Origin of the sequence: Microbispora sp. KK1-11 (genome assembly GCF_006874435.1) — a bacterium.
Classification (GTDB): Bacteria; Actinomycetota; Actinomycetes; order Streptosporangiales; family Streptosporangiaceae; genus Microbispora; species Microbispora catharanthi.
This window is the reverse complement of the sequence record NZ_VIRJ01000041.1, coordinates 1-57,671: the sequence shown is the minus strand read 5'-3', so window position 1 is coordinate 57,671 and position 57,671 is coordinate 1. Positions and strand designations below refer to the sequence as shown.

The 57,671-nt window shown below is 68.7% G+C and carries 43 protein-coding genes and 2 pseudogenes (1 of these 45 running past the window's edge); 29 read left to right on the top strand and 16 right to left on the bottom strand.

Features of this window, described 5'->3' with window-relative positions; all coding sequences use genetic code 11:
* The 7 genes from FLW16_RS38360 to FLW16_RS38335 form a co-directional block, all read left to right on the top strand.
* Nucleotides 1-509: the 3' portion of an isocitrate lyase/phosphoenolpyruvate mutase family protein gene (locus tag FLW16_RS38360; protein ID WP_142565914.1), read on the top strand. The gene continues 253 nt to the left of window position 1, outside the view; the window shows 509 of its 762 coding nt (coding positions 254-762); its start codon lies off the left edge, out of view; its stop codon occupies nucleotides 507-509.
* A 70-nt stretch (nucleotides 510-579) separates the two neighbouring features.
* Complete coding sequence (locus tag FLW16_RS44155) at nucleotides 580-744, top strand: hypothetical protein (RefSeq protein ID WP_185949780.1); 165 nt, start codon at nucleotides 580-582, stop codon at nucleotides 742-744.
* Nucleotides 745-761: 17 nt separating this feature from the next.
* A complete protein-coding gene (locus tag FLW16_RS38355) occupies nucleotides 762-1,520 on the top strand; it encodes a DUF899 domain-containing protein (protein ID WP_142565913.1) in 759 nt (252 codons plus the stop codon).
* A gap of 378 nt (nucleotides 1,521-1,898) precedes the next feature.
* A complete protein-coding gene (locus FLW16_RS38350) occupies nucleotides 1,899-2,498 on the top strand; it encodes a hypothetical protein (RefSeq protein WP_221891487.1) in 600 nt (199 codons plus the stop codon).
* A 758-nt stretch (nucleotides 2,499-3,256) separates the two neighbouring features.
* Complete coding sequence (locus FLW16_RS38345; protein ID WP_142565912.1) at nucleotides 3,257-3,649, top strand: VOC family protein; 393 nt, start codon at nucleotides 3,257-3,259, stop codon at nucleotides 3,647-3,649.
* Nucleotides 3,650-4,716: 1,067 nt separating this feature from the next.
* Complete coding sequence (locus tag FLW16_RS38340) at nucleotides 4,717-5,103, top strand: TraR/DksA C4-type zinc finger protein (RefSeq protein ID WP_142565911.1); 387 nt, start codon at nucleotides 4,717-4,719, stop codon at nucleotides 5,101-5,103.
* Between the two features lie 395 nt (nucleotides 5,104-5,498).
* On the top strand, nucleotides 5,499-7,088 hold the full coding sequence (locus tag FLW16_RS38335; protein WP_260616055.1) for an FAD-dependent oxidoreductase: 1,590 nt from the start codon (nucleotides 5,499-5,501) through the stop codon (nucleotides 7,086-7,088).
* A 277-nt stretch (nucleotides 7,089-7,365) separates the two neighbouring features.
* On the opposite strand, the pseudogene FLW16_RS38330 reads toward FLW16_RS38335, so the two are convergent.
* The 3 genes and pseudogenes from FLW16_RS38330 to FLW16_RS38315 all read right to left on the bottom strand — a co-directional run bounded on the left by FLW16_RS38330 (nucleotide 7,366) and on the right by FLW16_RS38315 (nucleotide 13,456).
* Nucleotides 7,366-8,527, bottom strand: a pseudogene (locus tag FLW16_RS38330) (IS3 family transposase).
* Between the two features lie 215 nt (nucleotides 8,528-8,742).
* A complete protein-coding gene (locus tag FLW16_RS38325) occupies nucleotides 8,743-10,116 on the bottom strand; it encodes a pentapeptide repeat-containing protein (protein ID WP_221891486.1) in 1,374 nt (457 codons plus the stop codon).
* A gap of 433 nt (nucleotides 10,117-10,549) precedes the next feature.
* Nucleotides 10,550-13,456 carry a BTAD domain-containing putative transcriptional regulator gene (locus FLW16_RS38315; RefSeq protein ID WP_142565909.1) on the bottom strand — a complete coding sequence of 969 codons (2,907 nt, stop codon included), beginning with the start codon at nucleotides 13,454-13,456 and terminating at the stop codon, nucleotides 10,550-10,552.
* A gap of 283 nt (nucleotides 13,457-13,739) precedes the next feature.
* On the opposite strand from FLW16_RS38315, the gene FLW16_RS38310 reads away from it, so the two are divergent.
* The 11 genes and pseudogenes from FLW16_RS38310 (at nucleotide 13,740) to FLW16_RS38265 (ending at nucleotide 28,997) form a co-directional block, all read left to right on the top strand.
* Nucleotides 13,740-19,388: a fibronectin type III domain-containing protein gene (locus FLW16_RS38310; RefSeq protein WP_185949779.1), complete on the top strand. Its 5,649-nt coding sequence runs from the start codon at nucleotides 13,740-13,742 to the stop codon at nucleotides 19,386-19,388.
* A gap of 144 nt (nucleotides 19,389-19,532) precedes the next feature.
* Nucleotides 19,533-19,949: pseudogene (locus tag FLW16_RS38305) on the top strand (TniB family NTP-binding protein); the annotation flags it as partial.
* Between the two features lie 82 nt (nucleotides 19,950-20,031).
* Nucleotides 20,032-21,240, top strand: coding sequence for a DUF6461 domain-containing protein (locus FLW16_RS38300; protein WP_142565907.1), 1,209 nt, complete (start codon nucleotides 20,032-20,034; stop codon nucleotides 21,238-21,240).
* A 433-nt stretch (nucleotides 21,241-21,673) separates the two neighbouring features.
* A complete protein-coding gene (locus FLW16_RS44150; protein ID WP_185949778.1) occupies nucleotides 21,674-21,823 on the top strand; it encodes a hypothetical protein in 150 nt (49 codons plus the stop codon).
* A gap of 11 nt (nucleotides 21,824-21,834) precedes the next feature.
* Nucleotides 21,835-22,410, top strand: coding sequence for a transposase (locus FLW16_RS38295; protein WP_185949777.1), 576 nt, complete (start codon nucleotides 21,835-21,837; stop codon nucleotides 22,408-22,410).
* A gap of 281 nt (nucleotides 22,411-22,691) precedes the next feature.
* On the top strand, nucleotides 22,692-23,045 hold the full coding sequence (locus FLW16_RS38290; protein ID WP_185949776.1) for a DUF2809 domain-containing protein: 354 nt from the start codon (nucleotides 22,692-22,694) through the stop codon (nucleotides 23,043-23,045).
* Nucleotides 22,958-23,608 carry a transposase gene (locus FLW16_RS46340; RefSeq protein WP_142565904.1) on the top strand — a complete coding sequence of 217 codons (651 nt, stop codon included), beginning with the start codon at nucleotides 22,958-22,960 and terminating at the stop codon, nucleotides 23,606-23,608. Before FLW16_RS38290 ends, FLW16_RS46340 begins: the two co-directional genes overlap by 88 nt.
* A 357-nt stretch (nucleotides 23,609-23,965) precedes the next feature.
* Nucleotides 23,966-26,734 carry an AAA family ATPase gene (locus FLW16_RS38280; protein WP_221891485.1) on the top strand — a complete coding sequence of 923 codons (2,769 nt, stop codon included), beginning with the start codon at nucleotides 23,966-23,968 and terminating at the stop codon, nucleotides 26,732-26,734.
* A 160-nt stretch (nucleotides 26,735-26,894) separates the two neighbouring features.
* Nucleotides 26,895-27,719 carry an alpha/beta fold hydrolase gene (locus tag FLW16_RS38275; protein WP_142565903.1) on the top strand — a complete coding sequence of 275 codons (825 nt, stop codon included), beginning with the start codon at nucleotides 26,895-26,897 and terminating at the stop codon, nucleotides 27,717-27,719.
* Nucleotides 27,720-27,858: 139 nt separating this feature from the next.
* Complete coding sequence (locus tag FLW16_RS38270) at nucleotides 27,859-28,182, top strand: putative quinol monooxygenase (protein ID WP_142565902.1); 324 nt, start codon at nucleotides 27,859-27,861, stop codon at nucleotides 28,180-28,182.
* Nucleotides 28,183-28,304: 122 nt separating this feature from the next.
* Nucleotides 28,305-28,997, top strand: a complete 693-nt coding sequence (locus tag FLW16_RS38265) for an SDR family NAD(P)-dependent oxidoreductase (protein WP_142565901.1) — start codon at nucleotides 28,305-28,307, stop codon at nucleotides 28,995-28,997.
* A 432-nt stretch (nucleotides 28,998-29,429) separates the two neighbouring features.
* Here FLW16_RS38265 and FLW16_RS38260 read toward each other — a convergent pair whose 3' ends face one another.
* Nucleotides 29,430-30,263, bottom strand: coding sequence for an SDR family oxidoreductase (locus FLW16_RS38260; protein WP_142565900.1), 834 nt, complete (start codon nucleotides 30,261-30,263; stop codon nucleotides 29,430-29,432).
* Nucleotides 30,264-30,364: 101 nt separating this feature from the next.
* On the opposite strand from FLW16_RS38260, the gene FLW16_RS38255 reads away from it, so the two are divergent.
* On the top strand, nucleotides 30,365-31,180 hold the full coding sequence (locus tag FLW16_RS38255; protein WP_142565899.1) for a helix-turn-helix domain-containing protein: 816 nt from the start codon (nucleotides 30,365-30,367) through the stop codon (nucleotides 31,178-31,180).
* Between the two features lie 86 nt (nucleotides 31,181-31,266).
* On the top strand, nucleotides 31,267-31,452 hold the full coding sequence (locus FLW16_RS38250) for a hypothetical protein (protein WP_221891484.1): 186 nt from the start codon (nucleotides 31,267-31,269) through the stop codon (nucleotides 31,450-31,452).
* A 211-nt stretch (nucleotides 31,453-31,663) separates the two neighbouring features.
* Here the strand turns inward: FLW16_RS38250 and FLW16_RS38245 are convergent, their stop codons facing one another.
* The 9 genes from FLW16_RS38245 to FLW16_RS38200 all read right to left on the bottom strand — a co-directional run bounded on the left by FLW16_RS38245 (nucleotide 31,664) and on the right by FLW16_RS38200 (nucleotide 43,112).
* Complete coding sequence (locus FLW16_RS38245) at nucleotides 31,664-32,299, bottom strand: SDR family NAD(P)-dependent oxidoreductase (RefSeq protein WP_142565898.1); 636 nt, start codon at nucleotides 32,297-32,299, stop codon at nucleotides 31,664-31,666.
* Between the two features lie 94 nt (nucleotides 32,300-32,393).
* The gene (locus tag FLW16_RS38240) at nucleotides 32,394-33,215 is read right to left on the bottom strand and encodes an alpha/beta fold hydrolase (protein ID WP_142565897.1); all 822 of its coding nucleotides are present in this window, start codon (nucleotides 33,213-33,215) and stop codon (nucleotides 32,394-32,396) included.
* A gap of 19 nt (nucleotides 33,216-33,234) precedes the next feature.
* Entirely contained in the window at nucleotides 33,235-33,804 is a 570-nt protein-coding gene (locus FLW16_RS38235; RefSeq protein ID WP_142565892.1) for a DJ-1/PfpI family protein, read from the bottom strand.
* 96 nt (nucleotides 33,805-33,900) lie between these two features.
* Nucleotides 33,901-34,101 carry a hypothetical protein gene (locus FLW16_RS38230; RefSeq protein ID WP_142565896.1) on the bottom strand — a complete coding sequence of 67 codons (201 nt, stop codon included), beginning with the start codon at nucleotides 34,099-34,101 and terminating at the stop codon, nucleotides 33,901-33,903.
* A gap of 864 nt (nucleotides 34,102-34,965) precedes the next feature.
* Nucleotides 34,966-37,005, bottom strand: coding sequence for a ThuA domain-containing protein (locus FLW16_RS38225; RefSeq protein ID WP_142565895.1), 2,040 nt, complete (start codon nucleotides 37,003-37,005; stop codon nucleotides 34,966-34,968).
* 91 nt (nucleotides 37,006-37,096) lie between these two features.
* Nucleotides 37,097-41,023, bottom strand: coding sequence for a ThuA domain-containing protein (locus tag FLW16_RS38220; protein WP_185949774.1), 3,927 nt, complete (start codon nucleotides 41,021-41,023; stop codon nucleotides 37,097-37,099).
* Nucleotides 41,024-41,233: 210 nt separating this feature from the next.
* Complete coding sequence (locus FLW16_RS38215) at nucleotides 41,234-41,578, bottom strand: ROK family protein (RefSeq protein WP_260616060.1); 345 nt, start codon at nucleotides 41,576-41,578, stop codon at nucleotides 41,234-41,236.
* Between the two features lie 138 nt (nucleotides 41,579-41,716).
* On the bottom strand, nucleotides 41,717-42,286 hold the full coding sequence (locus tag FLW16_RS38205; protein WP_142565892.1) for a DJ-1/PfpI family protein: 570 nt from the start codon (nucleotides 42,284-42,286) through the stop codon (nucleotides 41,717-41,719).
* Nucleotides 42,287-42,383: 97 nt separating this feature from the next.
* On the bottom strand, nucleotides 42,384-43,112 hold the full coding sequence (locus FLW16_RS38200; protein WP_142565891.1) for a GntR family transcriptional regulator: 729 nt from the start codon (nucleotides 43,110-43,112) through the stop codon (nucleotides 42,384-42,386).
* Between the two features lie 441 nt (nucleotides 43,113-43,553).
* Between FLW16_RS38200 and FLW16_RS38195 the strand changes: the two genes are divergently transcribed.
* The 7 genes from FLW16_RS38195 to FLW16_RS38165 all read left to right on the top strand — a co-directional run bounded on the left by FLW16_RS38195 (nucleotide 43,554) and on the right by FLW16_RS38165 (nucleotide 51,980).
* A complete protein-coding gene (locus FLW16_RS38195; RefSeq protein ID WP_221891483.1) occupies nucleotides 43,554-44,930 on the top strand; it encodes an extracellular solute-binding protein in 1,377 nt (458 codons plus the stop codon).
* The gene (locus FLW16_RS38190) at nucleotides 44,927-45,874 is read left to right on the top strand and encodes a carbohydrate ABC transporter permease (RefSeq protein WP_142565889.1); all 948 of its coding nucleotides are present in this window, start codon (nucleotides 44,927-44,929) and stop codon (nucleotides 45,872-45,874) included. Before FLW16_RS38195 ends, FLW16_RS38190 begins: the two co-directional genes overlap by 4 nt.
* Nucleotides 45,874-46,782, top strand: a complete 909-nt coding sequence (locus FLW16_RS38185; RefSeq protein WP_142565888.1) for a carbohydrate ABC transporter permease — start codon at nucleotides 45,874-45,876, stop codon at nucleotides 46,780-46,782. The genes FLW16_RS38190 and FLW16_RS38185 overlap by 1 nt, the downstream gene beginning before the upstream one ends.
* Nucleotides 46,782-47,849: an ABC transporter ATP-binding protein gene (locus FLW16_RS38180; RefSeq protein WP_142565887.1), complete on the top strand. Its 1,068-nt coding sequence runs from the start codon at nucleotides 46,782-46,784 to the stop codon at nucleotides 47,847-47,849. The genes FLW16_RS38185 and FLW16_RS38180 overlap by 1 nt, the downstream gene beginning before the upstream one ends.
* Entirely contained in the window at nucleotides 47,849-48,922 is a 1,074-nt protein-coding gene (locus FLW16_RS38175; protein WP_142565886.1) for an ABC transporter ATP-binding protein, read from the top strand. Before FLW16_RS38180 ends, FLW16_RS38175 begins: the two co-directional genes overlap by 1 nt.
* Nucleotides 48,923-49,016: 94 nt before the next feature.
* A complete protein-coding gene (locus FLW16_RS38170; RefSeq protein WP_142565927.1) occupies nucleotides 49,017-50,477 on the top strand; it encodes an NAD-dependent succinate-semialdehyde dehydrogenase in 1,461 nt (486 codons plus the stop codon).
* Between the two features lie 267 nt (nucleotides 50,478-50,744).
* Nucleotides 50,745-51,980 carry an iron-containing alcohol dehydrogenase gene (locus FLW16_RS38165; RefSeq protein WP_142565885.1) on the top strand — a complete coding sequence of 412 codons (1,236 nt, stop codon included), beginning with the start codon at nucleotides 50,745-50,747 and terminating at the stop codon, nucleotides 51,978-51,980.
* A gap of 310 nt (nucleotides 51,981-52,290) precedes the next feature.
* On the opposite strand, the gene FLW16_RS38160 is transcribed toward FLW16_RS38165, so the two are convergent.
* The gene (locus FLW16_RS38160; RefSeq protein WP_142565884.1) at nucleotides 52,291-52,656 is read right to left on the bottom strand and encodes a nuclear transport factor 2 family protein; all 366 of its coding nucleotides are present in this window, start codon (nucleotides 52,654-52,656) and stop codon (nucleotides 52,291-52,293) included.
* A 238-nt stretch (nucleotides 52,657-52,894) separates the two neighbouring features.
* Between FLW16_RS38160 and FLW16_RS38155 the strand changes: the two genes are divergently transcribed.
* Complete coding sequence (locus FLW16_RS38155) at nucleotides 52,895-54,346, top strand: PLP-dependent aminotransferase family protein (protein ID WP_142565883.1); 1,452 nt, start codon at nucleotides 52,895-52,897, stop codon at nucleotides 54,344-54,346.
* A gap of 9 nt (nucleotides 54,347-54,355) precedes the next feature.
* Here FLW16_RS38155 and FLW16_RS38150 read toward each other — a convergent pair whose 3' ends face one another.
* Nucleotides 54,356-55,729, bottom strand: coding sequence for an FAD-binding oxidoreductase (locus tag FLW16_RS38150; protein ID WP_142565882.1), 1,374 nt, complete (start codon nucleotides 55,727-55,729; stop codon nucleotides 54,356-54,358).
* 280 nt (nucleotides 55,730-56,009) lie between these two features.
* Complete coding sequence (locus FLW16_RS38145) at nucleotides 56,010-57,230, bottom strand: ATP-binding protein (RefSeq protein ID WP_260616059.1); 1,221 nt, start codon at nucleotides 57,228-57,230, stop codon at nucleotides 56,010-56,012.
* 250 nt (nucleotides 57,231-57,480) lie between these two features.
* Between FLW16_RS38145 and FLW16_RS46335 the strand changes: the two genes are divergently transcribed.
* Nucleotides 57,481-57,671 (top strand): SPOR domain-containing protein (locus FLW16_RS46335; RefSeq protein WP_142565880.1); only part of this gene is annotated, 191 nt, incomplete at its 3' end.

Below are 57,671 nucleotides of genomic sequence, written 5' to 3'. Positions count from 1 at the left end.
TCACGGTGGATGCCGAGGCGGGATACGGCATGCAGCCACGTGAACTGGTGGACCGATTGCTGGACATCGGCGCGGTCGGTTGCAACTTGGAGGACACCGACCACCGGGCGGGTGGCCTGGTCGAGGCCGGTGCGCACGCCCAATGGCTCGCGGGCGTCCGCTCCGCTGCAGACGATGCCGAAGTCCCGATCGTCATCAACGCCCGCGTCGATACTTTCCTACCCGCCAGCGGGATACCTGAGCCGGATCGGGTCGCGGAAGCGATACGACGGGGCCGGCTCTACCGGGACGCCGGCGCCGACTGCATCTACCCGATCGGCGTGCGTCAGAAGCGCGACATCGCCACCCTCGTGACCGAACTACCCGGCCCAGTCAACGGCAACACCGGTGAATATCTGGACCTGGCCACGCTCAGGGAAATTGGCGTGGCACGAGTGTCCTACGGACCCCGCTTCTACCGCGCGGCCCTGGCCGACCTGAAAACCGCTGTCCAGGAGTTGCTGGCCTGACCTACGACGACGCCATCACAACTGACGGTGACCGCTGCTCGGCCGCTGGATCGTCAACTTCGGCCGACGGGTGAGTTTCCTGTACGTCGTGCTCGTCGAGGGGGAGCACAACCCGCTGTCCCGGTTGGCCGCGTTCGCGGACTTCCAGCGCGGGGCGGCTGACCGCATGGTCGGTCCGCCGGTACAGACGGATGCCCTGCTGGTCGGTTCCTATCGTTTCCTTAATCAATTCTGAGTAGGAGAAAGAAGATCATGACTCTTCCCCAAATTGCGTCACGCGACGAGTGGCTGGCAGCCCGGCTTGAGCTGCTCGAGCGGGAGAAGGAGGTCATGCGGGCGCAGGACGCGGTCACCGCACAGCGCCGAGAACTGCCGATGGTCAGGATGGACAAGGAGTACACCTTCGAAGGCCCAGCCGGTAAGGCACGCCTCATCGACCTGTTCGAGGGCCGCCGCCAACTCATCGTCTATCACTTCATGTGGAACAATTCGGCAGCCAGGGCACGCGGAGACCAGGGCTTGGATGAGGGTTGCCCGAGCTGCTCGTTCACCATCGACAGTGTGGGCCGCCTGGATCACCTGCACGCCAGCGACACCACATTCGTGCTCGTTTCCCGCGCACCACTGGCCAAGATCGAGAGTTTTCGGGCGCGGATGGGCTGGACAGTCCCGTGGTACTCCTCGGCCGGAAGCGACTTCAACTACGACTTCCACGTCACCAACGACGAGTCCGTCGCGCCCGTCGAGTTCAACTACAAGGACAAGGCGACCTTGGAGCGCAGCATGAAAACCGCGTTCGTGGTAAACGGTGACGGACAGGCCATAAGCGTCTTCGTTCGCGACGAGGACTCCGTCTTCCACACCTACACGACGTACGGGCGGGGTACCGAGTTCATGATGAGCACCTACCAGTTTCTCGACCTGACCCCGATGCGCCGCCCGCGCTACGTCAACCAATGGCCCTACCACGACATGTACGGCAGCGAAGCGGGCCATTCCCACCACTGCTGAGCTGGCACGACGAGTGACGCCTCAGGACGGAGGCGTTAACCCGTCCGTCTCGAACACGGAGTGATCGAATGATCGAGTCCACACCACTGAGGTGGACACTCATCCTTGTGCTCGCGGGCACCGGAGTGTGGTTCGTATTCCGAGGCGTAGGCCCCGGCTCCGGTGGTACGGTACCGGGCGCCGCCGACAGGATCTCTCACTTGGCCCACGCTCTCATGGCCGTGGTGATGGCCGCCATGATCTGGCCGATGGGATGAGTGGAGAAGCGATGATACGGACGGTACAGCCGCAGGTGGATACGGCAGCCTAAACGCCCGACAAAGGGTTCGCTCGCTGACTGGGCCCTTCCGGCGGGAACTGCTGGCGCGCTGCTCCCGGATGCTCGGCTCGATCGGCGACTGCTTCGACAACGCGGTCATCGTGCTCATCGACGTCGACGGCGTGCTGATCCCGTTCCCTGACAGTGAGGGGAACGGACCGGCTACTCACGTAAGGCACAGCGTCGTCCCCACCGGCTATGACGCGGGCTCACCCGTCCCCATATGGCTGAATCCCACGCACGGTCCCATGCTGGCGGAGCTGATCAGCGAGCTGCCTCTGACACCGGTCTGGTGCACCAGTTGGCGTGGCGACGCCAGCCCCTTGATCGGCGCCAAGCTGGGCCTGGAGCCGTTCCCGCATGTCGAGCTGGCGCGTCAGGACATCACGACGAGCCACCCAACGGCTACCTCTGGAAACGAGACGACGTCTCAGCCTGGCTCGACACCGCTCAGGCCGTCTGGATCGACGACGACTTCACCCCCGCCGACCACGCCTGGCCGCAGCGCGGACTGCAGTGGGCATCCCCACCTTGCTCGTCCAAACTCCGCGGGGAAGCTCCGGGAGTTCAACGCGACGCTCAAGGATCAGAAACGTATGCGGCACTGGCTGATGCGTCGCAACGTCGACGTGGCGACCATCGCCGGCCGAAAGGTGTAGGGCCCGGCACGTGCGCGGGGGCACACGCCCCCGCGCACTCATAAATGCAACCTTTAAAGATGGAGGAAATTCGATGGCCAACGAGACGACACCCTGCTCAGCGCGGTGCGTCCCACGCTGCCCGAGTCAGGGCAGGGATTCGACCTCGACGCCCGGCGACACGATGCGCAGGTCCGACCATGCGGTCGCTCAGATCCGGCCAGCAATAGTGGACCCCACACAGGCGATATGCGCGAGCGTGGCGTCAGCCGCGCCCGAGGTCGGCAAGCGCACGCCGAGAGCGTCGAATTAGAAGTGACCTTGATATGTGCCGCCTAATGGTTCGGCGTGCCACCTTGTGTTTCTCTGTCCGCTTTTGCCGCCGTGTGCATGTCACGCCGTGATGGCCCCTGCCATGTGGTGCCTCAACACGCGCGCAACCAGCGGGCAACCACCCCCGAGGAATCGAGCAACCACATGTGATCGTTCGAGCAACGATGCGATCGGGGTGTGGCGCGTGCCGGACGCGGTCGCGCGCTCGGAGCCGCCGCCGCTGGCGTTGGGGGCCGGTAGCGGCCTGGGTGGTCCACCGCGTGATGGGCGTTGCCATGGTCGAACCGAGATGACCTTGGAAGTGATCACCCAGTTGTCGGCCTTTGTTTGGCTCCGAGACCATCTGTGAGCGTGCTTTCCGGCTGCTGCGCTGGTTTAGGGAACGGTCTGAGCCTCAGCCGTGCTGTAGCGCAGAGCAACGGGACCGTGCTGGCTAGAGTCTTGGGATGCGTATCGATCTTGTCGCGGTCATCGTCGAGGAGTACGACCCGGCGATCGAGTTCTTCACCAGGGCGCTGGGGTTCGAACTGGTCGAGGACTCGCCGTCGCTGACCAATGACGGGCGTCCGAAGCGATGGGTGGTTGTCCGGCCACCCGGTGCCGAGACCGGCATCCTGCTCGCCCGAGCCGATGGGGAGGCCCAGGCCGCCGCAGTAGGAAGCCAGGTGGTCGGGCGGGTCGGCTTCTTCCTGCGGGTCGACGACTTCGACGCGGCGTACGAACAAATGGTCGCCGCCGGGGTCGAGTTCGTGGCCCCGCCCCGCACCGAGCCGTACGGGCGGGTTGCTGTCTTCCTCGACATCGCCGGCAACCGGTGGGATCTCCTCGGCCGGGCCTGACCGTACGGCCCGTCAGTGACGGGCCGCGTCGGGTGCGACAGCACATGCTGGGTCCATAGATCGGACTGCAGGTGAACCGCCTCGGCTCTGGCGGAGATGATGTTCACCAAGTTCCGTGGAGTCGGAGTGGTTCACTTCTCCGCTACGGCCTGGACCCCGGCCATGCGGGCGGGATGGTGGACCGGGTAGCCCGACGTGAGGCGTACTCCCCAGGCACCATCTGTCCGATAGAGGCGTAGGGCGTCGTCAGGCGGGGATCGGCGAGGACCTAAACGTTCATCTCGTGGCGTTTGTGCTTCCCTGAATAGTACGGCTTTCGGTCAGCCAGACGGATCAGGGTAGGGTTCGAGAGGGGATCCCAGCACGATAAGGCAGCAACGAGGCTCCTGGTTGGGGTATCGCTTCTTGGTTCACTGCTTTATTACCGGGAGCCTCACCTCGCCACCACTTCGTGCTCGCCTCGAACTTGGCGCAATTGTCCTTCTGGCTTCCGTTTGAGTCGTGAGTGAACTCCTTTAAGTCCACCGACTCGCCTGAGGACCCACCTCCACCTAGCGAGTCGCATTACAGGTATCTCGCTCCGGAGCTGCACATGGTGCCTAACACGAAGCTGCTGAATGCCGCAGGCGCCGCATCTCGCACGGCTCGGCTCGCGTGCAGCAGATATCTAATACGTCGGCCGATACTTCAGGTGGCGTCATCGCCAACCTAATGATCGCTGATCATCAAGGGCTCTGCGCCCAGCCTGGCCGCGCACCAGGCCCGACCCGAGGAACTGGCCGCATGGATCCGCGCCCACTGGAACATCGAGGCCCTACACCACATCCGCGACGTCACCTACCGCGAGGACTTTTGTCAGGTCCGCACCGGCTCGGGCCCCGCCGTCATGGCAACCTTGCGCAACGCGGCCATCGGAATCTTGAAGCTCCGTGGCTGGACCAACATCATCGCCCAAGCCAAGCGCCGCCATGCCCAAGACTCCACCCGCTGCCTCCTCACTCTTGGCCTCGCGTAATCAATGGCCGAAAGGGCTGCGAATAACCTGGTTGGGAAGGTGAGGAACCGTGATGACCGAAGACCATCGGGACGCCGCGCTTTCCCCCTCGGAGCAGGCGACCATGCGAGAACTGCTCGACGCCGACCGTCAGATGACCACGGCCCGCGTCGCCATGCTGGGCCGTGACCGGGACGAGATCGTCGAATCGTCGGCGCTGACGGCCTCCGACGACGAGCATGACCCCGAGGGAACGTCCACCGCCTTCGAGCGGGCCCACGTCCAGGCCCTCCTCGAACAGGCCCTGACACACCTCGCCGATCTGGACCTCGCCTTCGAGCGGCTACGCGAGGGGAGCTACGGGATCTGCGAGAAATGCGCGCAACGCATCGACATCGAGCGTCTGATGGTCCTCCCGGCTACCAAGACCTGCCTCATCTGCGCGTCCGGCCGCCGCTGAGCTGTTGAGGGGTATCCCGTGTGGGATCCGAGGTCAACAGGGATGACTAGAGCACGCTATCGACTCGTTGGGTGCCCTCCCAGGCCCTCAGCCTCGGATATTCGGCTGGGAATGCCTGATCGCGATCGATAAGTACAGAGGGTGCCCCTGATCTGCAATGATGCGAGTGTCTAGATCACTTCATCGCAATGCCCGCGAGCTGGAGAGCGCGGGCCGAATTGGCTGGGGTCGGAGCCCGCGCATCCCTTCCGACGTCGACCCGGGCGGAGCCCAGGAGGCACGCCCAGAGCGCCGCCATTCCTGAGGAAATCATGAGAAATCCTGCCGGAACGTGATCGTTGATCTACGGCAACAGATCGTGCTGACACTGGCCTCCAAAGATCATGGAGGTGGCTGTGAGCTACAGCAGGCGCGGATTCCTGACCGCGGTGGGGGCCACTGGAGGCGCTGGAGCACTCCTGGCGACGATGGGCGCGCTCGGTCTCGCGCCCACCGCGGAGGCGGCGACCGGTGCTCCATTCGTCCCCCCGCAGCCGTCCGACTTCACACTCACCGGCAGAGGCGCCAAGAAGGTTGTCGTGCTCGGCGCCGGGATCGCCGGCCTGGCCACGGCGTACGAGCTTGGCAAGGCGGGCTACGACTGCACCGTCATCGAGGCCCTCGACCGGGTCGGCGGCCGCAACTGGACGATCAGGGGCGGCGACAGGATCACCGAGATCGACGGCTCCACCCAGATCGCTCGGTTCTCCGACGGTCTCTACCTCAACGCCGGGCCGGCCCGGCTCGCCCAGTGGATGGTCACCGTCGACTACTGCCGCGAGCTCGGCGTCGATCTGGAGGTCTTCACCAACTCCAACGCCCAGGCGTACATCTTCAACGAGGCCGCCGGAATGACCGCGCCGGTCCGGTGGCGCACGGCGAAGGCCGACGTGTACGGCTACATCTCCGAGCTGCTGTCGACCGCCACCGACGCCGGCGCGCTGAACGGCAAGCTGACCGCGGACGACAAGGAGCGCCTCCTGACCTTCCTGCGCGGGTTCGGCTCGATCGGCACCAAGGCGAGCGGTTTCGCCTACACGGGCGGCGAACGCCGGGGATACAGCACCGACCCGGGCGCGGGCGAGCAGCCGGGCACGGAACTGGGCCCAGTGCCGTCCTTGTCGGAGGTGCTCGCCAGTGGCGTCGGCCAGCGGTTCTCCTTCGAGTTCGGCTATGACCAGGCGATGCTGATGTTCCAGCCGGTCGGCGGCATGGACGCCATCCCCAAGGCGTTCGCCGAAGCCGTCGGCAAGAACAAGATCTTGCTGCGCTCGAAGGTCACGAAGATCACCGACCTGGCGGACGGGGTCGAGGTCGAATACCAGGACAGTCACGGCAGGACGCGCACGATCAAGGCCGATCTCTGCGTGGCCGCGATGCCGCCGCACATCCTGGCGAGGACGCCGCACAACCTCGGGCCCGACGTGCAGGCCGCGCTGTCCACGCCGGTCGTCACGTCATCCGGCAAGATCGGCCTGGAGTACCGCCGGCGCTGGTGGGAGACCGACGAGAACATCTACGGCGGCATCACCAACACCGACCTTGACCTATCCGTCCTCTGGTATCCCTCCTACGGGTACGGCGGGCGGCGTGGGCTCGTCGTCGGCTACTACAACAACGGCGCCAACGCGGACGCCTACGCCGCGCTCACCCACCCGCAGAGGGAGAAGCGCGCGATCGAGCAGGGCATGAAGATCCACGGCGCGAAGTACCGCGACGAGCTGGTGAGCTCCGCCTCGGTCTCCTGGAAGCTCCAGCCGAACATCGAGGGCGCCTGGGTCAGCTGGCCGTCCCGCCTCGGCGGCTACCAACTGCTCAACAGACCGGCCGGCCACGTCCACTTCGCGGGCGACTGGCTCAGCTACATGATCGCCTGGCAGGCGGGTGCGCTGGAGTCCGCCCGCAAGACGGTCACCGACATCCATCAGCGGGTCCTGGCGAACTGACTCGGAAGGCGCCACCGGCCGCCGGGCGGACGTCGTCACGCCCGGCGGCCGGAGACGACTCGAACCAGACGGAGTCCGGGCTGCCTGCAGCCCGGACCGCTTGCCCCTACGGATCAGTCCTGCTCACACTGCGCCGTACGTCCCGCACCGCTGAAAGGCGCGACGACACAGGACGAAACCGCCGGGAGAGACAAGCGCCTTGCACACCCGGAAAGAGCAAGGACCCGTCAACCGCGCTGAAGTTGCCCCGGTTGTGTGGACAGGTCGGGGTTTGCGGCTATGCGGCAGCGTAGCGGTCCTGTTGGGCGTGTCGGCGTTCGTACTCGGCGGGACTGAGCATGCCCAGGGTCGAGTGGCGGCGGCGGGGGTTGTAGAACCCTTCGACGAAGTCGAAGCAGGCGGCCTTGGCCTGGGCGCGGGTGGCGAAGTGATGCCGGTCGAGCAACTCGGTCTCCAAGGTCGCGAAGAAGCTCTCGGTCACCGCGTTGTCGAAGCAGTCGGCGACCGTCCCGGTCGAGGTACGAATGCCCGCTGACCTGCACCGCTGGCTGAACGACAGCGACGTGTACTGACTTCCTCGATCGCTGTGATGGATCAGCCCGGGCGCGGGCCGGCGGTTCCAGATCGCCATCTCCAGCGCGTCGATGACCAGTGCGGTGCGCATGTGGTCGGCCATCGCCCACCCGACGATCCGCCGGGAGAACACATCCAGCACCACCGCCAGATACAGCCATCCCTCGCCGGCCGGCACGTAGGTGATGTCGGCTGTCCAGGTCCGGTTCGGCGCCGCCACGGTGAAGTCCCGCTTCACCAGATCATCGGCAGGGGTCGCTGCGGGGTCACGGCGGGTCAGCCCGCGCGTGCGGCGCCGGTGCACCCCTTCAAGCCGGGCGGTGCGCATCAGCCGGGCCACCCGTTTGCGCCCGATGCGCACCCCGTACTCCTGGCGCAGCTCGGCATGCACACGCGGAGAACCATAGGTTCCCCGCGATCCCGCGTGGATCTTCGTGATCGTGTCCGTCAGGGCCTCGTCCTGCCGGGCCCGCCGGGAGGGGCCGCGGTTCTTCCAGGCGTAGTAGCCCTGGCGCGACACACCCAGCACCCGGGCCAGCAGGGAGACGCCGTAGCGTGTCTTCTCCGCGTCGATCAGCCGGTACTTCATCTCGGCCGATCCGTCTCCCGAGCGAAGAAAACCGCGGCCTTCTTCAGTATCTCCCGCTCTTCCCGCCACACAGCCGGGCCAGCTCCTGTTTTTCGGCGCTGGTCAGACCGTCCTCGCGGCGGCCCTCATCGCGCTCAGCCTGGACCACCCAGTTACGAATGGGCTGCGCGGTCGGCTCGAACTCCTTGGCCAGTTCCTCCGGCGTCCGGCCGGCGCGGACCAGCTCCACCATCTGCCGCCGGAACTCCGGTGGGTACGGCGGACGTGACATCGGCACTTGTGAACTCCTCCCAGGACACATCGTCCCAAGCACTCAGCTGTCCACAAGACCGGGGCAACATCCTCGGACCTTTGGTGAGGACCCTTGCAGGGCTCGCTGAGCATCACCAGGCCGTCGCCTGGCATAGTCGCGGAAGGCAGGCTCGGGGCGCTCCGCGGTCTTTGCGAATCCGGCCGGAGGAGAGCCGTAGGGGAGCTCAAGCAGTTTTCCCCTCATTCGCGGGGCTGCTCCTCCGTGCCAGCCGGCTCCTCTGCGGGGATGGACGGCGCGGTGGCGGTGTCTTCGCCGTTCCCGTCGCCTGCGGCGCTCTCCTGACGGACCAGGGCGGTGCTTCCGTTCGGGCGGGTCACCGTATGCCAACCTGGCGGCCACACATGCTCCGGGTGGTCGGCAATTTGGGTCCATTCGGCCCTGTTCATCCGACATCCAGTGAACTCGGTGACGGTCACCCCGTCGAACACGGCGTCTCCGGAGAAGGTCGCCCCGTCGAAGCGGGCGAACTCGGTGAAGGTCGCCTCGTCGAAGGCGGCGTCGCCGGTGAAGGTCGCCTCGGGAAACAGGGCGTGGTCGGTGAAGGTCGCATCGCTGAACTGGGCGTTCCCGGAGAAGGTCGCACCGTAGAAGACAGCGTCCAAGGCGAAGGTCGCCCCCTCGAAATCGGCCTCCCCGGTGAAGGTCGCCCTGTCGAACCAGGCGTAGTCGGTGAAGCCGGCATAGGAGAACGAGGCGTCACCGGTGAAGGTCGCCCTGTCGAAATTGGCCATCCCGGTGAAGACCGCACCGTGGAACGTGGTGTCCCCGCTGAAGGTCGCCCCCTCGAATTGGGCCTCGCTGAGATGGGCCTCAGTAAGGTCGAGGTCGATGAGAGTGGCGCCGCTCAAGTCGATGCGCATGCCGGGCCAGTGGCGGGGCGGGGAGGGGAGACTTGCGCGCTGGTCGGGGCGGCGTGCGTCGCGCAGGTGTTCGGCCAGGATGGTCTGGGCAGTGAGGCGGACCTGCCGTTCCCCTTCCAGGGCCGGGTCGGGATCGGCGGGGGCGGCTGTCTGCCAGGGGCCCGGCGTCGACGGGGCCGACCAGCGGGGGTCGGGACTTTGGGGCGACGTGTGGGGCATGCGCAGGTAGGCGCAGATGACGTTGACGATGGTCTGCCGGTGGCCGGGGTTGCCTTGGGCCAGGCGCTCCAGGGCGTACAGGCCGGCTAGGCGGACGGCAGCCTTGTCGTGGCCGAGCTGCTCGGCGGCTTTGGTGTACAGCTCGGTGACGCGGCGTTCGGTGGCGTCGTGGGTGGTGTGGGCGGTGATGATCTCCTGGTGACGCTGGCGGCGGAAGGACAGGGCCAGGGTGATGGCAGCGCCGACGCCGGCACCGGCGGCCAGCGCGGTGCGCAGCGCCTCCCCGCGCGCGCTGCCCGCCTGCCCCGGCGGAGCCGCGGGCAGGCCGGTCAGCAGCCACCACATGGCGGCAGCCACCGTGCCGCCGACCAGCAGCACCGCCGGCAGGATCCACCAGGCAGCGGCGCGGGGGGTTCGCGGAGGCTCGGGCGGCGAGGCGAGCGCGGCCGGGCGGCGGCGGGACAACCAGGGCATGCGGTCATTTCATCCGGTTACCGGCAGGTCCCGCCAGGTATTCCGGGGCTTGCCGTGTCTGGCGATCGAGCGGCACAGCTGGGCCGCCCGCCGACGAGGACTCCTCGCCGAGCACCAACTTCCGGGCATCGCGACGCCCGCGACCAGGTGACCCTCGCGGGGGCGGGTGAACTGCCGCCCTGGCTCGACGATCCCGCCCTCCACCTCAGCCGCTGCTCGGCCCTGCTGCGCAGGGACCCGGAGTTCCACGGCCCGAAGTTCCCCGGAGACCCCGATGACCTCCCCTACGTCTGGTCTGGCCCGGCTCCGACCGCGTCAACGCCCTGCTCCCACCCCGCCGTCCTGCCGAGGGATCCGCTGCGTCCCGCGGTAGGGACGTCCCGGGCGTGTGCGTCGAGGTCAGACTCTTTCTTCGGCGTCGTCATCGCCCGCCTCAGGAGCCGGCGCGAAGGTCACACAGCGCCCGGATCACCCGCGCCTCCCAGTGGGGTGCCCGCATTCGCCGGCTGACGGCGACGGCTCGATGGAGACAGTCGGCCGCCTCGTCGTAGCGGCGCTGGCCCTGCCGACTGTCCGCCAGGGCCAGAAGAATACGCACCTGGTAGTCCTGCTGCAGGTCCTGACGCGCCTGGGTCAGGGCCGCCCGCAGGTAGGACTCGGCGTTGTCGTACGCGCCTTTCCGCGAGCAGACGATGCCGAGCCCATACAGGGCGTGGACCTGGAGACGGGGGGAGCCGGTTTGGTGGGCGGCGTCGAGCACCTCACCGAAGACCGACTGCGCGTCGGCCAGGCGGTCGCCGGCCACCCGAAGCTCACCGAAGATGGCCAGGGCTCTCAGCCGTGAGTAGTGGCCGCCGGCCTCGCCGAGCGCGAGAGCCCGCTCCACCGCCTGCTCGGCGAGGTCGAGCTCGCCGAGATCGAGGTGAAGCTGAGCAGCACACCGCAAGGCCATCGCGAGGGCGCCACGGCTTCCCGACCTCTGAAGAATCGCGATGGCCCGCTGGTAGTGGAACAGCGCTTCGCGGAACCGCCCGCGCTTGTAGTCGATCCAGCCGGCGAGGACGAGAATGCGGCCGAGCGTCTCCTCGTCCCGGGACTCCAGCAGCGGCACGCTGGCCTCAAGGGCCATCTCGGCCTGTCCCCACTGATGCATGTCCGCGTGCATCAGGGCGAGACTGCCGTTCACCGCGGCTACGCCGAGGTCGTCACCCTCTGCGGCGGCAGCCGACAGCGCCACCTGGTGAGTCTGGCGCCACTCGTCGTACGCGTGGTGGGATTCGTAGAGGAAGGTGGCACCGATCGCGAGCGTCCAGCACGTCCGGTGCATCCCGAGATTCGCGGCCTGGCGCACGGCCGTGACGATGTTCGCCCTTTCGGCGTGGAACCAACGGTGCGGGACGGAGGACCCGCCGTCGCCGGCCGGGCCGGCAGCAGGGGAGCGCCGGTGCCCGCGCGCCACCACGAAGTCGCTGCCCCAGGCCGATTCGTGAACGCGTTCGATCAGGTCCTTAAGGCGGTCGAAGACCCTGCGAAGGGCCTGGCGACGCTCTGTCTCAGGCTCGTCCCTGTAGGCGCATTCAGACGCGAAGGCGCGTACGAGATCGTGAAAGCGGTAACGGATTTCCCCGGTATCCGCCACCCGGAACGCGGTCAGCAGATGCGCATCCACAAGGCACTCGGCCAGTTCCTCCGTCTCGGCGGGCGACCCGTCAAGCAGGGCTGCGACCGTCCAGCCGGCGAAGTCATGCATGTCGAGCAGTCCCAGCAGCCGGAACAGCCGCCGCGCCGTGGGAGCCAGGCCGGCGTAGCTGAGTTCCAGGCCGGCACGCACGTCCAGCGCTCCGACGGCCAGTTGGTCGAGCGGGTTCGCGGCGTCGGCGAGGCGGCGGACCAGTGAGGCCACCGGCTGGTGAGGCCGCATCGCCATGCGCGCTCCGGCGATGCGCAGAGCGAGGGGCAGGCGCCCGCACAGGTCGGCCAGACCGGCGACGGCCCGGGGCTCTCCGCCGGCCCGGGCGCACCCGATGATGCGCTCGAGCAGCTCGATGGCCTCCGACCGCTCCAGGACGTCCAAGGCGACATGCCGCATCCCGTACGGCTCGGCCAGACGTGCGCGGGTGGTCACCATGACCGCCGAGGTGGCCTGGCCCGGTAGCAGGGGGCGGATCTGGTCCAGAGCGGCCGCGTTGTCCAGAACCACCAGGACACGCCTTTCCGACAGCAGGGTGCGGAACACCTCGGTCCGCTCGTCCACGCCTTCGGGTATGGCGGTGGGATGGACGCCCAGCGCGCGGAGGAAGCGGGCGAGAACCTGCGCGGGGTGTGCGGGGTGCGGCCCGTGGGCGTGCAGGTCCGCGAAGAGTTGCCCATCCGGGAAGCGCTCGGTCAGACGGTGGGCGGCGTGGACGGCGAGCGCGGTCTTGCCGACACCCGGCATCCCGGATATCGCGATCATGCGGGCGGAGCCCGCGGCCTCGCCGGCCAATGCGCCGACGACGAGGGCGAGGTCGCGCCCGCGCCCGGTGAAGTCCGGCAGGTCGGGTGGAAGCAGGCAGGGTGGGGCCTCGTTCCGGACGGTCGTGGGCGCAGGAGCGCCCAGCAGTCCGAGATAGGCCTCGACGAGTGGGGGAGAGGGATCCACCCCGAGCTCGTCGGCCAGGCGGCGGCGCAGCGTCGCGAACCGCCGCCGCGCCTCGGCGCGGCGCCCGCAGCGCGCGAGCAGCGTGATCGCGTGAGCATTCACGATCTCGTCGAACGGCAGCTCATCGGCCAGCCGCTCCAGAGGGTCGAGCGCGGCATCTGGACGGCCGCGCTCCAGTGCCGCTTCCGCCAACCGGCACGCGCACTCGGCACGGGCCTTGTCCAACTCGCCGACAACGGCCGATGCCCCGTGTTCCACGAGCCCGTCGAGCGCGGGCCCCCGCCACACCGCGAGCGCGGATCGCAGCAGCTCCACGCGGACGTCCGGATCCCGCTCGTCTCGGGCCCGGCGGGCCAGGTCGCGGAACCTGCCGACGTCGACCTGTTCGGGCGGCACGTCGATCCGGTAGTCGTGTCCGACCCGCGTGACGACGCCGGCGAGACCGGCCCGCTCCTCCAGCCAGCCACGGAGCCTGAAGATCGTGGTGTGCAGGGTCCGCTGGTCGCAGCCGCTCGGGCCCCAGACCTGATCCACCAGAGAGTCTCTGTTCACCAGGCGTCCGGGCGTGAGCAGCAGTGCGCCGAGCAGCCGCGCGACGTTTCGCCGGGAGATCGCGTGCTCCCCGTCTCCGGCCCATACGCGCAGTGGTCCGAGGATGCCGAAATACGTGGTCGCGACCGAGTCCCCGTAGCCGTCCATGCATCCCACCGTCCCCCGGCGTCGCGTGTCCGGATGCCAATGTGTGGAGTACCTAAATCAGGAATTTTCCGGTCATAGATCGGTCAGAACGATTTTTTATCATAGGCCTGACTCGAAAATGATCAAGTAGTTAATGTCGCCCGCGCCGGAACAGACCCCCTGTCAGGAAGGGAATCGCACGACGCCGGGACGTCCGCCCGGCGGTCCCCGCTGGGCCGAACACCGCATACGGCCCTGACGACGTCGTCACCCCCCCCGCGACCCTCGGATGAGGAGTCCCCCCATGAGCAATCGCTGGTTGAGCTTCCTGGCGGCGCTCGCCCTCGTGGCGAGCGCGCTGGTCACGCTCCCGGTGCCCGCCGTCGCGGCGAAGTCCGCGCCGTCCCCGCCTCCCCGTTCGCCCGCCGGCCAGGTCGCGTCCCAGTCCGCGGCCGCGCTGAGCCCCGCCGCGGGCCAGTACTTCGGTGCACGGGTCCGAGTGCTCTCCAACGTCTCGATCGCGGCCGGCGCCACGACGACGGTCAAGGTGACGGGGGTCGGTACCGTTCCCGCCACCGGGGTCTCGGCTGTCGCGATCAACATCGCGGCCAAGGGCGCCAGCGCCGCCGGAGGCCTGATCGTCTACCCGTCGGATCTGACGGCCGCCCCGGCTGTGACAGGTACCCGCTATCGCTCCGGGGTGTACGACGACGGCCTGCTGATCGTCAAGGTCGGGAGCGACGGCCAGATCAAGGTGCAGAACACCGGTAGCTCGGCCGCCGTCGTCTACGCCGACATCCACGGTTACTTCACCTCCGCCGCCGGGTCGACGGCGGGCGCGACGTACGTACCCCTGGACACGGCCCGGGTCGTCAGCAAGCAGACGGTGGCCGCGGGCGGCACGTCCGCCTTCACCATGACCGGCACCGGAGGGGTTCCGGCCACCGGTGTCGCGTACGTGGTCTTCCACCTCATCGTGAAGGGCACGGCGTCGAGCAAGGTCATCGCCTACCCGTCGGGCACGTCGATCCCCAGCGGTTCCGACATCGACTACCGCCCGTCCAGTGAAATGTCCAACCTCGTCATCGCGGCACCCGGCAGCGACGGGAAAATCGCCATCAACAACGACGGCACCGCCGCGCTGACCGTCTACGCCGACGTCGCCGGCTATTTCGCCGCGCCCTCCGCCACCACGGGCGGGTCCGCCGCGGTGCCCGTGACGCCGGCGCGTATCACCAGCAGCGTCACGGTCGCCGCGAACGGCACCTACACCGTCTCACCGCTCGGAGCGGGCGGCGTGCCGGCCACTGGCGTGAGCGCGGTCGCCGTCAACCTGACGGCCAAGGGAACCGCCGCCAGCACGCTGCGGGTCTACCCCTCCGATCAGGCGAGTCCGCCGTCCGGGGGTTCGATCGTCTACCAGGCGGGCGACTGGTGGTCCAACCAGGTCCCGGTCAAGCTGGGCGCCGACGGCAAGTTCGCCGTCCGCAACGCCGGCTCCGCCTCCGTGACCCTCGCGGTGGACACCTTCGCGTATTTCAAGAAGCCGGCCGTGCCGTCGGCTCCCAACGGGGTGAGCGCGACGGCGGGCGACTCCTCCGCGACCGTCTCCTGGACCGCCCCCGCCGACGGCGGCGCCCCGATTACGGGTTACACGGTGACGGCGAGCCCGGGCGGGGCGAAGGCGACCACGACCAGCGCGACCACCGCCACCGTGACCGGCCTGACCAACGGCACCGCCTACACCTTCACCGTGACCGCCACCAACGCCGTGGGCACCTCGGCCGCCTCCGCGCCCTCGGCTCCCGTCACACCGCGGGCTGCGGTGTCGCCGCCGGGCCCCCCGCTCGGTGTCACGGCGAGCCCCGGGGACGGCTCGGCCGTCGTGAGCTGGCGCGCCCCGTCGGACGGCGGCTCTCCCATCACCGGCTACACCGTGACCGCGAGCCCGGGCGGGGCGAAGGCGACCACGACCAGCGCGACCACCGCCACCGTGACCGGCCTGACCAACGGCACCGCCTACACCTTCACCGTGACCGCCACCAACGCCGTCGGCACCTCGGCCGCCTCCGCGCCCTCCGATCCGGTGACACCCGGGCCGGCCACGCCGCCCGGCAAACCATTCGTCACCGATGTGCAACCGCGGGACTCGGCCGTCGAGGTCACCTGGACCCCGCCGGACACCGGCGCCACCGGCCTCACCGAATACATCGTCACGGCCTCGCCCGGCGGTGCCACCCTGCGCGTCTCCGCCGGGCAGACCAGCGCGGTCCTCGGGGGACTGAGCAACGGCACCGCCTACACCTTCACCGTGACCGCGGTGAACGCCGCGGGCACCGGCGACCCCTCCTGGCCGTCCGACCCGGTGGTACCCGTCGCGGCGGTCGCTCCGCTGAAGCCGGTCGCCCTGCAGGTCTTCTCCGCCGACAAGGCTCTGGACGTGCAGTGGGCGGCCCCGCTGGACGGCGGCTCGCCCATCACCGGCTACACGGTGACCGTCAGTCCGGGCGGCGTCACGGTGAACGTCCCCGCGGGCACGACCGTGACCCGGGTGACCGGGCTGACCAACGGCACTGCGTACACGGTCTCGGTGGTCGCGGCCAACGCGGCGGGCACCAGCGAGGCGGCCACCGCCGATCCCGTCACCCCCGCGGCCGCCAGGGCACCGGGCGCGCCCACCCACATCGCCGCCGCCGCGAGCGAGAACGGTTCGATCACGCTCTCCTGGCAGCCGCCGATCGATCCGGGCACCAGTGCGATCACCGGCTACACCGTGACCGCGAGCCCCGGCGGGAAGACCGTGACCGGCACCTCCACCAGCGCGACCGTCACCGGCCTGACCACTACCACCGCCTACACCTTCACGGTCACCGCGGCCAACGCGGCGGGGGTGAGCCCGCCGAGCGACCCGACCGACCCGCTGCTGCCTGCCAAGAGCCTCAAGCAGGCGCCGCTCGTGCTGTCCAACGCCGACCTCGCCACCCTGCGTGCGGTCCACTCCGACGGCACGCTCGTCTTCGAGCAGCCGCCCGCCGAGATCGCCGCCCTGGCCGTCGGCACGATCGTTTACGGCCCGGTGACGCAAATGCTTCCTCAGGGCTTCCTGGGCCGGGTCTCCCAGGTCACCAAGCAGAACGGTCTGTTCATCGTCACCACCACATCGGCGGCGCTCGCCGATGTCTACGCCGCTGGTGACATGTGGCTGGACGTGCCACTCGACAACGGCGACCTGACCTTCGTGCCCACCGTGCCCGGTGTCCGCGTCGTCACGCCCACGGTGAACGGCAGGGCCGTCCGCCCGCTCGCCGCCGGCCAGGTCTCCCCGGCGAGCGTGGGCTGGCGTCGCGGCAGCCTCATCCTGGAGGTCAGCAAGAAGTTCGGGGCCGGCGGAAGGCTGCCGATGAGCGCCGCCATCGAGGCGCAGGGCCAGTTGACGCCGCACGCCAAGTTCCACTTCAGGCTGAGTGGATCCAACCCCTACGCCGACTTCGGCCTCACCGCGGACTTCTCCTTCGAGGCGCGCGGCAAGATCGGCTTCGCCGCCGAGGTCTCGCCACCGGCGAAGGAGCTGGGCTACGTCGAAGGTCCCTGCTTCACCGTGGCCCCGTTCACCGTGATGTGCGTGCGGGCCAACGTCAAGCTCAAGTTCGAGGCGGACGGCAGCGTAGGCGTCACCTACGCCGTCACCTGGGAACGCACGGTCGGAATGAAGTGCCACCTGTCACTGTCGAGCAGCTCGTGCGACGGCGTGAACACCGGCGAGGGAGGCGCGTTCAGCAAGACGGTGCAGGCCTACGGCGACGCCAACATCACCGTCTCCACTCCACTGGACCTGCAGTTCCTGATCGACCACATCGCCGGCCCCGCGCCCGCGGTCACGCCGTACGTGCAGCTCAAGGCGGACACCACTCAGGACCCCTGGTGGGAGCTGCGGCTGGGGGCGAAGCTAGGCGTCGCGCTCGACCTGGTCGCCGTGGAGAAGGACTTCTCGCCGTTCCGCAAAGACGACCTGATGGACTATTTCGTCACGCTTGCCGCCGGAGGGCCGTACACGGGACTGCTGATCGTCCCCCAGGCCGCGACGACCTCGGTCCGGCTGCCGTACACGTTCCGTCACTCCGTCTCCCACCTGCCCGACGATGTGCCGGTGCAATGGTCGATCAAGGACGACACCTCCGCCACGATCGACAGCGGCGGGACGTTCCTGTCCGACCATCCGGGCACGTTCGTCATTCAGGCCAAGACACCCGCGTCGGGCACGCACGACGAGCTGGAAGCCCAGGCGAGGATGACGGTGGGCGGCAGCTTCGGCGGACCCCTTGCCCCCACCATAGAGAAGGACTGGTCCGTGCCCGCCGTCGGTGGCGTCGCGGTGAGCTGGCAGCCGCCCACCGACGTCGGCGCGAGCCCGATCACCGGCTATGTGATCACGGCGCAGGAGTTCGGGACGCGCAAGGTCACGGTGGCGTACGCGGCCGCGGACGCCACCCACCAGCTGCTCCAGGGGCTCACCCCGGGGGTGGCGTACGTCATCTCGGTGCTGGCCAGGAACAGCAACGGGGTCGGTCCGCCCTCCGAGCCGCAGACCTTCACCCCGCTGGACGTGACCTTCCCCGGGCCGCCGTCGCCCCACGGTCTCGACCTGGCCAGCAGCACGGAGCAACCGAGCAGGCCCGACTCCACCGGCGCGGCGGGCGGAATGAACGGCGGCACCATCTCCGGCGACGGACGGTACATCGTCTTCATCACCCAGGGACGCAGCAACCTCATGCCGCACGACTCCCCGTACTACCACCCGGCCAGCAGGTACCCGTACATCGTCAGGAAGGACCTTTCCACCCTCCAGAACCCCTTCGTCGTGGCCTCCATCGAGCCGGACGGACTGCCCAGCTACACCATGTACACCGACCCGCTGATCAGCAGAGACGGCAACGTGGTCGCCTACACCGGCTTCAGCTACAACGCCCCGAGCGTCCACAGAGGCATCATCCGCGACATCGCCGCGGGGGCATCGTGGGCGACCGAGGACGGCAGTGACATCTGGGGCGTCAGCGACAACGGGCAGGCGGTCATCTATACGAAGGGCGGAAACCTCTACCGTCAGGCCAAGGGCGCCGCCGCGCAGCAGTTGACGACATGCACGGGCAGCGGTGGCCCGCAGTGCCCGATTCTCTCCCCCGGCAGGGGAATGCTCTCCGGCGACGGCAACCGCGTCGTGTGGTCCACGTACGGCGCCGACAAGCACAATCACAGCTGGCTCTACGACGCCGCCGCCGGCACCACCAAAGAAATCTTCCCCGGCTCTGACGTGACCGAGCCGATCATCTCCGGCGACGGGCAGAAGGTCGCCCTCGTCTACACCCCGCCCACCCCGGCACCCGACCTCGGATCATGCCTCGTGGTCATGCCGCTGGGCGGCGCCGCCCCAACCACCTCCAACTGCCTCGTCAAGAACGGCACCGACGGACACGGCGATCCGGTCTTCCTGAGCAAGGACGGCCACGCGCTCGCCTACCGCTACACCGTCTACGGCCGTGACCCCGGCGCTCACAACATGACGAGCCTTCGGACCTACGTCAACGGCGCGACCCACATCGCAGGGGGCTCGTCCAGCACCTGGCCGGCCTACGTGTCCATCGGCGACCACAACCCGCTGCAGCCCAACACGCCCGACGTTGTGGTCTACGCACTGTGGCAGCAGAACTTCCAGACCAGCACCTCGTCCACCGACACGACGGTGCCGGGACTCTGGCTGGACTTCGCGAGCGACACCGCCCTCTTCGCCCAGGGCACGGGCGCCGAGATCGGCGAGACGGCGGCGTCCACCACCTCGGCCACCCCGGGCAGACCCGAGCACTTCACACCAAAGCCGATCAAGGTACACGCGCCCCCACCCGCCACCGGAGACCGAGCCGTCCCACCGGCCGTCGTCCACGGTCCGACGACGTCGTGACCACTCGGTGAGCGCAGCCGGGGGCCGGGTGGCGTGGTCGTCACCCGGCCCCCTCGCCTCGCGAGAGCTGGGAAGAGAGGTCAGCTCTCGGAGGAAAAGGCGGCGTCGAAGGCCGCGGCCGGTGGGGTGATGGCGTTCATGGCCCGCTTCTACACCGCGCTGCTGACCGTGCTCGGCGCGCCGCTGCGCCCCCGCCAGCGGCTGGCCGAACTGGAGCAGCTCGCGGTGCGGCTGCTGCGCCAGGCCGGCGCGCGCATGCTGGTGTTCGACGAACTGCACAACGTGCTTGCCGGACGCGGCGAGGCGCGCCGCGAGTTCCTCAACCTGCTGCGCTTCCTGGGCAACGAACTGCAGATCCCGCTGGTCGGTGTCGGCACCCGGGACGCCTACCTGGCGATCCGCTCCGACGACCAGCTGGAGAACCGCTTCGCCCCCTCCGTCCTGCCGCGCTGACAGCCCGACCGGGAGTCGAGCACCCTGCTGGCCAGCTTCGCCGCCGCCTTCCCGCTGCGCCGCCCCTCCCACCTGGCCACGGAACTGCTGGGCCGGACGCGCGACGAGCCGATCCTTTCTGCCGTCAGGGATGTCGGATCCGCCTGCCATACTCACCCGTGATCATGAGAGGGACGAACTGGGGAGACCGATGCGCAAGATCATGCCCGCGGATTACGCGTGGGAGGACGACTGGGCGGAGGAGATCTACACCGTCACCTTCGTCCGCGGCCTGGACGAGCGTGAGACGCTCCGGCGGTTCGGCGTGGCCGACGACAACATCCATCCAGTGGACGACGAGGAGGTCATGGAGCGCATTGAGGAGACCGACGGCTGCTGCGACATGGTGCTGGTGACCCGGGCTGGCGACTGGACGATCGCCTTCGAGTACAGCGGGTGGGAGGGGACCCGGCCCGAGACCCTGCGCGAGCTGACCCGCGACGGCGGTGAGGCCGTCTCTGTCATGCGCCACAATTACGCGGCGTCGCATGACTTCGAACACGCTGCAGACGGTCGGATTCGGACGGCCTTTCGCCCGCAGACGCCCCAGGAGCGCTGGGGCAGCCACCCCGACGCGCTGAATGAGGACATGCGCGAGCTAGGCCTGGAACCCGAACCGGATGAGGAGTACCAGTACCTGTCCGGCTCCGTTCCTGCGGCCCTCGCGCTGGCCAGTCGTATCTCCGGAGTGCTGTTCACCCCCGCACTGCTGGACGGGCCGCTGCTGGGCGGGGTCATCACCGACGCGGTTCCCGACGATCCCCGGGAAGGTGACCCGCTCGCCCGGCACGCCCTGCGGGCCTTCAACCGGGAGCTCGCCGAGGCCATCGACAATGCCTCCCCTGACCTCCAGCGGCGGGCCGCGGTCGCCGAAGCCCGACGCCAGTGCGAGCTGGCCGGTGTGGCCGACCACCCGGTGCTCGCCGCCGCACTGGCTTCGGCGGAGCGGGGCGAGACGAGGCCGGTCGGGCACGACTCCCCGCTCGCTGAGCTCATCCGCGGCTACGAGTCGGAGCTGACCGGCCATCCGATCGACGGGGCCACCGGCGAGTGGATGGCCGGCCCATCTGCGGATCCGCACCGCTCCCCGAACGTCAGGCGTTCCATCTTCTCCATCGATACCGCGACCGGCATGCCGGCCTGCCCGAGCTGCAGGTGGCATCACCGCCCGGACGAAGCGGAGCGGGAGGCAGTCCGGCCACGCTGGCAGGCGGGGAGATCAGTACGCCACGCCCTGTCACCCGACGCCAGGAGGGCCGCCTACAACACTCACTTCCCCCTGGTCCACGGAGGTCAGATCATGGCCGACCCCGACCACGCGACGGCCGTTGCCGCGACACTGCGCGCCGCCTCGGCATAGCCAACCCCGATTCTGCAGATCAGGGGACAGGAAACGCGTGGCAGGTGTCGGCTCCCTCGACCCCCACGGCTCGTGAGCGACGTTCCCTGGCGGATCATGAAGGCGCGTTCCCGGTCGTACGGCTCACGGCTGCGGCAGTAGCAGGCGCAGCCGCGAGGCTGAGGTCCGGGCCGTCCGGCCGGTCATCGTGGTATGTGCCGCTGTGGAGCCGGGTGCAGCGCCGGGCCGAGCGTGCCGCCGGGATTGATCCTCCCGTCCACGGCCAGTTGCACCGCGGTGGCCGCCGCCTGCAGCATCGCTTCCTGACTCGACGGGCAGGCTCAGCCGCTCGTACGGCCGCCAGAGGTTCAGGTCAGCCAGGAGCGGCAAGTCCGCGGCGTCCCAGAGCTGGTGCAGGAGGGCGGCCGCGCTGGGGCCGGCCCGGGAGGCGACCATGCTGACCTCGTCCAGCAGCGTCCGCAGCAGCCGCAGCCATTCCCCGACGTGCACACCCGGCAGCGACTACGGCGTGCTGCCCATCGTCCACGAGGGATTGGTCGAGCGCGGGTTGTTGCCGGCCGAGCACCTGGTCGACGCCGGATAATGAGTGCCGACGTGGTCGTGGCAGCCAAGCGCGACCATAACGTCGAGATGGTCGGGCCCATGATGCCCGGCACCAGCTGGCAGAAGTCTGGCGAGGGGACCATCCCCGTCAGCGCCTTCACCATCGATTGGGACAACGAGACGATCACCTGCCCGCAAGGCAAGATCAGTAAGCGATGGGCACACGAGGTGGACAAGGGCGGCAGAGAGGTCATCAGGGTCCAGTTCGCCCGGAAAGATTGCACGCCGTGTCCCGTACGGCCCCAATGCACCCGGGCCGGCATTTCCCGCCGCCGAATCACGCTGCGAGTCCGAGAGCAATACGAGGTGCTTCAACAGGCCCGCACCAACCAAGACAGCCCCGAATGGAAGGCCCGCTACCAGGCCCGTCAGGGCATCGAGGGCACCGTCGCCCAGGCCGTCGACGGGTTCAGGGCCAGGCGGTCCCGCTACCGCGGGACCGCCAAGACCCATCTTCAGCACCTGCTCACCGCCGCGGCGATAAACCTCACGCGGATCGACGCGTGGCTGATGGGCATGCCCCTCGCCCCGACGAGGACCTCACACTTTGCGGCGCTAGCTGCATAGGGGTTCAGCCCACATAAGGTCAAAAACCCACATTCGGTGGATCATGAACGGGTGTTGGAGTGCTCTTCCTCGCACCACGCGGGGCACTGTTTCATCTGGTCGGGCCTCATTCCGAATGGATCGTCACTACGTTCCAGCGTGCTGGCATGCCGTCGCCATGGCACTCCACCGCGGTCGCTGACCTGCCGCAGTCAGCATGCCGCCATAAGGGACGATCTCTATGATCAGGTTCGTCCTGATCATAGAGATTCGGAGAAGATGTCGATCTCATGCGCCGTGCCATGGTCCTTCTGGGTGGCGTCGCCCTCGCCGTCGGCGCCTTCGTCCTCTTCTACCGTGGCCCGGGACAACCGTTCATCCGCGGTTACGTGAGCGACGTCGGCGCCACCATGCTGGTCTACGCGTTCTTGGGGCTGCTGTGGCGCACCACCGCCGCACGCCGCACCCTGGCCACGGCCGCGATCGCCGCCGCCGTCGAGTTCTACCAAATAGTCGGCATGACCCCGCCGGGCATCGGCGGTGTCCTGGTCGGCGCGTTCCCCGACCCATGGGACCTGGTCGCCTATGCCATCGGTGTGGTCGCGGCTCTGGCCTGGGAACGCCGATTGGTCCGATCCGGCGATCAGACCGGCTGACTCTCGGACTCCACCCCACCGGCACGCTGACGGTACGGATGCCCCACAGTGGCGAGGTCATCGGGTTCGTCCTGCGCGGCGGCCGGCCGTTGCAAGGCAGGACGAGGTCCGGCCCATATAAGCCCGAAACCCACATTCGCCAGGTGTTGCCACTGGCGAGGAGCCTGATGGGCGGCGCGCGGCGGACACGGGTTGATGTACCGGATAAGGACGGATATCCGGTACATGGCCGTCGCCAAGGTATCGGCGACCTGCGGGTTCACCGGAACGAGCGCCGCGCGACTCGGGTGCTTATCCGGTACATCAGCAACCCAGCAACATCGAATGTGGGTTTTGGGCTTATGTGGGCCGGACCCCGCATAGGTACGAAACCCTCAATTCGCCAACAGCGTCCTTTGGGCGAGCGGGGCCCGATTCCGGATCTGCGGCGGCAGTTGAACGGGGTGATCTGGTGCTTCCGCACGGGGAGCCCCTGGCGGGACATGCCTGCCGACTACGGGCCATGGTCCACCGTCTACGACCGCTTCCGGTCCTGGGCGAAGGCCCGGGCTTTGAGTCTCTGATGGAAGCCGTGACCGCCGAGGCCGCTGCTGCGCACGGACGCCACACTGGAGGCGACGGTTTCGGTTTCGTCGGGTCGTTCAGCCGACCAGCGGGGTGACTCCGCCATCGCGTGCGCTTTCGCGTGATCCGGGGTGAGTGAAACGACGAGTCTCACTCGGCCTGCGTGGCCGGGCCTCATTGCGGGCACGTCGCCTTGCGGGCCGGCGCGCCCTACAGGAGGCGTCCGAAGGGGCCGAGCGCTGCTTCGCGGGCGCCATCTGTCGGTGAGATACTTGCTGCTCATGCGCGCGGCCGGTCGTTCAGCTGCTCCGCGCGGCAGGACGAGGGACGCAGCGGATACGAGGCAGGCGAAGGCAGTGGCAGGCGGGGGCTTCGACCTGACCGGACTGATTGGCAGAGACCGCGAGCTCGCCGAGCTCGTGACGTTCCTGGACACGGCTGGGACGGAGGGAGCCGCCATCCTGCTCACGGGTGATCCGGGCGTGGGGAAAACGGCGCTACTGGACGCGACCGCTGAGCTGGCGGTCGCAAAGGGAACCCGAGTCATCCGCGGGAGCGGCGTCGAGTACGAGACGGATATCAGCTTCGCGGGGCTCCACCAGCTCGTCATCCCGCTGTCGCGCGAGCTCGGTCGTCTGCCACCCCCCATGAGAGAGGCCATCGAGGTCGCGCTCGGTCTCGGCGTCGGCCCCGCGCCGAGCCGGATCGCCGTCCTGAACGCGGCACTGTCGCTGTTCGGCGAGGCTGCGAAGGAGCAGCCGTTGCTCCTCGTGGTCGACGACCTCCATGTCGTCGACCACGCGAGCCGATCCGCGGTGGGTTTCGTCGCCAGAAGACTGGGCGGTCGCCGCATCGGGCTGCTCGGAGCCCGGAGAGCGGAGTCCAGCGGGTCGTTCCAGCCCACTGGCCTGCCAGAGCTCGAGGTCGTGCCGCTCAACGACGCGAATGCACTGCGGCTGCTGTCCCGGCGCTTCGCTCACCTCCCTCGCCGGGTCCTCCTGACAGTGGCGCGAGAAGCACAGGGAAACCCCCTCGCCCTACTCGAGTTCGCCGGCTCCACCACCGTGTCCGGCGATCGGCACGGCAAAGGGCCGGAATGGGCGAGCGGCCCGGGGCGAGATGTCCGTGCTCTGTACGGCGCACGCGTCGAACGACTACCGCAAAGAACGCGTGACCTGCTGCTGCTCGCGGCTCTCGAGGGCTCCGGCGACATGCGCGTTCTCGAGGCGGCCGGCGGGCCGGGTGGGCTTGACGGACTCGCTCCAGCGGAGCGCGACCACCTGGTCAAGGTCGCGGAGAACGGCCGCGCCGTGCGTTTCAGGCATCCGCTGGTCAGATCCGCGGTGGTTGACGGTTCCACCGGCGAGCAGCGGCGCAGCGCCCACCGCCGATTGGCCGACGCACTGGTCGACCAGCCCGAACGTCGCGGTGACCACCTCGCGAGAGCCACGACGGTGCCCGACGAGGCGGTCGCCGCCGTCATCGAGTCGGCGGCCTGGAGCAGCCTGCAGCGCGGCGATGCCGACGGCGCGATCTCGAGGCTGCGGCGCGCAGCCGAGCTGAGCCCCGACCAGGCGGCCCGCAGGCGCCGCCTGTCGCAAGCCGCCTACGTCGCCGCCTGGGTCGCAGGCCATCTGGAGACCTCGCACGAGATCATGCGCGAGGTGCCGGGCGGCCCGGCGGCCCGGTCACTCTCGGCGGCTGCGGCTGCCGGTTTTGTGGTTCTTGTCACGGAGGGTGACGCCGACACGGCCCACGCGCTCTTGATGAAGGCGATCGAGCAGGCCCCGGTCTCGTCCGAACTGCCACGCGGCGAGCTGGAGACCGCGCTCTTCACCCTCACGCTCGCCAGCCAGTACTCGGGTCGGCAGGAGCACTGGCAGCCTCTGGTCGACGTGCTCGCCCGGCTTCCCGAAGCGTCGCCCGCCGCGGCGGTGTCGCTGGGGCGCATCCACCACGACCTCGGCTCCGTCACCGACGACATGCTGCGGCGCCTGGACGAGGAGATCTCGCGGCTGAGAGGCCAGACCGACGCCGACGTGGTCATCCGCACCGCCCTGGCCGCCTCGTACCTCGATCGGCTCCCGGGCTGTCGTGAGGCCGTGTCCCGGGTCATCCGCGACGGCGGCGCGGTGGGGGCGAGCATGCCGGGCCTGATCTTCTTGGCTCTGGACGACCTGTACGCCGGTCGGTGGCAGTCGTCGGCGGACGCTGCGGCCGAGCTCATCGCGCTGTGCGAGGAGAAGGGGTACCACCTGTTCGGTCAGGTGGGGCATTACGTCGCTGCGATGACCGCGGCCCAGCGCGGGGACCTCGACGCGTGCCGTGACCACTGCGAGGAAATCTGGGGCTCGTCGGGGCCCAGGGGCCTGCGGCGGCTGGAGAGCTGCGCCCACCAGGCGGCGGCCCGGGCGGCCCTCGGCGCCGCCGACTTCGAGACGGCCTTCCGGCACGCCACGGCGATCTGCGCCCCCGGTGTGCTGCCGCCCTTCAACCCCGAGGCCGTGTGGTCCGCGCCGGACCTCGTCGAGGCGGCCGTACGCTCCGGGCGGCACGCGGATGCGCGACGGCACGCGGACGCGATGCGCGACGCCGGTATCGGCCGCCTGTCGTCGCGATTGGCACTGAGCGCGGCCATGGTCACGGCGATGACATCGGCTCCCGAGGTCATGGCCGGGTGCTTCGAGGAGGCGCTCGGCCTGCCGGGCATCGAGCAGTGGCCCTTCGAGGTCGGCCGTGCTCATCTGGCGTATGGCGAGAGGTTGCGCCGTCAAGGACTCAACCGTGACGCCCGGGAGCAGTTGGCTGCTGCCCGGAGCCGCTTCGAGGAGCTCGGGGCCCGCTCGTGGGAGGCCCGGGCAACGGCGGAGCTCCGCGCCACCGGCATGACGCGGACTGCCCGGGGCAAGGCCGGCGCGAGCCTCACCCCTCAGGAGCTGGAGGTCGCAAGGCTGGCGGCGGTGGGGTTGTCGAACCCGCAGATCGCCTCGCGTCTGTTCCTTTCGCCGCGGACCGTGTCGTCACATCTCTACCGCGTGTTCCCGAAGCTGGGGATCACGTCACGTGCCGCGCTCCGCGACGCTCTCGAGGCGCTGCCTCCCCAGCCGCCGGCCGACCGGCCGTGAGGCATGTCGGCCGGGCCACTGTGCTGCCCCGGCCCTGACGTAAGCAACCCGTCGGCCGGATGTCAGTCAGCTGACGGAGGCTGTCAGTACGGTGACCGAGGCATCCTCGTGGGGACATCGAATCCGCCCGGCGCTCGGGCGAGACCACGAGGAGCACACCATGCCCTTCGTCGCCAGCGACGACGGCGTCGAGATCTTCTACAAGGACTGGGGCTCGGGTCAGCCGATCATGTTTCACCACGGCTGGCCGCTGAGCTCGGACGACTGGGACGCTCAGCTGCTCTTCTTCGTCCAGCAGGGCTACCGCGTCATCGCCCACGACCGCCGGGGGCACGGGCGCTCCGCGCAGGCCGGCCACGGGCACGACATGGAGCACTACGCAGCGGACGCCGCCGCCGTCGTGGCGCACCTCGACCTGCACGACGTCGTCCACATCGGTCACTCCGCCGGTGGTGGAGAGGTTGCCCGGTACGTCGCCAAGCACAGTGCCGGTCGAGTCGCCAAGGCCGCCCTCATCGGAGCGGTCCCCCCACTCATGATCCAGACGAAATCAAACCCGGGAGGGCTGCCGATCGAGGTCTTCGACGGCTTCCGCGAGGGCCTGGCCACCGACCGCTCCCAGTTCTACCTCGATATCGCCTGCGGGCCGTTCTACGGATTCAACCGCCCGGGCGCGGACGTGTCCCAGGGCGTCATCTGGAACTGGTGGCGCCAGGGGATGGCCGGCAGCGCGATGGCGCACTACGAGGGAATCAGGGCGTTCTCAGAGACCGACTTCACCGAGGACCTCCAGGCGATCGACGTGCCCACGCTCATCATGCACGGCGACGACGATCAGGTCGTTCCGATCGCCGTCTCCGCCGAGCTGTCGGTCACGTCGGTCGAGAACGCGACCCTGACGGTCTACCCGGGCCTGTCGCACGGCATGTGCACCCTGAACGCCGAAACCATCAACGTCGACCTCCTCGACTTCATCAAGAGTTGAGGCCGGCAGGGCCGACGAGTAAGGCCTCGTCCGGGGGCCCCGGGCCTCAGTGCCTGCTCCTCCACGATCGATGCGTGACCGGAGTGGGCACGACGCCGACAAACAGGCTTGTGAGTACACAACGAAAAAGGGAATCACCATGACCGCGACACCCAACGGCTACGTGACCGTCATCTGGGAAACGACGGCGAAAGCGGGCAAGGAGGCCGACCTCAAGGCATTCATCACCGCAGCCGTCACCCCCTCCCGCAACGACGCGGGCAACATCGACTATGAGGCCCACGAAGTCGAGGGCCAGCCTGGTGCGTTCGTCATCTACGAACGCTGGGAGACACGCGCCCATCTCGACGCCCACCTCGGCGCACCCCGGATGCAGGAACTCGTCCCGCAGATGCTCGAACTGATCGAAGGATCCATCGAGGACGGCATCCGCCTGCTGCGCCCCTTCCGTCCCGCCCACTAGAGCAGAACGCCCTCGTAGTGAGCCGGCGACGACGAGCTACAGGACCGCGAACGCCGCAGGTGCCCCCGGGCGCTTCTTCCCGCAGGGCACCTGCACCGACGGCATGTCAGGAGAGAGAAAACATGACGACCACATTGATCACCGGTGGCAACAGGGGCCTCGGCTACGAGATGGCGCGCCGCCTCGTCCAGGCAGGCCAGACGGTTTGGATCGGAGCCCGCGACGCCGAGAACGGCCGTAAGGCCGCCGACCGGCTCGGTGCCAACTTCGTCCAGCTGGACGTGACCGACGACGCGTCGGTCAACGCGGCGGTCGAGACGCTGCGCGTGCAGGCCGGCCACCTGGACGTCCTCATCAACAACGCCGGGATCCTCGGCGAGGTGACCGCACCCGAGGACATGACGGCCGACCAGATCCGCCATGTCTATGAGACCAACGTCTTCGGACTCGTACGAGTCACACACGCGCTCCTGCCGCTCCTGCGAGCAGCAACCGTCCCCTCCGTCATCAATGTCACCAGCGGTCTTGGGTCGTTCACGCTGACCCATGACCCGGAGCGTGTCGAGTCCCTGTATCCGCTCGCCGCGTACGGCTCGTCGAAGAGCGCGGTCACCATGCTGACCATGCAGTACGCCAAGACGATCACCGACGTCCGCTTCAACGCGGTGGACCCCGGACAGACCGCAACCGAGTTCACGGGCAACATCGGGCACAGCGTCGAGGAGGGCGCTGAGGCAGCGGTGCGCATCGCCACCCTGGGGCCTGACACACCCACCGGCACGGTGACCGACCGCACCGGTGTGCTCCCATGGTGATGCGGCACCCGTAGGTGGGTTGCGGGACGTTTCCGAGACGATGCTCGGCATGACGACCGCCCCCGTAAGGGCTACTCCTGCGGCCCGAAAATCTCCTCGACGAACAGCGCTGTGGGCAGGTCGGACAACGCCTGGATCCGCACCTAACCGAGTGCCGGCGGGTGCTCGGCTGGACGGCGAGCTCGCCGCGCACGTGCGGAGCCGGACACGGCGGCCTGGGAGGGCGAGGACGTCCCCGCCCTGGCCCGGCGCGTCGAGATGACCGCGGTCACCCGGGCCGTGGAGCGGACTCGGACCCGTCGGGTGCCGTCCGGTACGAAGTGAGCGGCCCGGGCCCCGCCCGCCGCGTTCCTGTCCAGCGCCGCGGCGACGGACGACAACCGGTGACGGCGTTGCGTCGTCAGCGGGTGCCCGTCGCCGGGTCCATCGCGGTCAGTCGGTGGCGTCCGTCTCCGCGGCGGTGGCCTTCTGGCCCTCCACCTGTTCCAGGCGTCGGCGCAGGGCCCCGGTGACCGCCTGGTAGGAGTCGCTGCCGAGCACGACCCTGAGGGGCGCGGGCCACTGCGCCGCGTTGTCGATGACGCGGGCGGCGATCCGCGCCGGGTCACCGATGACCGGTACCTGAGTCTTCCTGAACTGGCGTACGAACGCGGCCGGCGTCCCGTCATAGGCGGCCAGTGGCTCGCCGATGCGCAGGCTGCCGCGGGAGAACGCGGTGCGGGCACCGCCCGGCTCGACGAGGGTGACACCGATGCCGAACGGGGCGACCTCCTGGGCGAGGGCCTCCATGAACCCTTCGATCCCCCACTTGCTCGCGTGGTAGAGCGAGGCCCCCGCGTGCGCCGCCAGCCCGGCCACCGAGGAGATCTGGATCAGCCGGCCGCCGCCCTGGGCGCGCAGGTGCGGCAGCGCGGCCCGGGCGGTTTGGATCGAGCCGAGGAGGTTGGTAGTGATCTGGTGGAGGACCTGGTCGTCGGTGAGTTCCTCGGCGGCGCCGAAGAGACCGTAGCCGGCGTTGCCCACCACCACATCGATACGGCCGAGGTCGGTGAAGGCGGCGTCCACGACCTCACGGACCTTCGGCAGGTCGGTGACGTCGAGGTGACCGAGCCAGAAGCGGTCCCCGTACGTGGCCCGCAGGTCGTCGGCCGAGCCCTCCCGCCGGACCGTGCCGGCGACGCGGTCGCCGCGGGCGAGCAGTTGCTGGGCCAGCTCCCGTCCGAAACCACTGTTGACTCCGGTGATGAACCATGTCTCTGCCGTCATGCCACCGACCTTCACGACTGCTGCCGAACCCTGCCAGAGGGTGGTGTTCCTGGTAGTGGGAGGAACACCCGGCGACGCGCGGGACCACCTACGCTCGAGTCGTGGACAACGCCCTCGGAGATTTCCTGCGCGCGCGGCGTGAACTGGTCACTCCCGCCGAGGCCGGCCTGGCACCCGGGCACGGGCAGCGCCGGGTGCCCGGGCTGCGGCGCGAGGAGGTGGCCCTGCTGGCCGGCATCAGCGTCGAGTACTACCTGCGCTTGGAGCAGGGCCGCGACCGCAACCCCTCGGCCCAGGTGATCGACGCGCTGGCCGGCGTGCTCCAGCTCGACGCGGAGAGCACGGCGTACTTGATGTCGCTCGCGGGTCCGAAGCCGCGCCGTGGCCGCGGGCGGCCCATCGAGCACGTGCCGCCCGGCCTCGACGCGCTGCTGCAGACGCTCAACGTGCCCGCCCTCGTCTTCGACAAGTACAGCGACGTACTGGCCGCTAACCGGCTGGCCCGGGCCCTGTCACCGGACCTGGTGCCGGGCGTGAACCGTCTGAGCGTACTGTTCACCGACCGAGCGGCACGCGAGTACCACACCGATTGGGAGCGGTACACGGCCGTCGCCGTGGCCCATCTGCGGGCCCAGGCCGGCACGGACACCGACGACGAGCGGCTGCACGCGCTGATCGGGGAGCTGTCGGTCAAGAGCGACCGGTTCCGCCATCTGTGGGGACGCCACGACGTGCGCTCGGCACAGGGCGTCACCTTCCGGGTGCGGCACCCACGGGTCGGCCCCCTGGAACTCATGGTCGAGAAGTTCCAGGTGGTCGGCGTCGTCGGGCTGGAGGCGATACTCCTGCACGCCGAGCCCGGCACGTCCTCGGCCGATGCCCTCGCTCTGCTCGCGTCGCTCGACGCCACCGCCTGACCGGGAACCGGCGCCTGGAGGGCGTCCGATGCGTCAGCCGCGTGGCCTCGGCTTCCTCTGCTACTGTCAGCGACATAAGCCCGGTGATGCCTCTGCTACGGCACGCAGCCGGGGCCGACGGGTTCGCGGCCCTGTGGGAGCGCGGCCGGCTGGACCTCACGGTCGAGGCCCTGGTCGTGCAGCCGAGGTTCGCGGAGTTGTTCACGCCCGCCGAGACCGAGGTCGCCTGGCACCGCCTCGAACAGTTCGGCTGGAACGCCGCCGTCGCCTGACCCGCTAGCGTTGTTGATCGTGCAGGAGCCCTCGTCGTACCTGCTGATTCTGGGTGACCGCCAGCCATCGCCTGGGTGCTGCGCGAGCAGCGGATGGCCTTCCCTCTGGCCTCACGGTCAGAGATCGCAGATGTAAAGCCGGGCGACGAAATCCTGATCTCCGTGATGCGCGGGGCGGGCACCGACGCACTCGACGTGCTGTGGGTGAAGATCAGAGGCTTGCCAGAGCATCTGGAAGAGGATGTGGAACGACGCCGAGACGGGTGCCGATGTTCTGATCGAGGAAGTGTTCGTCGAGGGTGAGGGAGTAGTGGGTATGGTCGAGCTCGGTTTTGCCGGTATCGGCCAACGACCGCCGGCTGCTGTCGGCGGCCGGCGGGGACACTCCCGACATCGCGGGGCCGTGCGGATAGTGTCCGTCGACATCCTGAGACCCACTACGGCGGTGCCCGTGCGACTGCGCAGGCCGCACTGGAGCGGGCCCGGACCCGGCTGCAGGGACGGGGCACCTATGAGGCGCTTCCATCTGGTCTGCGGGCACCTGATAGCCCGGATCACCCCGATGCGACGCAAGCGACACCAGGCCGCAGGCCAGGCAGCCGCCCAGGCGCAAACCCGAGAATCGTCCTCCCATGCCGCTGAAGTGCACGATCGCGCCGGACCGCCGTGCCCGCGGGTGGGGAAGGGCGGCGCGGGTCAGCGCGGCGGGGCCGAAGAAGTGGACCTCGAACAGGGCCCGCTGCTCGGCCTCGCCGTCTTCCTCCACGGCACCGACGCGGCTACGTCCGGCGTTGTTCACGAGGATGTCGATGCGACCATGTCGAGCGATGACCTCGTGCCTCGTCATGGCTCGGGTCTCGGGGAGGGCGCTGGCTTCTGCCCGGGATCACGCCTGCTCATGCTGATCTGCTTGAGCACGGGCTGCGGACCTGTCGCGGCAATCAGTGACCTCGTTCCCGGCCGAGGAAGCACGACAGGAGTCGCCTGAAGTCGTGCGGGTGCTCGAGCGCCGGCACGTGCCCGCATCGGCCGAGCACGTGCAGACGGACATCGGCCAGGTGTTCGAGCAGGGGCAGGGCTGCCGTCCCGAGCGGGGTGACTCTGTCCTCGGCCCCGTGGACGAGCAGCACGGGCGCGCGGATCCCTGCCAGCGTTTGCGCCGAGAGGGTGAGGTCGTCGGCCCAACGTGCCCTGGGTGGAGGGAACAACGACGCGTATGCGGCCGCCCCCGCTCGCATCGCAGCTGCACGGGCAGCGACGGCCGACTCGGTCACGAGCGCTTGGTCGAGGACGAGGCGACTCAACATGTCTCGTGCCCCGAGCGGGTTGGCGGGGGCGGCCCAGACCGCGTCGAGCTCGGCGGACAGCGGCGCCCCGGGGGCGCCCATCGTCGAGACCGCCACGACACGGGTGACCTGCTGGGGACGCGCGGCCGCCAACGCCAGCGCCACGGCACCGCCCATGGAGTGGCCCACCACGGCGTACTGCTCGACACCGAGAGCATCCATCAGGCCCGCGGCCTGCTCCGTCCACAGCCGGAGCCCACCCCTGGAGCCCGCCGGGATCGGTGTACGGCCGAACCCCGCCTGGTCAGGAGCCACCAGGTGCCAGGACGTGCCCAGTGCCTGTGCGGTCGTTGCCCAGGCTCCGGATCCGGTCGTACCGGGTCCGGAGCCGTGCAGCATCAGCACTGCGGGTCCGGTGCCGTTCTCCATGACGTGGATGGGGGAGCCGTCGACTGTGACGGTCCGAAGTGCCGTCACCGGGACACCTGTGGTGTGGTCATGCCGATGCGGAGTTGATGGACTTGGAGAAGACCTCCATCATCACCCTGCCGAACTGCGGCATGTCGGGCCAGCCCCGGCAGGAGACGAGGTTGCCGTCCACGACGTCGGGAGCGTCGATGACGGTCGCGCCCGCGTTCTCCATGTCGCCGGTGATGGGGGGGAAGCACGCTGTCTTGCGGCCCTTCAGCAGTCCGTATACGGCCGGGACCTGCGCGCCGTGGCACACCAGCGCGATCGGGAGGTTGCGCGCGAAGAAGTGTTCGGTGATGCGCCTGACGTCGGGGTCGACCCGGATCCATTCGGGGGCACGTCCCCCGGGGATGATGAGGGCGTCATAGCGTTCGACGTCGACCTCGGCCCAGGGCACGTCGACCGGCAGCTTTCGGCCGTTCTTTTCCACGTAGGCGTCGGAGTTGGGGTCGAACTCGTGGATGACCAGCTGAACGTCACGCATCGTCCGTGACGAGACGTCGACGTCCCAGCCGCCCTCCTGCACGCGGTAGTAGGGATACATGGTGTCGAGCTCCTCGGCGGCGTCGCCGGTCAGGAGCAGCGCTCTGGGCACCTGCTTCTCCTCGCAACTGGGGCGGTGAGGTGGATCCGATCCGATCCGATTTGAGTTAGCATTCCTCGGCCCGGCCCGCCCGTCAAGCCTTTACCGCTATTCGTCCGCGTCCTTGACTTCGTCGAACAATCGTCGGAACCGCTCGCCGGACAGCGGCAGCACCCGGGGCCGACCCGTCGAAGCCTCCCGCTCGACCATCTGCGCCAACTGCTCGTACAGCCAGTCAACTTGCCCTTGATCAAGACCGGTCATACGCTCGCTGCGCGGCGGCTGGCCATCGGTCGTTTTGATCCGCACAATCCCAATGATCAATCATCCGGCCGCCGCTTCCGGCCCCGGCACACCCGGTCGGCCCCAACAACCTCCACGTCACCGACCGTCACGTCAACATACGTAATAGCCGAGTTTCGGGAAGTCCTCCAGCTGTCCGAGCAGCGTGTCGTACACCTCGTCGGCAGGCCCCACGGCGCCGCGCAATCGTCGCTTCGTCGTCCATCGTTGACATGAGGGCCCTATGAGCGTCTTCGGGAACCTGTTCACCTCGGTCGCAACGCTGCTGCATGCTGACGACCACTCCGATCGTATAGGAAAAGGTGACGGATGCCGGCCATCCTTCACCATCGCGGAACCGCCCGCCAGCGCCCTACTTCGACCACCTGAAGCTCCCCTGAGCATGCTCGACGTCCTGCTCGGTTCGCCACCGGGCCGCACAAGGACCGAAGGACTTCTCGACTGACTGAAGACCCAGTACGGCGCGGCGTACTCGTGAGGCCGGTCTGCGGGGCGGCGTCCGCGACAGCCCGGCAATTCGACCAAGGGTCACCGTCATCTTCCTCCCCTCCGATCGCGGACGCATCCGTTCTCCGCGTCGCGGAACGCGTTCTTTCATTTCATTCGGCCGCCTCATCACGACCTCGCGATCGGCCTCGGTGATCGCCCTGCCGGCGCAACCGCCGCCGGCCTGGACCTAGTGTTCGAATGCCGCCTGCAGGGCGTCGACCCGACCGCATCACCGCTCCCTTCGGAGGATGGGTCACGTGCGGCACCTACCGATGTTTCGTCGGTGATCATGAGAAGGTCGTGCATAAATCCGCGATAGTGGTGCGGTCCAGCGTCAGCGCGGCGGGAGCGGCGATCCACCGCCCCCGCCGCGTTAACGGGTCAGCGGCGGTTGAGGTTCTGCATCCACTCCCGCAGCTCGCGCGCCTGCCGCGCGAGCTCGGAACGCGCCGCAGCGTCGCCGGAGGCCTCGTCGTGCGCCAGGTCGACGATCGAGTTCAGCGCCGGGATGGCGGTGGTGTAGTTGGTTGCCAGGTAGCTGTCCCGCGCGATGTCCAGGGCGGCACCGGCGGCGTCCGCGGCGGCCGCGGTCAGCAGCCCGGCCGCTCGGTCGGCCTCGATCAGCTGGCTGGTCTCGCGGTAGGACGAGCAGTTGGCGCCCTTGCGGTCGGCGGTCGTCTCGATCCCGCCGAGGATGATCTGCATGAACGAGTCGTCGTAGTACTGCGTCCGGAAGTGGCCGAGGATGTTCGAGAACGCCTTGCCACCGTCCCAGTTCTGGCACCACGCGATCGGGTGGTCGCCGTTCATCAGCCGCAGCGGGTTGGTGGCCGCGTTGCCGCTGTTGAGGCTGCGCTGGTAGCTGTCCTCGTTGAGGCTCAGCAGCGTGTGCACGTCGGCCCGCATGTTGCGGTCGAAGTTGTAGAGCTCGTCGACCGTCAGCCACCGGTCAGGGAGATGCGCGGTCGCCGGGTGCGTGTTGTCCTCGGTCACCACCTCGGTGTGGATGCAGCTGCCGCACTGGCCGAACCCGTTCTGGCCGTTCGGATGGTTGGTGAAGAACCCACCGACGAGGTCGCCGTACCACGGCCAGGTGCCGATCTCGAACGAGTCGGCGGCGCCGTGGATGCCGACATAGCCGCCGCCCTGGTGCATGTAGGCCTCGAAGTTCGGCTGCTCGGTGATCGGATTGAGCGGGCCCGGGTGCCCGACGTTGGACTCGAAGACGATCGTGTCGTACTGCTTGAGCGTGTCGAGGCTCAGGAACGGGCTCGTGGGCAGCGTGACGGTCGGGAGTTGCGGGTCGTAGACGTCGACGTTGAAGTTGTGCGCGATGCCGAGCTTCTGGATCGCGGCCACGGTGTGCGGGATGTGGTCGTGCCGGAAGCCCGTCGTCTTGGAGAAGACCAGGACGTTGTAGTCGGCGTCCGGGTTGTGCGGGAGCGGGGCGAGCACCGGGTCCGGGATGAACTTCGGGCCCTCCGCGGGCTCAGACTCGAGGCCCGTCGCGGGCTCCGGCGCGAGCCGGCCGTTGAGCTGGTCGATCAGGTAACGCGCATCGCCCACGAGTGTGCGGCGGGCCGAGCCGGGCGCGATCCGGTCGCCGGCGATCGAGACGAACTCGTTCAGGACCTGGCTCGCGCGCTTGGCCGAACCGGCGTCGGCGAGCGCCTTCGCCTGGTCGAGCTTGGCTTGGAGCGCCGCGCCGACCTCCGCCGGGACGCTGCCGGCGGTCACGAACCGGGTGATCAGCGTGCCGACGTCCGCGAACGATGTCGTCACGATGAACGTCTGCGTGTACTTCGCGCTGCTGGAAGCAGCGTCAGAGAGATGCACCGCGAGCGTGTGCACGCCGAGCGACAGGTCGGAGGTCTGCACCGGCAACGGCGGGACCAGCTTGCCGTCGAGGTACATGTTCAGGACAGCCACTCCGCCCGAGCCGGGGGCGGGGTCCGTGCGCGTCGGGATAAGTGTGGCGACGTGACCGACGTGACCGTCGGTGATCGCCGGGTACGATGCAGTCGGCGCGCGCGTGTCGATCCGGACCGAGATCGAGCGGAACGCCGCGACGTTTCCGGACGTGTCGACCGCGCGGTACCGGACGCTGGTGTTGCCCTCCTGCGTGATCACCGCCGACGCCGTGGCCGACGCCGGCGCCCCCTCGACGGGCACGTCGATGTAGGCGGCGCCGCCGTTGAGCGAGTACTGGAACTTGGCGATGCCGACGTCGTCGGTCGCCGACACGTTCAGCGTCACCGGGCCGGTGTACCAGTTGTTCTGGCCGGTCGGCGCAGAGGGCGACAGCGTCGCCACGTTGATCGTCGGCGGTGTCGTTTCCTGTGCCCACGACGGTGCCGCGGGGATGAGTGCGGCCGCCGTCAGGAAGGCGGCCACTGCCGATGTGCGAAATCTTCTCCGCATGAGTGTCTTCTCTCTTGCCGCTATACGGGGGGTTCGCTAGGAGCCGATGCCCGTGCCGACGAACTCGGGTTCGTCGGCACGGGCGGGCTCGCTAGGTGCCGATGCCCGTGCCGACGAACTCGGCCCAGTTGAGGTTGAACAGGTTGCCGCCCGTGGCGCCACCCGTGACCGAGCGGAACACCAGGAACAGCTCATGCGTCCCGGACATCGAGACCGGGAACGTCTGGCTCGTCCAGGTTCCCGTCCCGCCGGTGGACACGAGGTTGGCCGTCGTCAGGATCGGCCCGGTGATCGAGTCCTGACGGACCTCGATTGCCGCCAGCGGGGACCCGGGCGTGCGGCCGTTCGCCGCGTCCGCCACGCGGAACGTGATCGAATCGATGTTGGTCAGGTTGAATGGGCCGTTGAGCTGGAGCCAGTCGCCCGAGCCCAGGCTGCCGCGGTGCACGCCGGCGCCGCCGTCGGTGTTGGTCGCCGTGTTGGTGCCGGACTGGTTGACGACGAACTCCACCTCCTGGTGCTTCTGGCGGATCTGGTGCTGGCCGGTCGTGGTCAGCTGTGGGACGCCGCCCGGACCGCCGTGGTCGGTGTAGCGCGCCTGGACCACGCCGGAGACGTTGCCGCCGTGTGAGACGTCGTCGGCGATCGTGTGGAGCACGCCCGAGCAGCCGTTGACGGACTCCTCGGCGTGGCCGTGCGCGTCGTGGCCGAGCACGAACGTCACCTGCACCTCGGAGCAATTCACCGTCCCGTCCTCGGGGTCGGTGACCGTGACCGAGAACGGGATGTCGTCGCCGAACGCGAACGTCCCGCCCTCCACCGGCGTATTGACGACCACCGTCGGGCTCGTGTTGCCCACGGTGATCACGGTGCTGGTCGAGGTTTGCTTGCCGGACGAGTCGAGCACGGTCAGCACGGCCGTGTAGCGGCCGGACTGCGTGTAGGTGTGTGACGGGTTCGGGTCGGTCTCGATCGCCGAGCCGTCGCCGAAGTTCCACTCGTAGCGGATCGAGTCGCCGGGATCCTCATCCAGCGAGCCGGCGCTGGAGAAGTTCACGGTCAGCGGTGTTGAGCCGTCGGTGCGGTCCGTGGTGAGCACGGCCTTCGGCGCGCGCTTGCCCTTGACGTACTCCCACTTGTACATGCCCGCGTCGGGGCTGATGACGTTGAACCCGTTGCCGTAGGTCAGCAGGTAGAACGCGCCGTCAGAACCGAACTGCAAGTCCATCGGGTTGTCGCACTCGAACCGGAACCTGCCTGCCCCGGCGTTCGCACGGCTGCCGCAATCCAGGAAGTTGTTGATCTTCTGGACGTGGTTGTTCTGCTTGTCGAGCTTGACCTCGCGCAGCGTGTCCTGCGTCCACTCGCTGATGATCACCGAGTCGTCGTAGTACGGCGGGAACTTGTGAGGGTTCGGGTTCTCCGGGTCGTAGTGGTACTTCGTGACCCCGTGCGGACCGACGCCGCCGGTGTAGAGCTCGGGGAACAGCCGCGGGCATTCGGTCGTCGAGCCGGGCGCGATCGGGCCCGGGGTCGGCGCGTAGTAGGCCTCGCACGGGGTGCCGAGCGGCGCGTTCGTGTTGTTGTCGCGGTAGGAGTACCAGATGTCCGGGTCGGTGACCGGCGGGACGTCCCTCAGGCCCGGCTCGACCGTCGGACCGCCCTCAATGTTCCACAGCGAGTCGTTGCGCTGCGTCGGCCCGTCGCAGTCGAACTTCTGAGGCGGGTTGTTCAGCGGCGTGCCCGCGGTGGTGGTGCCGGGCGCGAACTCGTGGAAGTTCCACTGGTAGTGCGCGAGGTCGCGCTTGTAGCACGTCGGCCAGCCGTAGTTGGACGGCTTGCGCACGATCTCGTAGCGGCCGGTGCCCGCCGGGCCGTGCGAGCGCTGCGGTGTCTGGGCGTCGGGCGAGTAGTCGCCGATGTAGGCCACGTCGTTCTCGTCGACCTGGATCCGGAACGGGTTGCGGAAACCCATCGCGTAGACCTCCGGCCGCGTCTTGTCCTGCGGCGCGCCCGCGACCAGCGGGAACAGGTTCCCCGACGGGATCGAGTAGGCGCCCGTGCCGGAGCCGAAGTCGGCCTTGTTGGCGTCGGCGGCGGAGATGTTGCCGTCCTTGACCTTGATCCGCAGGATCTTGCCGCGCAGGTCGTTGGTGTTCAGCGCGCTGCGGCGCGAGTCACCGGTGAGCCGCTGATACCAGCCGCCCGCCTGCGCCGTGTTGGTGGCGATCGCCGGCGTGGCGGTGCCGGTCAGGCCGGCGCCGTCGGCGGTGATCTGCGGCTGATCGGACTGCTGCTTGCCGCGGCGGAAGAACACGTTGACGTTCGACGTGTTGACCGGGCCGCCGCTGGTCTGGATCTCATCCGCCTCGATGTTCGAGAGCGCCTCGAGCGCCGCGTCGATCGCATTGCGATCCGCGTTCCACGCGATCGGCTCCGTCGTCTGGCCCTCGAAGGTCAGCGTGAACGTGCCGCCCGTCGCGTTGGTGACGCGCACGGTCTGCTGCTCGTCGGTCTTCTGCGAGTTGTACGGCCCGTAGCCGCCGCCGTTGATGCCGCCCGCGGGCGTGTCATCGCCGGTGACCATCCAGAGGTTGCCGTGCTTGTCGAAGTCGATGTCGCCCCCGACGTGGCAGCACTCCTGGCGGTTGACCGGCACGCGCATGATCTGCTGCTCGGAGCCCATGTCGAGGTGCGCCGGCGTGCTGTCGGTGGCGTCGACGAACTTGAAGCGGCTGAGCTGGAAATAGCCCACGTACGGATCCCACGCGGTCTTGGACGCCGCCACGTCCGGCGGGGTGGTGTTCGGCGTGATCTGGGTGACCACCGATCCGTCGCTCAGCTTGACGTCGGTGACCTCCTTCGGCGAGTAGTAGAGGTAGACCCACTTGTTGGTCGCGAAGTTGGCGTCGACCGCCGGGCCATAGAGCCCGTCCTCGCCCGCGGAGTAGATCTGCTGCGTCATCGGCAGGCTCGGATCGGCGAAGTTGGCGACGACCGTGGTGACGCCCGTGGTCGAGTCGTGCATGCGCAGCGAGCCGAGGCGGTCCGTCTGCAGAATGCGGCCGTCCGGCAGCTGGTCGAAGCCGATCGGCTCCTGCAGGTTCGGCGGCGAGCCGATCTTCGTCTGCTGGTAGTTGGCCAGCACGGTCGCGCCGCAATCGCTGTAGACCGGGTCGGCCTGGCCCGCGGCCCAGCCGATCGCGCCCTTGAGGTGCTTGGTGAGGCCGGCGTCGAAGCTCGCGGCCGTGTTGCCCAGGCCGGTGTAGAACGAGCGGCCGCCCTGGAAGTCCTTACACCACGAGACCGGGTGATCGGCGCCCATCGTGCCCCCGGCGATCCCGTCGAGGTCGGCGCCCTGCGGCTGCGGCCCGAACGGGTCCTCGACGACGGTGTCGAGGACGTGCGACACACCGCGGACGTTCTTCGTGAAGTTGTACCAGTTGTCGGTCCGCGACCAGATCTGCGGCAGATCCTTGGTCGCGTCGTGGACGCGGTCGGCGACCTTCACGTCACCCGATTGCACGTCGGTCCTGCCGGACGCACGCGTCCCCAGGAGGTCAGTCAGGAACGACCAGGACTCGTCGGTCTCGACCGCCGAGCCGACGCCGACGAAGCCGCCGCCGTCGCGGAAGTAGCTCTCGAAGTTCGCGCGTTGCGCGTCCGTGAGCGGGCTCGCGAGACCCGTGTCCAAGAACACGACCGCGCGGTACTGCGCCAGCTTCTTCTTCGTGAAATGGTCGCCCACGTCAGCGGGTCCGGGCGCCACGACCGTGAAATCACCGGTTCTGGCCGCATCCCGGATCGCGGCCAGGCCGGCCGACGACACCGCGTCCTGGGTGCTGCGCACCACGAGCACCTTGAAGCCGGCGTCTGGTGGTGCGGCCTTGGCGGCAGACGCGGACGGCTGCAGCAGCGCCGGTGCAGCGACGAAAGCGGGCTCAGCCGCCGTGGGGGCCTCGGCGCTCACCGGCGTCGCGAGGAGCGTGATGAAAGGGGCGATGAGGGCTAAGGCCATCGTGGTCGCGGTGCGACGTCTCGGGCGTCGTCCGTTTTCTGGCATGGCTGCGTCGAGCAGCCTGGCCCACGTTCGATGACGTGGTGACATGGGAAACCCTTTCCTGACCGGGGGGACGTCAGGCAAGGCGCGCGCCGCCGCGCTTGTTGCCGCTTGTTTGCGGATACGGGGGGTTGCTGGAGAGGTGCCGTCTCCAGGTCTGTGGGGCCGTCAGTAGGCTGTCGGCCGGGGTGGTGAATCCATGATCGTGGTCGGGTCGTCGATGATGTGATTGACCACCATGCTCGCGGCGCCGCGGGACGCGGCGCCGAAGCCGAGCGTGGAGGCGACGAATCGGCACTGGGCGGCGGGGGCGGCCACCACGAGCCGCTGCGGCTGACCCTGCGCGTGGGGCGGTAGCCACTGGGCCAGTGAGGCGAAGTAGCCCCCGATGACGATCACTCGCGGGTTGAACAGGTTGGCCACGATAGAGCCACCGAGCCCGAGCCATTGGCCGACCTGCGCCACCGCCTGCATCATGCGCCGGTCGCCAGTGCCTGTGCGGTCGTTGCCCAGGCTCCGGATCCGGTCGTACCGGGTCCGGAGCCGTGCAGCATCAGCACCGCGGGTCCGGTGCCGCTGTCCATGACGTGGATGGGGGAGCCGTCGACTGTGACGGTCCGAAGTGCCGTCACCGAGGCACCTGTGGTGTGGTCATGCCGATGCGGAGTTGATGGACTTGGAGAAGACCTCCATCATCACCCTGCCGAACTGCGGCATGTCGGGCCAGCCCCGGCAGGAGACGAGGTTGCCGTCCACGACGTCGGGGGCGTCGATGACTGTCGCGCCCGCGTTCTCCATGTCGCCGGTGATGGGGGGGAAGCACGCTGTCTTGCGGCCCTTCAGCAGTCCGTATACGGCCGGGACCTGCGCGCCGTGGCATACCAGCGCGATCGGGAGGTTGCGCGCGAAGAAGTGTTCGGTGATGCGCCTGACGTCGGGGTCGACCCGGATCCATTCGGGGGCACGTCCGCCGGGGATGATGAGGGCGTCATAGCGTTCGACGTCGACCTCGGCCCAGGGCACGTCGACCGGCAGCTTTCGGCCGTTCTTTTCCACGTAGGCGTCGGAGTTGGGGTCGAACTCGTGGATGACCAGCTGAACGTCACGCATCGTCCGTGACGAGACGTCGACGTCCCAGCCGCCCTCCTGCACGCGGTAGTAGGGATACATGGTGTCGAGCTCCTCGGCGGCGTCGCCGGTCAGGAGCAGCGCTCTGGGCACCTGCTTCTCCTCGCAACTGGGGCGGGTGAGGTGGATCCGATCCGATCCGATTTGAGTTAGCATTCCTCGGCCCGGCCCGCCCGTCAAGCCTTTACCGCTATTCGTCCGCGTCCTTGACTTCGTCGAACAATCGTCGGAACCGCTCGCCGGACAGCAGGATGTGCCGGCGCATGGCGTAGGCGGCGGCGTCGGGGTCACGCGCGGCGATCGCGGCCACGACTTGTTCGTGCTCGGCCATGGCCAGGTGAGTGACCTGGGTGTCGTGGAGAAGCCGGAACAGGTGCACGTGCGTGTGCAGGCGAGCGAGCGCCTCGCGGATGACCTGGTTCTCCGCGCTCAGGGCGACGAGATCGTGAAAAGCGGCGTCACGCAGCCCGAAGGCGCCATAGGCCATGATCCCGTTGCCCCCCTCCAGCTCCGCCATCTCCTCCAGCATTCGTCGCAGACCGGCCACCTGCTGCGGAGATGCGCGTTCGGCGGATCTGCGCGCCGCTGCCGGCTCGAGGAGCAGGCGGAGCTCAAGCATGTCCTCGAATCGTTGACGGGTGATTTGGGGGGGAATGCGATAGCCGGCATGGGGCACACGCACGACCAGGCCCTCGGCCTCCATGCGGTTCAGAGCGTCGCGGATCGGCGTCTGCGAGACCCCCAGCTCTCGCGCCAGGGCGTCGATCGTGACGCGGGAGCCAGGCTCGATCCGTAGCGACATCAGCTGTCCGAGCAGCGTGTCGTACACCTCGTCGGCAAGCCGGCCGCGCGATCTTCCCGGCGGCGTTCCCCCCGTCATGGCCCCACGGCGCCGCGCGATCATCGCTTCGTCGTCCATCGTTGACATGAGGTCCTTTCTTACGTCTTCGGGAACCTGTTGACATCGGTCACAACGCTGCGGGATGTTGACGCCCCCACTCGGATCGTATAGGAAAGGTGGCGGATGCCAGCCACCCTTCATCCATCGCGGAACCGTCCGCCATCGCTCCGCTTCGATCAGTTGGGGCTCCCATGAGCATGCTCGACGTCCTACTCGGTTCGCCGCCGGGCCGCACAAGGGCCGAAGGACTTCTCGACTGCTCGAAGCCCCATTACGTCGCGGCGTACTCGTGACGCCGGTCTGCGGGTCAGCCCCTGCGACAGCCGGCAACACGCCTGAACAACCCCCCAACCGCTCGGCGAAGCACGCAGCAAGGCTCCAGAAGCCCCCACCCAGAAAGCAGGCAAGAGGATGCGGTATCCACAGCGAATAGGACGACTGTCCGTTCCCGGTCGAAAGGTGCGGCTGGCGACGGCGGCCATGCTGGTGGCCACGACCATGGCGGCTTGCGGTCAGGACGACGGCGCGCAGGCGAGCGCCCCCAAGGCACCGGCGACCATCCCGGAGCTCACCAAGGACCCGCTGACCCTCAAGTTCATCTGGTTCGACTGGCCCCCCGCCCACGCGCTGGAGGACTTCGCGAACGCGGAGTACACCAAGGAGCGGCCGAACGTAACCATCAAGGTCAACACCGTGCCGAACGCGAACTGGCACGACGCGATGTTCACCCAGTTCGCAGCGCACAAGACCGACTTCGACATCCCGATCCTGGACTCGCAGCACATCGGCGAGGCCGTGACGAACGGCAACATCCTCGACATCACCGACTTCGTCAAGAAGAACATCGACGTCAAGGCCTACAACCCGTACCTGCTGGCGGCCTACGGCCAGTACCCCCAGGCGGAGACCGGCAAGCGCGACGAAAACGCCAGCATGTACGGACTGCCGCTGCTCGGCGACACCTGGACGATGATCTACCGCAAGGACCTGATCGGCGACAAGCCACCGCAGACGTGGGACGAGATGATCTCCGTCGCCGAGAAGTGCCAGGCGGACCACCCCGGCGTCAGCGGGCTGGCTTTCCACCAGGCCAACGGCTCCGACGCCGCGGCCGTAACCTACAACACGGTCAACGGCATCTACGGCGGCAACCTCTGGGACGCCAAGACGCGCAAGATCGACGGCGTCCTCAACGACGCTGCGGGCCAGGAGGCGATGGACGTCCTGGTCAACAAGATGAAGCCGCTGACCGCCAAGGGCTCCGGCAACTGGTTCATCGACGAGGTGAACGCGGCGGTCGCCCAGGGCAAGGCATGCATCGCGTTCAACTGGATCGCCGCGAGCGGCGGCCTGCTCGACCCGAAGCAGTCGACGCTCGGCAGCACGCGGGAGCAGATTCTCGACAAGCTGGGTTTTGCCCCCCTGCCGAGCCAGAAGACGAACCTGGTGCCTCTCGGCGGCATGGGGATGCACGTGTCGGCCTACTCCCCGCAGGCGAACCAGGCGGAGGCCCTGAACTTCATGAAGTGGTTCGAGCAGGCTGACATCCAGAAGAAGTGGGCCGCGGCCGGTGGCGTGCCATCGCGTACGGACGCCCTGGAGTCGCCCGAGTTCCTCAATGCCGGGCCGTTCAACAAGGTGTACGCCGACTCGGTTCCGCGGATGCGGGACATGTGGAACGTGCCCGAGTACGCGCGACTCGTCGACATCGAGAACACCAACGTGAACGCGGCTCTCAACGGCGCGAAGAAGCCGAAGGACGCGCTCGACGAGATCGCCAAGCAGCAGCAGAGCGTGCTCGACTCCGGCAACCGCAAGGGCGGCGGCGGACTGTGAGTGACCCCGCCCCTCTGACGACCGACCACGGGCAGGTGGCGTCCGCGACGCCGCCTGCACCGGGCCGGGCCCGCCGCTTGAGCGACCGCGGGCTCGCCGTAACCTTCATCTCCCCCGCGCTGCTGCTGTTGCTCGCGATGTCGGTGTTCCCGTTGTTGTGGGCGTTGTACCTGTCTTTCACCGACTACTCGGCCACCCGCGGGGGGCCGGCCCATTTCGTCGGGCTCGAGAACTACACCGCCATCCTGACTTCGGCGCAGGTCCACCTGAGGGCCTTGACGACGTTGATCTACGTGGTCGGCGCGGTCGCCCTGCAGACCGTGCTCGGTTTCGCCATCGCCTACCTGATCTCACGGCGCACGCACGGGCGAGGACTGCTGACCACTGTGTTCCTGGTTCCGATGATGCTGTCGCCGGTCGTGGTCGGGCTGTTCTGGCGATTCATGCTCGACGCGCAATTCGGCGTGATCAACAGCATGCTCGGCTCGCTCGGCCTGGGGCAGGTGGAGTGGCTCACCCGGCAGCGAACGGCACTGATTTCCCTGATCGTGGTCGACACCTGGCAATGGACGCCGTTCATCATGCTCATCGCACTTGCGGGCCTCACCGCGGTTCCCAAGTACCTGTACGAGGCCGCCTCGATCGATCGGGCGTCCGAGTGGTTCCGGTTCCGCACCATCACTCTTCCGCTGGTGTGGCCGCTGCTCCTCATCGCCGTGTTGTTCAGGGCAATCGAGGCCTTCCGGCTGTTCGACCTCGTCTACATCCTCACCAACGGAGGTCCGGGGGTCTCCACCGAGACGTTGTCGTTCCACGTCTACAAGGTCGGGTTCCTGGGCTTCAACACCGGAACCGCCTCGGCGTACGGAATCCTCATGGTCCTCGTCGTCATCGTCCTTACGCAGCTCTACCTGCGCTACTTGAACAAGCTCAAGGAGGACTGATGGCCGTCTCCGTCGACGAGGCCGTGTCCACAGGTCCTGCCCGGGATCACACGCCCCCCGCGCGTCGCTTCGGCGGCCGGGGACGCTCCGTGCTGGAGGTCGCGCTGCTGGCCGTGCTGGCCGTCGTGATGCTCTTCCCGGCGCTGTGGATGATCGAGACATCCATCAAGGAGAACCGGGACGTCTACGCCATCCCGGCCAAGTTCTTCGACTTCACGGTCACCTTGGACCATTTCAAGGACGTGTTCGTCGCCTCCGGCGGTCGCTCGGCCTTGTCCGTCTCGTTCCTCAACTCCGTCGTGGTCGCCGGAGTCTCCACGGCGCTGGCCACCGTGCTGGGGGTCCCGGCGGCCTGGGCCTACTCACGCTTCGCCGTGAAGGCCAAGAAGGACCAACTGTTCTTCATCCTGTCCACCCGCTTCATGCCGCCCGTGGTGGTCGTGATCCCGATCTTCCTCATGTACCGCCAGGTCGGACTCATCGACAGCAAGCTCGGCCTGATCCTCATCTACGCCGCGTTCAACGTCCCGTTCACGATCTGGATGATGAAGGGGTTCGTCGACGAGGTGCCCGCGGAGTACGAGGACGCCGCCATGCTCGACGGCTACACCCGCTTGCAGGCGTTCTGGAAATTCACCCTTCCCCTGCTCCTGCCCGGCATCGCCGCGACGGCGGTCTTCGCACTCATCTTCTCGTGGAACGAGTTCGTGTTCGCCATCTTCCTTACCTCCAGCGACAACGTGCGGACGGCCCCGCCCGCCATCGCCGGCCTCATCGGCGGAACCACTGTGGACTGGGGTCTCGTGGCCGCCGCCTCCGTGGTGTTCGCCCTGCCGGTGCTCGTCTTCGCCTACCTGGTGCGCAAGCACCTCGTCGCCGGTGTGACGCTCGGGGCGGTGCGACGCTGATGGCGGGCATCGAGGTGACCGCCCTGCACAAGCGCTACCCGGACGGGACGGTCGCAGTCGAACACGTGGACCTGTCCATCGGCGACGGCGAGCTGTTCGTGATGCTCGGCCCTTCGGGTTGCGGCAAGACGACCACGCTGCGGGCCATAGCCGGCCTGGAGAGGCAGACGACGGGCGACATCCGCATCGGCGACACGCTGGTCAACGACCTGCCGCCGGCCGAGCGCGACATCGCCATGGTGTTCCAGTTCTACGCTCTCTACCCGCATCTGAGAACCCGCGACAACCTGGCGTTCCCACTGCGGGCCGAGGGACTGCCCAAGGCGGAGGTGCGCGAGCGGGTCGACGAGGCCGCCCGGCTGATGCGGCTCGGTCCGCTCCTTGACCGGCGACCGCACCGGCTGTCCGGCGGGGAGCAGCAGCGCGTCGCGCTCGCTCGCGCCCTGGTGCGACGACCGCGCGCATTCCTCATGGACGAGCCTCTCACCAATCTGGACGCGGAGCTGCGGGCGGACATGCGCACGGAGATCAAGCACCTACAGGGGGAGCTGGGGGCGACGATGGTCTACGTCACCCACGACCAAGTCGAGGCGATGTCGCTCGGTCACAGAATCGCCATCCTCAACAAGGGCCGCGTCGAGCAGATCGGCACGCCGCTGGAAGTCTACGACCGTCCGGCGAGTCTCTTCTGCGCCGCGTTCATCGGCTCCCCGCCGATGAACCTGATCGAGGTGGAGGTGGCCGACGGGAAGCTGCGCGGTCAGGGCGGACTGGTCCTCACGCCACCGCCAGGCCTGCCGCGCGACCGTCGCCTGGTCGCAGGCGTCCGGCCGGAGGCGCTGGAAGTCACAGAACCGGGGGCGGAAGGTTCGGTCCCGGCCCGCGTGGTCTCGGCGGAGTGGCTGGGCGACGAAATCATCTACGTGGTCGACCACGGCGGCCAGCGCGACGTACGGGTTCGGATGCCACCGACTGTCCGTTTCGCCGCTGACGCACCGGTCGGGCTGCGGCACACCGGCGGGCCCCCGCCGGTCTACGACGTGAGCACGGAAGAGCTGGTGGCCTGATGGGAACCGTGGCAGTCAACGGGCTGCGCAAGTCCTTCGGCAAAGTCCAGGCCCTGGACGGGGTGACGCTGGACGTGCCGGACGGCTCGTTCTTCGTCGTGCTCGGACCCTCCGGGGCAGGCAAGACGACGACCCTGCGAGCGATCGCCGGCCTTGAGAAGCTCGACGCCGGGTCGGTGCATCTGGACGGGAGGGACGCGACCGGTGACACCCCGGCCGCACGCGACCTGGCCATGGTCTTCCAGAGCTACGCCCTCTACCCGCGGCTCACGGCGTACGAGAACATCGCTTCGCCGCTGCGGGCACGCCGCTGTTCTTCGAGCGAGATCGCCGCTGCCGTCGAGCGGATGTCGAGCCTGCTGCACATCGAACGTCTGCTGCAGCGTCGTCCGGCGCAGATGTCGGGCGGTGAGATGCAGCGTGTCGCCCTGGCCCGGGCGCTGGTCCGTCGCCCGCGCGCGTTTCTCATGGACGAGCCGCTGACGAACCTCGACCTCAAGCTCCGCGTCGAGATGCGCACCGAGCTCACCCGCATCCACCGGAGCCTCGGAGCAACCTTCATCTACGTGACCAACGACCAGGTCGAGGCCCTGTCCATGGCCGACCGGGTCGCGGTACTCAAGGAGGGGAAGGTGCAACAGGTCGGAACGCCGGCCGAGGTGTACGAGCGTCCAGCCAACCAGTGGGTCGCGGGATTCGTCGGGAGCCCGCCGATCAGCCTGCTCGCCTGCCACGCAGAGGGAGATCGTCTGGTCGGGGAAGGCTGGACGCTGCCGCGGCCCCGCTGGACCACGGCTGAGGACGGTCGTCCGCTGCTGCTGGGCCTGCGCGCGGAGGACCTGTCCGTCGAGCAGCGTGGGGACGCGTCGTTGTCGGGGGAACTCTACGGGCTTGAGCCGCTCGGTGACCGGACGGTGGTCGACGTCCGCGTGGGGACGGAGATCCTCAAGGTCAAGGCACGACCCACCGTCACCGGTACGCCGGGCGAGCGGCTGCATGTCACGGTCGACCTGGACCGTGCGCATCTGTTCGATGCGGGCAGCGGGCTGGCGCTGTCCGAGGCCGGGAGGTAACCGCGCAGGGCGGCGACGTCACCATGCGCCCGCGCGTGGCGCGGTCGCCGAGGTCACGCTGGACATCACCAAGAACATCACAGGAGGCGACGCGATGAGTGACCCGATGAACGTCCTGGCCCCCGAGCATCGGCGGCTCCGGATCGGCGACGCCTGGCGCGACGCCGCCGGCGGAGCCACCTTTGCCGTCGAGGACCCGGCCACCGGCAAGACCATCGCCGAGGTGGCGGACGCCGGCGTCGTTGACGGGCTCGCCGCTCTGGACGCGGCGAGCAAGGCGATGGCGGAGTGGGCGGCGACCCCGCCGCGGAAACGGTCGGAGTTGTTGACCGCGACGTACCGGGCACTGACCGAGCGATCCGAGGAGGTCGCCCGGCTGATAACGCTCGAGATGGGCAAGCCGCTCGCCGAGGCTCGGGGAGAGGTGGCCTACGGCGCCGAGTTCTTCCGTTGGTTCGCCGAGGAGGCGGTGCGCGTCGAGGGGCGCTACAACACCGCTCCCGCTGGTGGATACCGCGTCCTCACCGTGCCGAAGCCGGTCGGACCGTGCGTCTTCGTGACGCCCTGGAACTTTCCGTTGGCCATGGGTGCCCGCAAGATCGCTCCTGCGCTGGCGGCGGGCTGCACGACGATCACCAAGCCGGCCGCCCAGACACCACTCACCATGCTGTTCCTGGCCCGCATCATGGAGGAGGCCGGCGTTCCCCCGGGCGTCGTCAACGTCGTGACGACCAAGCGTTCCGGCGAGGTGGTCTCAGCACTGCTGGCCGACCGTCGGACCCGCAAGCTTTCGTTCACCGGGTCGACCGAGGTCGGGCGCGTGCTGCTGCGACAGGCGGCGGACAACGTGCTGCGCACCTCCATGGAACTGGGCGGCAACGCGGCCTTGATCGTGTGTGCCGACGCGGACCTGGACGTCGCCCTCGACGGTGCCATGGTGGCCAAGATGCGCAACATCGGGGAGTCCTGCATCGCGGCCAACCGAATCTATGTCGAGGAGCCGGTGCGCGAGGAGTTCACGGCGCGCTTCGCCAAGCGGATGGGCGCGCTCTCGGTGGGCCATGGTCTCGACGACGGCGTAAACGTCGGCGCGTTGATCGACGAGCCCTCGGTCACCAAGATCGACGAGCTTGTCACCGACGCAGTCGATCGCGGCGCCCGTGTCCTGGTGGGCGGCGAGCGTCCGGATGGGCCGGGCCACTTCTACCCGCCTACGGTCCTCGTCGATGTGCCCGAAGACGCGCGGATCCTGCAGGAGGAAATCTTCGGCCCGGTGGCGCCGATCATCTCGTTCACATCCGACGACGAGGTGATCGCGAAGGCCAACGACACCGAGCACGGCCTGGCCGGATACGTCTTCACCCGTGACCTCCAGCGGGCGCTCCGGTTCGCCGAGGGGCTGGAGACGGGGATGGTCGGCATCAACCGTGGTCTGATCTCGGACCCGTCGGCTCCGTTCGGAGGCGTGAAGCAGTCCGGGATCGGCAAGGAGGGGTCGCACGAGGGCATCCTCGAGTACCTCGACGTGACCTACGCGGCGATCGACCTACCGTGACCTGCCTGCTGCTCCGGGTGCCCGCCGAGGACCACCGCGCCGTGTGCACAGATGACCTGACCGGCCTCCACCCGTGGGGCGGGACCCGGGCCATGGTCGGCACGAATCCGCCGGCACCAGGGAGGGCGCCCGGGCACGACCGAGTCCGGGCGCGCGGCGCGCGCCCGCTCCACCCGGCAGCCAACCTTGCCGACGCCGTCCGGGTCTCGCAGGTGACCCGGACGTCCGCCCAGCAAATCACCGCCGACGTTCCAGAGAGGCACTGACATGCTTGAGACCGTCCGCGGACCACGCCAGCTGATAGTGGGCGAAGGGGTCGCGCAGAACGTCCCACGAGTGGTGGCCGAGTGTGGCTCGCGCGTCCTCATCGTGACCGACCGGGTTCTTCTGGGGCAGCCGGGCGTGGCCGAGATCGTTGCCGCCGTGCGTGAGAGGGTCGCAGTCGTCGGGGTCTTTGCCGACGCGAATCCGGACGTGCCGCTCGCCGATGTCGCCCTGGCCGTCTCGGTCGCCGCAGAGGTGGACGCCGACGTGATCCTCGCCATCGGGGGTGGCACGGTGATCGACCTCGCCAAAATGGTCGGCGTCATCCGGCGCCACGGTGGGACGCCGCGCGATTATTACGGCGAGTCGAAGGTGCCGGGGCCGACGATTCCTCTCGTCGCGGTCCCGACGACGTCAGGCACCGGCTCCGAGCTCACGCCCGTCTCGGTGTTGACCGACCCGGACCGCGAGCTGAAGGTGGGGGTCTCCAGCGTCCACATCGTGCCCGACTTCGCCATCGTCGACCCCGAGCTCACCTACACCTGCCCTGCGACCGTCACTGCCCACTCCGGCATCGACGCGTTTTGTCACGCGGTGGAGAGCTACACCGCGCGACCCCGGGCCCACGGACCGCGCGACCCGGTGGAGCAGGTCTTCCTCGGCCGCAACGCGATCACCGATCACTACGCGCTCCTGGCCGCGGAGCGGATCGCCCGCAGCTTGCCCCGTGTCGTCAGGGACGGAGGCGACAAGGACGCGCGCGCGGACATGTCCTATGGGTCCATGCTGGCCGGGCTCGCATTTTCCCACGCAGGCACCGCGGCTCCGCACGCCCTCCAGTACCCCATCGGCGCAGCCACCCACACACCCCACGGCCTGGGCGTCGGGCTGCTGCTGCCCTACGCGCTGGACGCGGCCAGGGATGCCATCGGCGACCGGTTGGCCATCCTCGCCGGGGTGTGCGGCCTCGAAGTCGCCGACGCCTCGGAGGCCGAGGCCGCAGATACGTTCCTCACCTGGCTCGACGGGCTCCTTGCCGACATCGGCATCCCTCCCACCTTGGCGGACATCGGCGTGGCGCGCGCCGACCTCCCGCGTTTCGCGGAGATGGCCAGTGGCGTCACCCGCTTGATCCAGAATCATCCAGGCCCGGCCGACACCGACAGCCTGACCGCGATCCTCGAAGCGGCCTGGATCGGGGACCGGACCCGACACGTCCTGACTCCGGAGCCGAGATAGTGACGGGCCTTTCACATGACGACGAGTTCCCTGCCCCACCCTGGGTATCGGCGACCAGGCCGGCACTTCGGGCCTCGTCGCCCGTCTGCCCGGATGGGCCCCTACGCGTCAGAACATAGTGTCGCGCACGCGTAACGGCCTTTCCGGGTGACCGCTCTCTACACGAAGAAGGACCGGGACGGTCAGGCCGATACCGACTCCGGCCACGTACGCCCGGGAGAGCAAGGAATGGTGGCAGCCGGACTGACCCGGCAGTCCGGCCGAGCGGGCTCTCGGCGCGAGGGGCGGCCGGGAGCCCGCAGAGAGGCGGTCAGGCGGGGACCTTGTCGAGGAAGCCGTACACGTTGCCGATCCGGCCGTCCTTTGCGATCGTGACGACGTCGAAGCCGATCACGACGGGCTCGGCGGCGCCTTCCGGGGCCAGGTGCCAGGTGAACCGCGCCGTGTCGTGGTGGCCGTCCACGGGCCCGCCCAGGGTGAACACGAACCCGGGGAACATCTCCTGCGCCCCGGCGATCACCGCGGCGACGCCCTCGTGCCCGGTCACCGTGGCCAGCGGGTCGGTGTAGCCGCCGTCCTCGGTCCACAGCTCCGCCACCGCCTTCGCCCTGGCCTCGGCGTCGCGCTCGTTCCAGGCGGCGATGTAACGCTCGGCCAGGACGGTGTAGTCGGTCATCTTCGTGCTCCTTCAGGTTGTCTCGGTGACGACACGTGAACGGTGTCACGGACCCCTGAGGAGAGGCGATTACGCGGGAGGTAACCCTAAAGGCCCAGGGTCTCCTTGCGGAGATGGGTCTTGAGCACCTTGCCGCCGGGGTTGCGCGGCAGTTCGGCCTCCCTGAACCAGAACCAGGCCGGCACCTTGAACTACTCAGCCTGGCTGGAATTGGTACACGCCGGTAGGGTCCGATTCTATGGACCGTTTGGGGACCAATTCCGGGCCGGCCGAGGACTTGCTCATCGAACTGGACCGTGACGCCGGGGTGTCACTGCACCGGCAGATCGAGGCGGCCATCCGCGCGAGCATCCGGGCCGGTCGGTTGCGAGCGGGTGCGTCGCTGCCACCCAGCCGCACCCTCGCGGCCGGGCTCGGGGTTTCCCGCGGGGTGGTCGTGGAGGCATACCAGCAGCTCGTGGCCGAGGGTTACCTTGCCAGCCGATCGGGCGGTTACACCCAGGTCGCCGTGTCGATGCCGCAAACCGCAGCCGGCGCGGGCTCCGCGGCTTCGACGGCGCCGCCGGCCGCGAGCAGTTCCGGTTCCAGGGCCGGCTTCAGGGTCGACTTCGGGTACGGGCGCACCGACGTGTCGCAGTTCCCGCGGGCCGCCTGGCTGCGTTCGGTTCGTACCGTGCTCACCACCACCCCCAACGACCGGTTCACCTACCTCGACGGGCGCGGCGTGCCGGAACTGCGCCAGGCCCTGTGCGACTACCTCAACCGGGTACGCGGCACCCTGGCCGTCCCCGGCAGGGTGGTCATCTGCAACGGCTACGGACAGGGCATCTCGCTGCTGATCCAGGTGCTCGCGCAGCGCGGCGCCAGGCGGATCGCCCTGGAGGACCCGTCGTCCGACGACGACGCCCGGGTGCTGGCCGGGGCCGCGGGACTGGAGGTGGTCGGCATCCCGGTGGGTCCGGACGGCGTTCAGGTCGACGCCTTGGACGTGGCCGACGCCGACGCGCTGGTCCTCACGCCGTCGCACCAGTGGCCAACTGGAGGGGTGCTGTCGGCGGCGGCCAGGGCCGAGGTGATCCGCTGGGCCAGGCGCCGCGGCGCGATCGTGGTCGAGGACGACTACGACGCGGAGTACCGCTACGACCGCTCTCCGGTGGGCGCCATGCAGGGACTGGCGCCCGATCACGTCGTCTACTGCGGTACGGCCAGCAAGACGCTCGCGCCGGGGTTGCGGCTGGGCTGGATGGTGGTGCCTCCCCAACTGGTCGCCGACGTCGCCGCGGCGAAGCTGCTCGCCGACCGCGGTTCGTCGGTCATCGACCAGCTGACGTTCGCCGACTTTCTCCGCCGGGGCGAGTTCGACCGTCACCTGCGCCGGATGCGTCCGGTGTACCGGCGCCGCCGCGACGCGCTGCTGGACGCGCTGCGCACCCAATTGCCGGAGCTGCGACCGGCCGGGATCGCCGCCGGGCAGCACGTGGTCGCCTGGCTCCCGCCCGACCTCGACGAGGCGGCGGTGGTGGAGGCAGCCGCCCGGCATGGGCTCGGCGTCCAGGGTGTCGGGCCGTTCCGGATCGCCGGCGCCGGGCCCGGTGGCCTGATCTTCGGCTACGCCATCCTCAGCGAGAGCGCCATCGCCGAGGGAGTCGCGCTGCTGGCGACGGCCATCCGGGAGGTACGGGGATCCTGACGCGGCGCGTCACAGTGCCGGACGATTGTTCTGGGCCGGACGGATGTTCTGGTTCAGGTGGAACACGTTCGCCGGGTCGTAGGCGGTCTTCACCGCGGTCAGCCGGGCCAGCTTCGTAACCGAGTACGCCCGCCGCACGCCGCGCTGCCCGTCGGCCAGTTCGTCGGCCGTCAACGAGTTGACGTAGATCCCGCTGGCGTACGGCTCAAGCGAGGCGCCGGCGGCGCGGGCGGCACTCATCCTGGCGTCGTCCTCGGCCGGGTCGCTCCAGCGAGAGCCGGCACCGAACTCGAACATCGTGCCGCGGTGGCTGAACGCCGCGTCTTCTTCCGGGACATCGGCGATCGCGCCGCCGTGCGCCTGCAGGCCGACGCCCGGCAGGTCCGGGCTCGCGCTCAGGTCGGAGCCACCGCGCAGCAAGAACGCCTCGATCGCCGCGGTGGGAAAGCTCCGCAGGTAGTGCCCCTTGGCATAGCGGCGGTACGCGTGGCCGCCGGTGGAGTCCTCGCGTTGCTGAAGTTCGAGATAGGACGGTGTGGTGACGCGGGAGGCAACGGGACGCCCGAGCGCCCGCATCGCGGGCAGCAGCCGGCGGCCCTCGGCCGGGTCGCCGACCCACACGAACCCCAGCGTGGCGATCGGGCCGGCGGGAGTGCTGCCGACACCGGCGGTGAACGTCGCCTGCCGGGGCGCGACGGCGTTCAGGTCGCGCCAGCCCTCCATGACCGGGACGGCGTCCTCGGCGCGGAAGTCGAACTCGGCGACCAGCGTCCGTGTGCCGGTGTGATGCAACCGGAACTCGAATTCGGTCACAATGCCGAAGTTGCCACCACCGCCGCGCAGGCCCCAGAACAGGTCGGGGTTGTCGGTGCGGCTCGCGGTCACCACGTCGCCCTCGGCGGTGACCACCGTGTAAGAGACGACGTTGTCGCAGGCCAGGCCGTACTGGCGAGCCAGCCAGCCCATGCCGCCGCCGAGTGTGAGCCCGCCTACGCCGGTGTGTGAGACGTTGCCGGCGGTGGTGGCCAGGCCGTACGCCTGGGACGCCCGGTCCAGTGCGCCGAGCAGCGCGCCGCCCTGCACCCAGGCCCGGCGACGGGCCGGGTCGACCCGCACGCCGCCCATGGGCGTCAGGTCGATCATGAGACCGCCGTCAGGCACGGCGAAGCCGGCGGCATTGTGGCCACCGCAGCGCACGCCGATCTCGAGGTCCAGTTCGCGGGCCAGCCGGACGGCGGCAACCACGTCGGCGACGCCCGCCGCGCGGACGATCATGCGTGGGCGCCGGTCGATCATGGCGTTCCAGACGGTACGGGCGGTGTCGTAGCCGGCGTCGCCAGGCGTGAGTACCTGGCCGTCGAAGCGGGTCGCTGTCGTTGTCATGCCATTGAGCCTGGCAGGAATCGGTACACTCGATAAGGTCCGATTTCGTAAGCCGATTGAGGACCAATTCAGGGCCGGTCGAGGATCTGCTCATCGACTTCGCACCCGGTATCCGCCGGGTCTCCGCGCCCAGGGGCGCTGGGCACGGCGGGGAACGCGGCCGCCCGAAACCGCGCGACGCTCTCCCGGCATTCGGAGGGGCTGACGAGGGTCGTACGCCGCGCCGTCCTCCAGGGAGTGCCGCGTAGGTCGAGCCGGGTGTGGGGCGGGGCCGGGTGGGTCAGGCCGTCGACACCGGGGAGGGGGCGAGGGGGAGCTGAACGACGAAGCGGGCCCCGCCACTGGGAGAGGGTTCGACCCACACGGATCCGTTGTGGGTCTTGACGATCTCCCGGACGATGCTCAGCCCGAGGCCCGCACCGGCGCCGCCGCGCGGAGACTCGCTCGTGAGCTGGTACAACCGATCGAAGACGCGCTCCCGCTCGTGCGGGGGAACGCCGGGGCCGTCATCGGACACCGCCAGCCGTGCGAAGCGGTCGTCGCATCCGACGTCGACCCGCACGCTGTGCCTGGCGTGGCGCTGGGCGTTGTCCAGCAAGTTCGTCAGGATCTCGCACATTTGCGTATGCATGGCTTCGACCTGACCACTGGAAGTGGAACTCACCTCGACGGGTATCGGGTCGGTTCGGGCAGCGACTTCCTGCCTGACCAGCTCGCACAGATCGATCCTCTCCTTTCTCTGGGCGATACGACCCCGGGCGATCAGCAGGAGGTCGGTCGCGAGCGCCTCCAGTCGATCCACCTCCCGCAGCACCTGTCTGAACGCGCCGGGGTAGTCGGCGTGATCAGGATCGGCGATCGCCTCTTCCACACTGACGCGTATGCCGGCCAGCGGGGAGCGGATCTCGTGGGCGATGGTGGAGGCGAACTGCCGCTCGCGGTCCAGCATGTCCAAGCTCACGTTGATGTTGCCGACCAGCTGGGTCATCTGCGTCGGATCCCGATGCTGGGTGATCTGGTCGTACTCGTCTTTGATGTTGATCCGGGCGAGGTCGTCGGAGATCCCGCCGACCCGACGCAGCAGCCGACGGACGACGATCACGCCGGCGAGCAGGGCAGTCGGCACCCCCAGCGCCTTGGGCAGCCGGCCCCATGAGCCGGTGCCGCTGCCCCTCACCGCCCGGTGCCGCCGTCCCCGCAAGCTCGGCATGGGCGAATTTTGCCCGTCAGTGCGGCCCCATAACCTTCTGACCAGCAAAAACAGTACGCACATTGGGTTCGGAAAGGTGTGGCGGCCGCCGCGTCGGCGTAATGCCGGACCATGACCACGAGCGCAGGGCGAGCCGGCAGCGGCCCCGGCCGGGTTGAGTTCGGGGGCGTAGGCGGGCAGGCGGAAGACGGTCAGCCAGTCGGCGTGCGCGTGGATGAAGGTACGCATGGTCGGTCCGACGTGTGCGGACAGGTTGTCCCACACGACCACGGCGGGACGGGAAGGGGGAATTTCGGGGAGCCACGACGCCTGACCGAGTAAGTACGGAGATGCTTCTCATCTGGCGCTCCGCCTGGGCGACCTGCCACTGCTCATGCGAGGCAGATGAGGGTCAGGAAGGGTGGTGCGAGGGAACGGCAGGCGGGATGCTGGCAGGGGGGACGAAAATCCCGTCGGGGTGTTCCACAGGCCGACGGGGGATGCGCGTCATAGGGATTGTTCTCGCTGGTAGAGCCCTGACACCGCCAACGTCGAGGGTGGCGTGGATTCCGGTTCTCCCGCTCGGGCCGATGCGCAGCGGCGGCGGAGCGAGTTGTCTTCACGAGCTGGAATAGCCGAGGGGGTTGGTCCCGTGAGCGTCCCGAGAACAGCAGGGTCCCACAAGGTGGTGCTGGCCACCTACAGCAGCTACGACGCGGCCCAGCACGCGGTGGACGTCCTGGCCCGCCACGA

Coding starts and splice junctions, on each gene's coding strand:
- FLW16_RS38155 (WP_142565883.1), top strand. CDS start 52,895: ATGGACCGTTTGGGGACCAATTCCGGGCCGGCCGAGGACTTGCTCATC.
- FLW16_RS38355 (WP_142565913.1), top strand. CDS start 762: ATGACTCTTCCCCAAATTGCGTCACGCGACGAGTGGCTGGCAGCCCGG.
- FLW16_RS38265 (WP_142565901.1), top strand. CDS start 28,305: ATGACGACCACATTGATCACCGGTGGCAACAGGGGCCTCGGCTACGAG.
- FLW16_RS38245 (WP_142565898.1), bottom strand. CDS start 32,299: ATGACGAGGCACGAGGTCATCGCTCGACATGGTCGCATCGACATCCTC.
- FLW16_RS38200 (WP_142565891.1), bottom strand. CDS start 43,112: ATGGACGACGAAGCGATGATCGCGCGGCGCCGTGGGGCCATGACGGGG.
- FLW16_RS38175 (WP_142565886.1), top strand. CDS start 47,849: ATGGGAACCGTGGCAGTCAACGGGCTGCGCAAGTCCTTCGGCAAAGTC.
- FLW16_RS38325 (WP_221891486.1), bottom strand. CDS start 10,116: ATGCCCTGGTTGTCCCGCCGCCGCCCGGCCGCGCTCGCCTCGCCGCCC.
- FLW16_RS38165 (WP_142565885.1), top strand. CDS start 50,745: ATGCTTGAGACCGTCCGCGGACCACGCCAGCTGATAGTGGGCGAAGGG.
- FLW16_RS38350 (WP_221891487.1), top strand. CDS start 1,899: ATGCTCGGCTCGATCGGCGACTGCTTCGACAACGCGGTCATCGTGCTC.
- FLW16_RS38345 (WP_142565912.1), top strand. CDS start 3,257: ATGCGTATCGATCTTGTCGCGGTCATCGTCGAGGAGTACGACCCGGCG.
- FLW16_RS38250 (WP_221891484.1), top strand. CDS start 31,267: ATGCCTCTGCTACGGCACGCAGCCGGGGCCGACGGGTTCGCGGCCCTG.
- FLW16_RS38290 (WP_185949776.1), top strand. CDS start 22,692: ATGGTCCTTCTGGGTGGCGTCGCCCTCGCCGTCGGCGCCTTCGTCCTC.
- FLW16_RS38170 (WP_142565927.1), top strand. CDS start 49,017: ATGAGTGACCCGATGAACGTCCTGGCCCCCGAGCATCGGCGGCTCCGG.
- FLW16_RS38225 (WP_142565895.1), bottom strand. CDS start 37,005: ATGCGGAGAAGATTTCGCACATCGGCAGTGGCCGCCTTCCTGACGGCG.
- FLW16_RS44150 (WP_185949778.1), top strand. CDS start 21,674: ATGCTGACCTCGTCCAGCAGCGTCCGCAGCAGCCGCAGCCATTCCCCG.
- FLW16_RS38160 (WP_142565884.1), bottom strand. CDS start 52,656: ATGACCGACTACACCGTCCTGGCCGAGCGTTACATCGCCGCCTGGAAC.
- FLW16_RS46340 (WP_142565904.1), top strand. CDS start 22,958: ATGGGACCTGGTCGCCTATGCCATCGGTGTGGTCGCGGCTCTGGCCTG.
- FLW16_RS38300 (WP_142565907.1), top strand. CDS start 20,032: ATGCGCAAGATCATGCCCGCGGATTACGCGTGGGAGGACGACTGGGCG.
- FLW16_RS38270 (WP_142565902.1), top strand. CDS start 27,859: ATGACCGCGACACCCAACGGCTACGTGACCGTCATCTGGGAAACGACG.
- FLW16_RS38185 (WP_142565888.1), top strand. CDS start 45,874: ATGGCCGTCTCCGTCGACGAGGCCGTGTCCACAGGTCCTGCCCGGGAT.
- FLW16_RS38340 (WP_142565911.1), top strand. CDS start 4,717: ATGACCGAAGACCATCGGGACGCCGCGCTTTCCCCCTCGGAGCAGGCG.
- FLW16_RS38275 (WP_142565903.1), top strand. CDS start 26,895: ATGCCCTTCGTCGCCAGCGACGACGGCGTCGAGATCTTCTACAAGGAC.
- FLW16_RS38315 (WP_142565909.1), bottom strand. CDS start 13,456: ATGGACGGCTACGGGGACTCGGTCGCGACCACGTATTTCGGCATCCTC.
- FLW16_RS38220 (WP_185949774.1), bottom strand. CDS start 41,023: ATGGCCTTAGCCCTCATCGCCCCTTTCATCACGCTCCTCGCGACGCCG.
- FLW16_RS38260 (WP_142565900.1), bottom strand. CDS start 30,263: ATGACGGCAGAGACATGGTTCATCACCGGAGTCAACAGTGGTTTCGGA.
- FLW16_RS38180 (WP_142565887.1), top strand. CDS start 46,782: ATGGCGGGCATCGAGGTGACCGCCCTGCACAAGCGCTACCCGGACGGG.
- FLW16_RS38150 (WP_142565882.1), bottom strand. CDS start 55,729: ATGACAACGACAGCGACCCGCTTCGACGGCCAGGTACTCACGCCTGGC.
- FLW16_RS38310 (WP_185949779.1), top strand. CDS start 13,740: ATGAGCAATCGCTGGTTGAGCTTCCTGGCGGCGCTCGCCCTCGTGGCG.